Below are 57,671 nucleotides of genomic sequence, written 5' to 3' on the forward strand. Positions count from 1 at the left end.
CCGGACGGGCCACGGCCGCCCCTCGCCCCTCGCCGGCCGTCGACCGTCGACCGTCCGGCCGGTCGCGCCTTGCCAGGGATAGCGCTGTCCAACGGGGTGGGCAATACGTCACATGAACGGCGAATCACTGCGGGTTATCCCTGCAAGGATGGGCGCGAAATGGTCGCTATTCGCTCAGACGCGAATAAAGTTTGACCCCGGCGCAACGACAAAAGCATGAAAAAGCGCTGGAGACCCTCCGCCACTCCTGCTCCGCACCGCCGCGGAGCCGCTTGTCATGAACAACAACTCGAACGCCGTGCGTGCGACGGTGGCCCGTCGTGTTTCCCTGTGGTCCAGCGCCGCCATCGCCGCGATGCTGGTGCTGATCTGCGGGGCCCTGTCCTGGGTCCTGACCAACCAGGCGCGGCAGCGCACCGTGGACTACATGTCGGCGGAGGCCGCCTCGGTCGCCCGCGTCGCCGACGCGCTGGACCGCACGGCGCGTGACTCGGCCAACCAGCTGTACCAGGTGCTGGCCGGGGATTTCGACAAGGGCACGTTCACGCTGGACGCCGATGGCGAGCTGTCCTTCGACGGCCACAAGCTCAACGGCAACTTCGACGCGGTGGACCGCTTCACCCAGCGCACCGGCGGCGCGGCCACGATCTTCGCGCGCAAGGGCACGGACGACTTCGTCCGCATCACGACATCGGTGAAGAAGGAAGACGGCAACCGCGCCGTCGGCACGACCCTGGCGCGCGACGGCGCGGCCTATGCGCGGATCATGGCCGGCGAGACCTACGTCGGGCCGGCGACGCTGTTCAAGGTCCCGTACATGACGCGGTACTCGCCGATCAAGGACGCGGGCGGCAAGACCGTCGGCATCCTGTTCATCGGCTTCGACATGCGAGGGCTGCAGCAGGAGCTGGTCAAGATGTCCGACGCGGTGAAGCTCTACGAGACCGGCGGGCTCTACCTCCTCGATCCGGGCAAGACGCCGGCCGACGCGTTGCTGCGCGCGCATCCGCGGGCGCAAGGGAAGAAGCTGGCCGAAGTGATCAAGCCCGATCAGGCCGAGCTGCTGCTCAAGACCCTCGCCGAGGACAAGGACGGCGTGCTGGAAAACATCCAGACGGTCTACGGCGACAAGTACCAGGATGCGTTCGCGGTGGCGCGCAAGTCGGAGGCCACCGGCTGGTGGGTGGTGGCCGAGGCGTCGCGGGCTCATGCGTTGGCGGCGCACAACGCGACGCTGTGGACCCTGTGGGGTCTGATGCTGGCGGCGGTGGTGCTGCTGGGCGTGGGGGTGACGTGGCTGCTGGGACGGTGGGTGGGGCGGCCGTTGGCTGACCTCAATGAAGCGGTCGATGCGATCGGCGCGGGGGACCTGACCCGGCCGGTGCAGGTCAGGCAGCGGGATGACCTGGGGGTGTTGGCCGCGGGTGTCGAGCGGATGCGGGAGCAGCTGGCGCGGACGATCACCGAGGTGCGGCAGGCCAGCGACAGCATCGGCACCGCGTCCGCCGAGGTGGCGGCCGGTAGCCGCGATCTCTCGGCGCGGACCGAACAGTCGGCCAGCCATCTCCAGGAAACCGCCTCCGCGCTGGAGGAACTGGCCAGTTCGATGAGCCAGACCGCCGCGTCAGCCTCGCAGGCCCATCAACTCGTCGGGGAATCAGATCGCGCAGCCCAACGCGGCGGCGACGTGGTCCGGCAAGTCGTCAGCACCATGGACGACATCAGCGCCGCCAGCCGCCAGATCGGCGACATCATCGGCACCATCGATTCGATCGCGTTCCAGACCAATATCCTGGCGCTCAACGCGGCGGTGGAAGCCGCCCGGGCGGGTGAGCAGGGCCGCGGGTTCGCGGTCGTCGCTTCGGAAGTGCGGCATCTGGCGCAGCGCAGCGCGGAAGCGGCCAAGCAGATCAAGGCGTTGATCACGGCCAGCGGGGAGCGCGTCGAGTCAGGCGCACAACTGGTGGGCCAGACCGGCGTGGCGATGCAGGACATCGTCACCAGCGTGCGGAGGGTGACCGACATCATCGGCGAAATCTCGACGGCGGCTCGTGAGCAGTCTCAAGGCGTCACGCGTATCAACGGGGCGGTCGCGCAACTCGATCAAGGAACCCAGCAGAACGCCGCGCTCGTCGAGGAAAGCACCGCAGCAGCAGAAAGCCTGCGGGAACAGGCGCACCGGCTGGTGGTGCAGGTCGGACAGTTCAGGGTCTGATTCACAACGCCTCCTCACCCCGTGAGAGCCCGCCGGGTCTCGGCCCGGCCGCCGAGTCCCTTTGTCCGCCGACAAAGGAACCAAAACGGCTCTGACGACGCTCATATGCGCTCGCTGCCCAGCCCTCGTCGCTCGTCACTCCGCTCCGAGACTCCTCCAACGATGCCCTCAAACCACCACCACCAGCCTACTCGCATCGCCTCTCTCTAAAGGCTTGCCCGCATTCGCGGGACGCGCCCACCCCTCAACCAGCTCATCCACCCTCTCCGCACGCTCGCCCCTCCCGGGGACTCGCCAGCAAGACCCCATGTCCCCCCAGCCGGGGGGCTGGTGGTGCTGGTGGTGCCGTCGCCGTGCTGATGCCGATCAGACGAGCACGCGCTCGATCCCGCCGTTGTTGGCCTTGGCCACGTATTCCGGCATCCAGTTCTCGCCGAGGATCTTGCGCGCCATCTCCACGACGATGTAATCCGCCTCCAGCAACCCGTTCTGCAGGTCGTCGCCATACCGGCTGAGGCCCTGCAGGCAGGACGGGCAGCTCGTGAGGATCTTGAGGTTCTCCTGAGCCCCCACCTTTCCCGCCTCCCGCAGTTGGGTCTCCGCCTTGCGGAGCTCCTCTTCCTTGCGGAACCGGATCTGCGTCGATACATCCGGCCTCGTCACGCCGAGCGTGCCGCTCTCGCCGCAGCAGCGCTCGTTCTTGACAACCTCCGGGCCGACGAGCGCCTTCACCGTCTTCATCGGCTCCTGGAGCTTCATCGGCGAGTGGCAGGGGTCGTGATAGAGGTAGGCCTGCTTGCTGTCGAGCTTGATGCCCTTCTCCAGCAGGTACTCGTGGATGTCGATGATCCGGCAACCAGGGAAGATGTCTTCGAACTTGTAGCCCTGGAGCTGGTCGTAGCAGGTGCCGCAGGAGACGACGACCGTCTTGATGTCGAGGTAGTTGAGCGTGTTGGCCACGCGATGGAAGAGCACCCGGTTGTCGGTGATGATCTTCTCGGCCTTGTCGAACTGCCCCGACCCGCGCTGCGGGTAGCCGCAGCACAGGTAGCCGGGCGGCAGCACGGTCTGCACGCCGGCATGCCAGAGCATGGCCTGCGTCGCCAGGCCGACCTGGCTGAACAGTCGCTCCGAGCCGCAGCCGGGGAAGTAGAAGACGGCCTCGGCCTCCCCGGAGGTCTTCTGCGGATTGCGGATGATCGGGACGTAGTTCTTGTCCTCGATGTCGAGCAGCGCTCGCGCCGTTTTCTTGGGCAGGCCGCCGGGCAACTTCTTGTTGATGAAGTGGATCACCTGCTCCTTGATCGGCGCGGTGCCCACGGTCGCGGGCGGCGCGCCGGATTGCTTGCGCGCCACGCGCTTGAGCAGGCTGTTGGCGATGCGCTGCGCCTTGAAACCGACGCCGACCATCGCCGCGCGCGCGATCTTGATCGTCTCCGGGTTCGTGGCGTTGAGCATCAGCATCGCGGCCGCGTTGCCCGGCCGGAAGCTCTTCTTGCCCATCTTGCGCAGCAGGTTGCGCATGTTCATCGTGACGTCGCCGAAGTCGATCTTCACCGGGCACGGGTTGACGCACTTGTGGCACACCGTGCAGTGGTCGGCGACGTCCTCGAATTCCTCCCAGTGCTTGATCGACACGCCGCGGCGCGTCTGCTCCTCGTAGAGGAAGGCCTCGACCAGCAGCGAGGTCGCCAGGATCTTGTTGCGCGGGCTGTAGAGCAGATTGGCGCGCGGCACGTGCGTGGCGCAGACCGGCTTGCACTTGCCGCAGCGCAGGCAGTCCTTGATGGAATCGCTGATCGCGCCGATGTCGCTCTGCTGCATGATCAGCGACTCGTGCCCCATCAGCCCGAAGCTGGGCGTGTAGGCGTTGGTCAGGTCGGCGAAGGTCGTCTGCCCGCTCCTGGAGGGCCGCAGCAGCTTGCCCTTGTTGAAACGCCCCTCCGGATCGATGCGCGCCTTGTAGCCGGCGAAGCCGGCCAGCTCCTCGTCGTTGAGGAACTCCAGCTTGGTGATGCCGATGCCGTGCTCGCCCGAGATCACGCCGTCCAGCGACCGCGCCAGTTTCATGATCCGCGCCACCGCCTCGTGCGCGGTCTGCAGCATCTCGTAGTTGTCGGAGTTGACCGGGATGTTGGTGTGCACGTTGCCGTCGCCGGCATGCATGTGCAGCGCCACCCACACCCGGCCGCGCAGCACCTCCTTGTGGATGCGCTTGCACTCCTCCAGGATGGGCGCGAACGAGGCGCCCGCGAAGATGTCCTGCAGCGGCTTCAGGATCTGCTTGCGCCAGCTGGCGCGCAGCGTGTAGTCCTGCAACTGCTCGAAGAAGGACCGCTCGCCGTCGCGCGGCAGGTCCAGCTCCTGCATCCACGCGCGCCACTGCGCGCCGACCGTGTCCAGCAGCGCCAGGGCCTGCTGCACGCGGTCCTCCAGCAGCTCGGCGCTGGGGATCTCGCCAGCGTCGTCGCTCTTGCCCAGCGGCAGGTTGCCGTTGGCGAAGAACTCGCGCAGCGCCTCGGTCAGCGCCAGCTTGTTGCGCAGCGAGAGCTCGATGTTGATGCGCTCGATGCCCAGCGTGTACTCGCCCATGCGCGGCAGCGGGATCACCACGTCCTCGTTCACCTTGAACGCGTTGGTGTGCTTGGAGATCGCCGCCGTGCGCTTGCGGTCCAGCCAGAACTTCTTGCGCGCGTCGGCGCTCACGGCCACGAAGCCCTCGCCCGAGCGGCCGTTGGCCAGGCGCACGACCTCGCTGGTGGCGCGCGCGACCTCGTCCGCGTCGTCGCCGACGATGTCGCCGATCAGCACCATCTTCGGCAGGCCGCCGCGCTTGCTCTTGGTCGCGTAACCGACGGCCTTCAGGTAGCGGTCGTCCAGATGCTCCAGGCCGGCCAGGATCGCCCCGCCCGGCTTCTTCATCTCGCCGAACATGAAGTCCTTGATGTCGACGATGGACGGCACGCAGTCCTTCGGATTGCCGAAGAACTCCAGGCACACGGTGCGCACGTGCGCCGGCATGCGGTGCACGATCCAGCGCGCGCTGGTGATCAGCCCGTCGCAGCCTTCCTTCTGGATGCCGGGCAGCCCGGCCAGGAACTTGTCGGTGACGTCCTTGCCCAGCCCCTCCTTGCGGAAGGTGCGGCCGGGGATGTCCAGGCGCTCGGTGCGCTCCAGCGTCTTGCCGGTCGCGTCGTAGTAGTGCAGGTCGAAGCTGGCGACCTCGACGTCGTGGATCTTGCCCAGGTTGTGGCCGACGCGATGCACCTCCAGCCACTTCGCGTCCGGCGTGACCATGCGCCACGACGCCAGGTTGTCCAGCGCGGTGCCCCAGAGCACGGCCTTCTTGCCACCCGCGTTCATCGCGACGTTGCCGCCGACGCAGGAGGCCTCGGCCGAGGTCGGGTCGACCGCGAAGACGAAGCCGTGCAGCTCCGCCAGGTCCGACACGCGCTGCGTGACGACGCCGGCCTCGGTCCAGATCGTGGGCACCTCGCGGTCCAGGCCCGGCAGCAGCTTCATCTCGACGCCGCGCATGGCCTCCAGCTTCTCGGTGTTGATCACCGCGCTGTTCCACACCAGCGGCACCGCGCCGCCGGTGTAACCGGTGCCGCCGCCGCGCGGGATCACCGTCAGGCCGAGCTCGAAGCAGTCCGCCACCAGCGCCGCCATCTCGCCCTCGGTGTCGGGGGTGAGGACGACGAAGGGGTACTCGACGCGCCAGTCGGTCGCGTCGGTGACGTGCGCGACGCGCGACAGGCCGTCGTACTTGACGTTGTCCTTGGCGGTGTGGCGCGTGAAGACCTTGACGGCGCGCTTGCGCAGCTCCGCTACCTGCTCGAATTGATGCGCGAAGGCGGCGACGGCCGCCTCGGCCGCGGTCAGCAACTCGCCCACCCAGGCATCGCGCTGCGCGTCGTCCTCGGGATGACGGCGGCGCTGCACTTCGGTGAGCCGGTGCCGCAAGGCGCCGATCAACGCCTCGCGGCGCTTCGGGTTGTCCAGCAGGTCGTCCTGCAGGTAGGGATTGCGCTGCACCACCCAGATGTCGCCCAGCACCTCGTAGAGCATGCGCGCGGAGCGGCCGGTCTGGCGCTCGCCGCGCAGGCGGTCCAGCAGCTCCCAGGCCCGGGCCCCGAGCAGACGAAGGACGATTTCGCGATCGGAGAAGGAGGTGTAGTTGTACGGGATCTCGCGCAGCCGGGCGGCGGGCGCGTGGGTCTGGGCTGGGTCGCCGGCCATCGCGGGGTCGGCGGGCATCGGCAGATGCGGTGCATTCATGGCGGCCAGGTGCTCACGCACCCTGGGTTGCGGCGGCCGGCATCCCCGCGGGAAACGCGGAAGACACCGATGCCTGGCTTGGGGGAAAAGCATGCGGCCCGGGTCCGGACAGCGCCCCCGGACTTGTGGTCCCCGAGGCCGCTGGACACGACATCGGAACGGGCGTTCGCGAATGGCCGCGATCGCGGCCGGCCCGGACTGGGCAATGGACGGAATCCTACCCCAGCGCCAGAGGGCAACCACGGGCCAGGGCCTCTCGGGGCCCCGGTGTCACAATGGCCCGATAAGCTCATCGGGGCCATCGCCGCCCTCCCGCGAAGGGATCCGCCAGGGACCCGCGCGAGGCTCGCGACGCGTCCCGCAGAACCCTCTTCACGAGCATCGGAGACCCATGAAGCCCGCATCGACCTCCCTGCTGGCCGCGACGCTGTCGCTGGCCGCCCTCCTCGCCCCCGGCAGCGCGTCCGCGCAGACCGAGATCCAGTGGTGGCACTCGATGAGCGGGGCCCTCGGCGACTGGGTCAACGACCTGGCCAAGGACTTCAACGCCAGCCAGAAGGACTACAAGATCGTCCCCACCTACAAGGGCAGCTACGACGAGTCCATGGCCGGCGCGGTGGCCGCGTTCCGCGCCGGCAACGCGCCGCACATCCTGCAGGTCTTCGAGGTCGGCACCGCCACGATGATGGCCAGCAAGGGCGCCATCGTGCCCGTGGGCCAGGTGATGCAGCAGGCCGGCGTCAAGTTCGACAACGCCGCCTACGTGCCCGCCGTCGCCGGCTACTACACCGCGCCGAACGGCCAGATGCTGAGCTTCCCGTTCAACAGCTCCACCACCGTCTTCCATTACAACAAGGACGCGTTCAAGGCCGCCGGCCTGGACCCCGAGAAGCCGCCCAGTTCCTGGCCCGAGGTGGCCGCCGCCGCCGCCAAGCTCAAGGCCGCCGGCCACAAGTGCCCGTTCACCACCAGCTGGGTCAGCTGGACGCAGCTGGAGAGCTTCTCCGCCTGGCACAACGTCGAGTACGCGACCAGGAACAACGGCTTCGGCGGCCTCGACACGCGGCTCGCGTTCAACACGCCGCTGCACGTGCGCCACATCGAGAACCTGGCCAACATGGCCAAGGCCGGCCTCTTCGTCTACAAGGGCCGCGGCAACAGCGCCGACGCGACCTTCTACTCCGGCGAGTGCGCGATGATGACCGGCTCCTCCGGCCTCTACGCCAACATCAAGAAGAGCGCCAAGTTCGCCTCCGGCATCGCGCCGCTGCCCTATTACCCCGACGTGCCCGGCGCGCCGCAGAACACCATCATCGGCGGCGCCAGCCTGTGGGTGATGTCCGGCAAGAAGCCGGCCGAATACAAGGGCGTGGCCGCGTTCTTCCAGTACCTGTCGCGCCCCGAGGTCGCCTCCGAGAGCCACAAGCGCACCGGTTACCTGCCCGTCACCAAGGCCGCCTACGAGCTGACCGAGAAGAGCGGCTTCTACAAGCAGAACCCCGGCACCGACGTCGCGGTCCAGCAGATGATCCGCAAGACCACCGACAAGTCGCGCGGCGTGCGGCTGGGCAACTTCGCGCAGATCCGCACCGTCATCGACGAGGAGCTCGAACAGGTCTGGGCCGGCAAGAAGGCGCCCAAGGAAGGCCTGGACGCCGCGATCAAGCGCGGCAACGAGCTGCTGGAGCGCTTCCAGAAGGCCAACAAGTCCTGACCTGACCGGTCGGCCCGGCCGGCGACGCAAGGTCGCCCCCGGGCCGCCCCACCCCTCGACGCATCGTCCGACGCATGTCCCAACAGAAACGCGTGGTGTTCCGGTCGGGCTGGCTGCCATGGCTGCTGCTGGCGCCGCAGGCGCTGGTGATCGGCGTCTTCTTCTTCTGGCCCGCGGCGCAGGCGCTGCTGCAGAGCCTGCAGCAGCAGGACGCCTTCGGGCTGTCGACCGAATGGGTGGGGCTGGCCAACTTCCAGCAGCTGTTCAACGACCCGGGCTACCTCGCCTCGTTCAAGACCACGGCCGTGTTCTCGCTGCTGGTCGCGGTCATCGGCCTGGCCCTGTCGCTGCTGCTGGCGACGATGGCGCACCGCGTCGTGCGCGGCGCCGGCCTCTACAAGACGCTGCTGATCTGGCCCTACGCGGTGGCGCCGGCGATCGCGGGCGTGTTGTGGATGTTCATGTTCGCGCCGTCGATCGGCGTCGTCGCCTACGGCCTGGAGCGCGCGGGCATCGCGTGGAATCACCTGCTCGACGCCAACGACGCGATGACGCTGGTCGTCATGGCCGCCGTGTGGAAGCAGGTCTCGTACAACTTCCTGTTCTTCCTGGCCGGCCTGCAGTCGATCCCCAAATCGCTGATCGAAGCCGCCGCGATCGACGGCGCCGGCCCGTGGCGCCGCTTCTGGACCATCACCTTCCCGCTGCTGTCGCCCACCAGCTTCTTCCTGCTGGTGATCAACGTCGTCTACGCGTTCTTCGACACCTTCGGCATCATCGATGCGGCCACCCACGGCGGCCCGGGCAAGGACACCGCGATCCTGGTCTACAAGGTCTATTACGACGGCTTCAAGGCGCTGGACCTGGGCGGCTCGGCCGCGCAGAGCGTGGTGCTGATGGCGATCGTGATCGCGCTGACGGTGATCCAGTTCCGCTTCGTCGAGAAGAAAGTGAATTACTGAGATGGTCGAGCGCCGCCCCGCCCTGACGCTGCTGTCGCACCTGATCCTGATCCTGGGCGTGCTGGTGGTGGCGTTCCCGCTGTACATCGCCTTCGTCGCGTCGACGCAGACCGCCGACGCGATCCTGCAGTCGCCGATGCCGCTGCGGCCCGGCTCGCACCTGATCGACAACTACAGCGCCGCGCTGTTCGGCAGCAGCGGTGCGGGCTCCAAGGCGCCGGTGGGTCGCATGATGTGGATCAGCCTGGTCAGCGCGCTGGTGATCGCGGTGGGCAAGATCGCGATCTCGCTGCTGTCGGCCTTCGCGATCGTGTACTTCCGCTTCCGCTTCCGGACCTTCTTCTTCTGGGCCATCTTCGTCACGCTGATGCTGCCGGTGGAGGTGCGCATCGGCCCGACCTACCAGGTGGTGGCCGACCTGCAGATGCTCAACAGCTATGCCGGCCTGACGGTGCCGCTGATCGCGTCCGCGACGGCGACCTTCCTGTTCCGGCAGTTCTTCCTGACGGTGCCCGACGAGCTGGTCGAGGCCGCGCGCATCGACGGCGCGGGGCCGCTGCGCTTCTTCCGCGACGTGCTGATGCCGCTGTCGGTGACCAGCATCGCCGCGCTCTTCGTGATCCAGTTCATCTACGGCTGGAACCAGTACCTGTGGCCGCTGCTGGTCACCACCAACGAGGACATGTACCCCGTCGTCATCGGCATCAAGCGCATGATCGCCGGCGGCGACGCGGCCAACGACTGGAACATCGTCATGGCCACCGCGATGCTGGCGATGATCCCGCCGGCGCTGGTCGTGGTGCTGATGCAGCGCTGGTTCGTCAAGGGCCTGGTGGACACCGAGAAGTGACCCGGCCCACGCGCGGACCGGCCCGACACAACGCATAGAAGAAGACCCGATGGCAAGCATCTCCCTGCGCAACGTCGTCAAGCAATACGGCCATGGCGCCAAGGCGAATCCGGTGATCCACGGCGTCAGCGCAGAGATCGCGGACGGCGAGTTCGTCGTCATCGTCGGCCCGTCGGGCTGCGGCAAGTCCACGCTGCTGCGCATGGTCGCCGGCCTGGAGGAGATCAGCTGCGGCGAGATCGCGATCGCCGGCCGCGTCGTCAACCAGGTCGAGCCGGCCGACCGGGACATCGCGATGGTGTTCCAGAACTACGCGCTCTACCCGCACATGAGCGTCTTCGAGAACATGGCTTACGGGCTCAAGATCCGCAAGCTGCCCGCGGCGGAGATTCGTGCCCGCGTCGACAAGGCCGCGGGCATCCTGGAGCTCGGCCACCTGCTGGCGCGCAAGCCGCGCGAGCTCTCCGGCGGCCAACGCCAGCGCGTCGCGATGGGCCGCGCGATCGTGCGCGATCCGCAGGTCTTCCTCTTCGACGAGCCGCTGTCCAACCTCGACGCCAAGCTGCGCGTGCAGACTCGGCTGGAAATCCAGAAGCTGCATCGGGAGCTGGGCGTGACCTCGCTCTTCGTCACCCACGACCAGGTCGAGGCGATGACGCTGGCCCAGCGCATCGTGGTGATGAACGCCGGCCGCATGGAGCAGTTCGGCACGCCCGAGGAGGTCTACGGTCGACCGGCGACGACCTTCGTCGCGAGCTTCATCGGCTCGCCGGCGATGAACCTGCTCAATGGCATCGTCCGGGACAACCGCTTCGTGATCGGCGACGCCGCGTTCCACCTGCCGCTGCCGGCGCCGCGCCAGGGCGAGCTGATCCTGGGCCTGCGCCCGGAACACGCGCTGCCGCACGACGGCCAGCGCGCCGCCGCCGATGCCGCGGAATGGCCGCTGAAGGTGGAGATGGTGGAGATGCTCGGCGCCGAGCGGCTGGTGTACGGTCGCCTCGGCGGCGCGCCCTTCACGCTGCGCATCGATGCGACCGACACGCCGCCGCGCCCCGGCGACGAGATGCCGTTGAAGGCTCCGGGCGAGCGGCTGCATTGGTTCGACCCGGCGACGGGTCGACGCGTGGACTGAGCGCCCCGGGCGGGCGCGCACAAGGAGAACCGCGATGACGACGGACCGCGACACGACCGCGCCCCTGACGACCCGAGCGATGGACGAGGCCGACTGGCCGTGGTCCCTGCCCTTCTGGGTGGCGCACCGCGGCGCGGGCAAGCTCGCGCCGGAGAACACGCTCGCCGCCTTCCGCGAGGGCGCCCGGCACGGCTATCGGGCCTTCGAGTGCGACGTGAAGCTGAGCGCCGACGGCGTGCCCTTCCTGCTGCATGACGCGACGCTGGACCGCACCACGCCGGCCCGCGGTCGCGCGGCGGACCTGAGCTGGAGCGAGCTCTCGCGCCTGGATGCCGGCCGCTGGCACAGCCGCGCCTACGCGGGCGAGCCGCCACCCAGCCTGGAAGCGATCGCCGCGTTCGTGCGCCGCAACCAGCACGCGCTCAACATCGAGATCAAACCCACGCCGGGCGAGGCCTTCCTCACCGGCGAGGTCGTCGGGCGCGAGGTGCTGCGACTGTGGGGCGAGACGGCGCCGTCGTCGGTGCTGTTCAGCAGCTTCGAGCCCGAGGCGCTGCGCGGCGCGCGCGAGACCGCGCCGCAAGTGCCGCGCGGCCTGCTGCTGGACAGGCTGGAGCCGGCGGACGCCTGGCTGGGGCTGGCGCAATCGCTGGGCTGCCGCGCGGTGATCACGCATTACGCGCTGATGGACCAGGCGCTGGTGACGCGCCTGCACGAGGCGGAGATGAAGGCGCTGGTCTATACCGTCAACGACGCGGCATCGGCGCAGTGGCTGATCGCCAATGGGGTGGACGGCATCATCACCGACGCGGTGGACCGCTTCAGCCCGACGGCTTGAGGCGCCGGCGCGGCGGGCGGCCGCGGTGGGTCAACGCGGGGTCGGCGCGAGCAGTTGGTCGACGCCCGTCATGCCGTAGACGCAGGTGTCCGAGGGCAGGCCCTTGACGTCCAGCGCGTCCTGACGCAACACGCCTTCGAGCGTGAAGCCGCAGCGTTCCGCCACGCCGCGGCTGGCGACATTGCGGGCATCGGTTCGGATCTCCATGCGCCGGGCGTGCAGGTGCTCGAAGCCCAGCCGCGTCAGCGCGACGACGGCCTCGGCCGCGAGCCCGTGGCCGGTGAACTCCGGCGCGAGCCAGTAGCCGATCTCATAGCGCCGCACCTTCCATTCCAGCGTGTGCAGGCCGGCGCCGCCGATCATGCGTCCGGGCCGTCCATCCGGGCCGCGCAGCCTCACGAAATAGGCCAGATGTTCTCGCAGCAGGAATTGCGCCTGCATGCGACGCGCGACGGCCTCGGATTGCTCGGCACTGGGGATGTCGCGCGCCCAGGGCATCCACGGGCGCAGATGCTCAATGGCGCCGACGACCGCGAGGTTCAGGGCAATGCCGTCGCCGGCACGGGCACAGGTCAAAAAAAGACGCTCGGTCTCGAGCGTCTCCGGCACCTGGATCAGGATGGGATCGTCGGAAGGCATGACTCGCATGGGGGTGTGAAGCTCCGTCAGTTGCCACCGGCAGTTTGCAAGTTCATGCCACCAGGCTGCGCCTCGGCGCCCAGGGGCGGCTCTTCCTCGATGCGGGGCAGTTCCCGCACCGCGCGGATCGCCTGCACGCGCCAGGCCGCCGCGGCCAGCAGCAGCGCGCCGATGCCGGCGAATCCAAGCGCGGCACGCAGGCTGACGTGCTCGCCCAACCAGCCGCCGATCAGCGCGCCGGGGCCGGCGGGGATCAGGATCAGCCAGCGCATCGTGCTCGTCATCCGACCCAGCAGCGGGCCGGGCGTCACCGCCTGCCGCAGCGACAGGAAGTTGATGAAGATGAAAACCGCGCCGACCCCGAACATGAACAGCGCGAAGGCGAAGGCCGCCACGCCCAGCGCCGTCGCCGGCGCCACCGCCAGCGCGGTCCAGCCGACGCCGCAGATCGCGAAGCCGCTCACCAGGCAGGGCCCGGGGCCGAGCCGCGCGCTGACGCGGTGGCCGAAGAAGCTCGCCAGCACGGTGCCCGCGCCGAGCGCGATGTAGGCCAGGCCCACGCTCTGCGCCGACAGGCCCAGCACCCGCGTCGCGAAGAGGATCTGCACCACTTGCGCCGCCTGGTTGAACATCTGCCAGCCGCCGACCGCGCAGGCCAGGCTGACCAGCATGCGCTTGCCGCGCACGAACGCGACGCCCGCCTTCAGGTCGCGCCAGAAGTCGGCGCCGTCGCGGCGATGCAGCGTCTCGGTGACCTTCACGCCGCGCAGGATCATCGCGGACGCCAGCAGCAGCAACGCGTCGACCGCCAGCGCCAGCGGCGCGCCGACCAGCTTGATCAGCGCCCCCGCGACACCGGGCCCGGCGACTTCCGCGCCGGACGAGGCCAGCGCGTTCTTCGCGTGCGCCTCCACCAGGCGATCACGGCTCACCACCTGCGTCAGCACGATCTGCGCGGCGCTGCCGGCGATCGTGTAGACCGTGCCGAGCAGGAAGCCGACGAAGTACAGCCACGGCATGCCCAGCCAGCCCAGCCACGCGGCGATGGGCACGCTGCCGACGGCGATCGCGAGCGTGACCTCGCCCACGACGTAGACCGGCAGCTTGCGCACCCGGTCCAGCCAGACGCCAGCCGGCAGCGAGAACAGCACGAAGGGCAGCAGTTCCATCGCGGTGAGCAGGCCCATCTGCGTCGGCGTGGCATGCAGCAGCACCGCCGCGGTCAGCGGCAGCGCGAGCAGGGTGATCTGCCCGCCCAGCGAGCTGATCAGGATCGACGACCACAGGCGGCGATAGACGAGATCCCGCAGCAGGTCGCCAGCGGGAAGACGCAGCAAGTCGAGCAGGCGGTCGACCAACGCGGATGGCCTCTTGGGCAGCATGATGAAACTCCGGCAGCGGTCCGGATCCGGCGTCGTGCGCCGCGATGGGACCGGGCGGTCCCCGGGCGACGAGCGCCGGAGCCGCGGAAAAGCAAAGAGACCTGGGGAGCCGCTCCTTGGCATCGACGAATCGGAGCCGGGCGGCGGATGGCGGGCAGTCGCCTAGGGTCGTCGCATCGCCGGACCGTGGGCACGAGCGCGCGCCAACGCCAGGGCGTCGGGTTTGGTGCGGTCGAGCAGCTTGGTCATGGTCGGTCGGCGGGCCCGCGAGGGCCGGCGGTGCGGAGCTTCCGGGGAGGAAGAAGGCGCCGATGCTATCAGCGCCGGGTTGTCATCGGCAAGTGCGGAAAGGCAGGGGTGGGCGTGCTGCGAGGACGCGCGCGGCTCACCAGCCCGCCGCCAGGCCGTCGCGGCGCGGATCGCTGGCGGCGACGTAACCCTCGACCGCCGGGTCGCCCAGGCGCCAGATGAATTGGCCGGCGCCGAAGTCCTGGTAGCTGTCGTGGATGTCGCCGATCTGATGGCCGAGCGAGCGCAGGCCCTCGATGGTGTCCGGGCGCATCGTCGGCTCGATGTTGATCGACAGGCCCTCGTTGAAGCGCCAGCGCGGCGCGTCGCAAGCGGCCTGCGGGTGCTGGCGGTAGTCGAGCATCCGCACCAGCGTCTGCATGTGGCACTGCGGCTGGATGTTGGCGCCCATCACGCCGTAGCTCATGCGCGGCTGGCCGTCCTGCATCAGGAAGGCCGGGATGATGGTGTGGAACGGCCGCTTGCCCGGCGCGACGACGTTGGCGCTGCCGGCCTCGCGCGTGAAGCCGTGACCGCGGTTCTGCAGCGACAGGCCGTACCCCGGCACGACGATGCCGGAGCCGAAACCCAGGTAGTTGCTCTGGATGAAGCTGACCATCATGCCGCTCTCGTCCGCCGCGGTCAGGTAGATGGTGCCGCCCTTGACCGGGTTGCCGGCCTTGAAGTCCTGCGCGCGCTTCATGTCGATGAGCTTCGCGCGCTGGGCGAGGTAGGCGGGATCCAGCATCTGCTCGACCGTGACGGCCATCGCGGCGGGGTCGCTGACATAACGATAGACATCGGCGAAGGCGAGCTTCATCGCCTCGATCTGCAGGTGCTGCGAGGCGGTGCCATCCAGCGGCAGCGACGCGACGTCGAAGTTCTTGAGGATCCCCAGCGCGATCAGCGCCGCGATGCCCTGCCCGTTCGGCGGGATCTCGTGCAGCGTGTGGCCGGCGTAGTCCATCGCGATCGTGTCGACCCATTGCGGCGTGTAGGACGCGAAGTCGGCCGCGGTGATGGCGCCGCCGGTCTCGCGGGCGTAGGCGCCCACGACGTCGGCGATCTCGCCGCGATAGAAGGCCTCGCCCTTCGTCTGCCCGATGAGGCGCAGCGTGCGCGCCGCCTCGGGGAAGCGGAAGACCTCGCCCACTTCGGGTGCCCGCCCCTTCGGCAGGAAGGCCTGCGCGAAGCCGGGCTGCGAGACGAGGTCCTGTACCTCGGAGGCCATGCGCCACTTGTTCTGCACGACCAGCGGCACGGCGTAGCCGCGCTCGGCGATCTCGATCGCGGGCGCCATCAGGTCGGCGAAGGGCAGCTTGCCGTAGCGCTCGCTCAACGCGACCCAGCCGGCCACCGCGCCCGGCACCGTGACGGCGTCCCAGCCGCGACGGGGCATGGCCGTGCCAGGGCCGTACTTGCGGTCGAAGTACTCGGGCGTCCACGCCCGCGGCGCGATGCCGGAGGCATTCAGCCCCTGCAGCGACCGGCCGTCCCACACGATCGCGAAGGCGTCCGAGCCCAGGCCGTTGCTGCAGGGCTCGACGAGGGTCATGCAGGCGGCGGTGGCGATCGCGGCGTCGACCGCGTTGCCGCCTTGCGCCAGGATGCGCAGGCCGGCCTGCGCCGCCAGCGGGTGCGAGGTTGAGACGACATTGCGCGCGAAGACCGGGCTGCGCTGGCTGGGATAGGCGTGGCGCCAGTCGAAGGCGTGCGGGGAGGCGGGCATGGGGAGGTCTCCGATGTTCTTGGCGAGCGATCTTGCCCGATGCCTGGCGCCGCCGACAGCGCGCAAGACCTGACCCGGGCGCGTGGCGTGCGATGAACGTAACGCATTGCAAAGCAGTGGGGGCGTGTCAACACAATGCGAACCGGTGTCGTTGTTAGCTCACCTTGTTCAACCCGCTGGAGTAACCCAGATGCAAGCCTTCAAGACCGTCAAGACCCTGGCCCTGATCCCCGCCCTGCTGATTGCCGGCGTCGCGATGGCCCAGACCCCGGCAACGCCGACCACCGCGCCGACCACCGCCATCGCGCCGGCCGCCGCCGCGGCCCCGGCTTCGGACGCCAAGGCCGAGCACAAGGCCAAGCATCACAAGGCCGCCGGCGACAAGACCGCGCACAAGAGCCACAAGAAGGAAAAGGCCGCGAAGCCCGCCGACGCCGCCTCCGCCGCGGCCAAGTAAGCCTCCTGCCCCCGGGCGCCCCTCGGGACGCCCAGGACGCAAAAAACCGCAGCACCGGTCACCCGGTCTGCGGTTTTCTCTTTGGGCGCGCGGATCGTCGGATCCGGGCTTGTGCGGAGGCGGTCCGCTCAGGCGGTCAGTTGCGCGATAGGGATCACACGCGACTGACCGTGCCCATGACTGGCGCACGTGACGCCGTGCGCCGCGGCGCAGGCCCGCAGGGCCTCATCGAAGACTTCGCGGGCGCAGTCGTGGCAGCTGCCGCAGGCGGAGGCGACATGCGTCTCGTCCTGCAGGACATCGAAGTTGTGCACGCCGTCGGCGACGGTGCGGCGGATGTCGCGGTCGGAAACTCGGTGGCAGAGGCAAACGATCATGGCGGCGGCGGTCAGGATCAACCTGGAATGGCCGTGATACTAACGCAAACGCGAATTCCTCTCAATTAGCCCAACAAGCCCCTGCCATTCGTCGGTGAACAACCACACGAAAGTGCCACGCCGGTGCGCCATCGCCCGCGGCGGGCGCAAAAAAGCCCCGGCTGGCCGGGGCTTGGAGGATGAACGTGGCTGGCGATCAGTTGGCTTCGCCCATCTGGCTTTGCAGCCAGTTCTGCTCGCCGAGTTGCGCGACCAGCTCGATCTGGGTTTCCAGATGGTCGATGTGCTCCTCGGTGTCGGACAGGATCTCTTCGAGGACCTCGCGCGAGACGTAATCGCGGACGGTCTCGCAGTACGCGATGGCTTCCTTCAGCAGCGGATGGCTGCCGGTCTCGATCTTCAGGTCGCAGTGCAGCACCTCGACGGCGTTCTCGCCGATGTACAGCTTGCCCAGGTCCTGCAGGTTCGGCAGGCCTTCCAGCATCAGGATGCGGTCCATCAGCTTGTCGGCGTGCTTCATTTCCTCGATGGATTCCTGGTACTCGTGCTTGGCCAGGCGCTCCAGGCCCCAGCTCTTGAGCATGCGGTAATGCAGGAAGTACTGGTTGATCGCGGTCAGCTCGTTCTTCAGCTGAGCGTTCAGATATTCGATGACCTTGGCATCGCCCTTCATGTTCTTCTCCTGGAATTCCGGTGTGGGATGGGGCGCATTGTCTCCATCCACACGGCCAGTGGGGACAAGACCCGCCAAGCCCGTTCTGCATGCGAAGCGTTCGCAGCCCCATTCGGTTCCCCTTGCAACCCTGATTCCGTCAAAAGAAAACAATCGCGGCGATTCTCTGTTGCAATTGCGAATGGTTCTCATTAAGATGCCACGCATGACTGCCTACCACCACACCCACACCGAGGCCCTGCAAGCCGCCGCGCTGGACAGCGCGCGCGTCGTCGCAGGTTCGCCGCGCGTCGAAGCGGCTCCCGTCGTGATCCAGCGTCGCCGCGTCAGCAGCCAGGCCCTGCTGGGTAACGACCGCGAGGTCGAGATCGAGCACTGCGGCCAGCTCTATCGGCTGCGGGTGACGTCGCTGGGCAAGCTCATCCTCACGAAGTGATCGGCTGATCCGCCGGTCCGCCCCGCGCGGCGACCGGCACAGCCGTTCAAACCCGCTCTCCGAGCCTCCAGGAACGCCCGCGGGCCGCTCGCCGGCCGCTGCCGTACCACCGCGATTTCCGTTTTCGACTCCCTGATCCCGGGCCGCGCCTTCGCGCCGGCCACCGCACCAGCCCGCGTCCAGCCAGCCCGTGCGAGATCCAAGAACTCCAAGGACCTCGTCACCATGCTTCTGCGCCAGACGCCCGTCGCGCTCGCTCTCTCGCTCGCCTTCCCGCTCGCCCTGTCGGTGGCTCAGGCACAGACCCAGCCGGCGCCCGCCCAGCCCCCTTCCGCCGCCGAGGCGCCGCATCAGCTCGGCGAGCTGACCGTCTCCGCGACGCGCACCGAGCGCTCGACCGACGCGGTGCCGAGCACGGTCACCGTGAAGAACCGCAAGCAGCTCGAGCGCCGCGACGCGCGCGATCTGAAGGACCTGCTGTCCGACGAGGTCGACATCGACGTGCGCGCGATGACGCCGCGCTTCTCCGCCGCCGGCTCGTCGCTGGGCCGCGCGGGCAACGAGGGCCTCAACATCCGGGGCCTGGACGGCAACCGCGTCCTCATGATGATCGACGGCATCCGCGTGCCGCAGTCCTTCTCGTTCGGTCCCTTCGCCAGCGGCCGGGCCGACTTCGTCGATCTCTACAGCCTGACCAGCGCCGAGGTGCTGCGCGGCCCGACGTCCACCTCCTTCGGCAGTGACGGCCTGGCCGGCGCGCTGAGCCTGCGCACGCTGTCGCCGGAGGACTTCCTGCGCGGCGGCAAGACCTTCGGCGGTACCGCGCGCATCGGCGCCAACAGCGTCGACGACTCCAAGGTCGCCACGGCCGCCGTGGCCTTCGGCTGGGGTGACTGGAGCAGCCTGGTGCAAGCGTCGGTGCGCCGCGGCCACGAGACCAGGAACCAGGGCGACAACGACGCGCCCAACAGCAACCGCACCAAGCCCAACCCGACCGACATCGACACGGACAGCGTGATGGCCAAGCTCGGCTATCGCGTCAACGCCAACCACCGCCTGACGGGCACGGTGGAGTACCGCACCCGCAAGACCGACACCAACGGCCTGAGCGCCGTCGCGCCGGCCGCGACCCAACCGACCTCGGTGCTGGCCCTGGACGCGCACGACAAGATGGAGCGCCGCCGGGTCTCGCTGGAGCATCGCTACGAGGACCTGAACGCGCCGTGGATCCAGCAGTGGACGACGCAGCTCTACGCCCAGAACAGCGAGACGCGCCAGTACAGCTTCGAGGATCGCAACACCTCGGCCGACCGCATCCGTGACAGCAACTACAAGGAACGCCTGATCGGCCTGACGACGCAGGCGCAGACACAGTTGACCGGCCAGCGCCTGAGCTACGGGCTGGACGTCAGCCGCAATCGCATCTCCAGCGTGCGGGACGGCACCGTGCCGCCGGCCGGCGAAACCTTCCCCTCCAAGGCCTTCCCCGACACCGACTACACCACCGCCGGCGCCTTCCTGCAGGACGAGATCGACGCGGGCGACTTCACGGTCATCCCGGCGCTGCGCTACGAGACCTACAAGCTCAAGCCCAAGACCGCCGGCTACACCGGTGCCGTGGTGTCGCTGAGCGACAGCGCGGTGACGCCGCGCATCGGGGTGATCTGGCGCGCGTTGCCGGCGCTGCAGCCGTACGTGCAGTGGTCGCAGGGCTTCCGCGCGCCGACGCCGGACCAGGTCAACAACGGCTTCGCCAACCCGGTGCAGGGCTACCGCAGCATCGGCAACCCCGACCTGAAGCCGGAACACGCCACCAGCTGGGAACTGGGCGTGCGCGGCCAATGGGCCGAGGTGCTGCGCTGGCAGTTGAGCGCCTACGACAACCGCTACCGCGACTTCATCTCGCAGGAGCAGGTCGGCGGCGCCTTCACGCCGTCGAACCCCGCGATCTTCCAGTTCGTGAACCTCGCGCAAGCCCGCATCAAGGGCGTCGAGGCGCGCGCGGCCTGGGCGGTGACATCGGGCCTGAGCGTGAACGCGTCGGTCGCGAAGTCGCGCGGCCACAGCATCCTGGCCGGCGAGGAGCGCCCGCTGAACAGCGTGCAGCCGCTGCGCGGCAAGCTCGGCCTGCGCTACGACGCCGGCCCCTGGACGGCGGACGCCACCTGGGTGCACAGCTCGGGCAAGAAGCCCTCGGACATCTACATGACGCAGGGCGTCGTCCAGTACGCGCCCAAGAAGTACGACGTCGTCGACGCCGGCGCGAGCTACCGCCTCACGCCGACCTGGACCGTCGCCGCCGTCGTGACCAACGTCTTCGACAAGAAGTACTGGCGCTGGAGCGACGTCATCGGCGCCACCAGCACCACGTCGAGCTTCCCGACCATCGATGCCTTCACCGCCCCCGGCCGCGCCATCCAGGTGTCCCTGCGCGCCGATTTCTGATCAGGAGTCCCTTTCCATGCAAGCCAGCTTCACCGCCCTGCGACACGCCTTCGCCACCGCACGCCAGGAGCGCAAGGCCCGCCACCGCGACATCGCCAGCGCCCTGAGCATCTCCGAGGGCGAATTGCTCGCCGCCCACATCGGCCCCTTCGCGGACGACGAGTCCCCGCTGCGCGCACGCCGCCTGCGCGCCGAGTGGCAGGACCTGATCGCCGCGCTCGAGCCGCTCGGCCCGCTGATGGCGCTGACCCGCAACGAGTCCTGCGTGCACGAGAAAGTCGGCGTCTACCAGGACGTCAGCGCGCAAGGCCCTCAACGCCTGGTCGGCCTGGTGCTGGGCGGCGCGATCGACCTGCGCGTCTTCTACAGCCACTGGCGCCACGGCGTCGCCGTCGCCGAGCGCCTGTCCGACGGCGCGCTGCAGCGCAGCCTGCAGTTCTTCGACGCCGCCGGCCTGGCGATCCACAAGGTGTTCCTGCGGCCCGAGAGCGATGTCGCCGCCTACGAGGCGCTGGTCGCGCGCTTCCTGTCCGACGACCAGCAACCCGGCCTCGAGCCGGGCGAGGTCTTTCAAGACCCGGCCGAGACGCCGGACGAGCGCATCGACGTCGCGACCTTCCGCGGCGAGTGGGCGTCGCTGCGCGACACGCACGAGTTCTTCGGCCTGCTCAAGCGCCACGGCCTGAGCCGCACGCAGGCGCTGCGCCTGGCGGAGCCGCGCTTCGCGCAGCCGCTGCCACTGTCCAGCGCGCAGGAGCTGCTCAGCCGTGCCGCGCAGGAAGGCGTGTCCATCATGGTCTTCGTCGGCAATCCCGGGATGATCCAGATCCACAGCGGCCCGGTGCACAAGGTCGCGATGATGGGGCCGTGGATCAACGTGCTGGACGCGGGCTTCAACCTGCATCTGCGCGAGGACCACATCGCCAGCGCCTGGCTGGTCCGCAAGCCGACGGTGGACGGGCTGGTCTGCTCGCTGGAGCTGTTCGACGCGCAGGGCCGCACGATCGCGATGCTCTTCGGCGAGCGCAAGCCCGGCCAGGCCGAGCGTTGCGACTGGCGCAACCTGCTGGAAAGCCTGGTGGAAGGCGCGCCGGAGGCGGTGCCATGCTGAGCCGCCGCCATGTCCTGTCGCTGGCGCCGGCCGCGGCGCTGCTGTCCGTCACCGGTCGCGCCTGGGCCGCGCCGCAACGCATCATCAGCGTCGGCGGCGCGCTGACCGAGCTGATCTACGCGCTCGGCGCGCAAGGCGAGCTGGTCGGCGTGGACAGCACCTCGCTGTATCCCGCCGCGGCGCTGAAGCTGCCCAACGTCGGTTACGCGCGGACGTTGGCCGCCGAGGGCCTGCTGTCGCTGGCGCCGACGATGATCGTCGCCACCGAGGAGGCGGGCCCGCCCGCGGTGCTGCGTCAGCTCGAAGCGGCCAAGGTGCCGCTGCACGTGCTGCGCGCGGAGCACCGCTTCGAGGGCATCGTCGACCGCACCCGGCAGCTCGGCGAGCTGCTGGGCCGCCGGACGCAGGCCGCGGCCCTCGCGCAGGCGCTGCAGACCGACTGGGCCGCGAGCCGCCAGCAGGTGGCGCGCGTCGCCGCCGGCCATCGCGCGCCGCGCGTGCTGTTCATCCTTTCGAATGCCGCCAACCAGGCGCGCATCGCCGGCAGCCAGACGGCGGCGGACTCGATGATCGTCTACGCCGGCGGCGTCAATGCGCTCGGCGACGCGCAGGGCTACAAGATGCTCTCGCCGGAGGCGGCGATCGCCGCGGCGCCGGACGTGATCCTCGCGACCACGCAAGGCGTGGAGGCCAGCGGCGGCGTCGACGGCTTGCTGAAGCTGCCCGGCCTGGCGCAGACGCCGGCCGGCCAGCAGCGCCGGGTCGTCGTGATGGAGACGATGGCGTTGCTCGGCTTCGGGCCGCGCACGCCGCAGGCGCTCAGGGCACTCGCGCAGGACCTGCATGCACCGGCGGGCAAAACCGCGTGATCACGGTGGTCCGAGCCCCGCGCGCCCTGCCCCGACACCGGACGGCCCCACGATGAGCGCCCTCGGCTCCACCCTGCCCACGGCCGCCGCCGCTTCCGGCACGCGGCCCGCGTGGCCGCGCCCGGCGCTGCTCGCGCTGACGCTGGTGATCGTCGTCATCGTCGTCGTGCAGTTCGGCGCCGTACCGATCGCGATGGCGGACTGGTTCAACGGCCCCTGGAGCGATGCCGCCAAGACCGGCGGCGCGCATGTGCTGTGGCAACTGCGCCTGCCGCGCATCGGCCTGACGCTGGCCGTCGGCGCGGCGCTCGGCCTGGCCGGCGGGCTCAGCCAGGCGCTGTTCCGCAATCCGATGGCGGAGCCCAGCCTGCTCGGCGTCACCAGCGGCGCCGCGGCGGCCGTGGCGCTGACGCTGACGGTCTTCGCCGGCATGCACGCGGTCATTCCGCCGGACGCGCGGCTGTGGCTGCTGCCGGCGGTGGGATTCGTCGGCGCGCTGTCGGTGTGCTTCGCGCTGGACCGGCTGTCGCGCTGGCTGGCGCCGGGCTCGATCGCGGCGCTGCTGCTGTGCGGCCTGGCGCTGCAGGCGATGACCTTCGCGATCGTCGGCCTGTGCAGCTTCCTCGCCAACGACGAGCAACTGCGCGCGATCAACTTCTGGACGCTGGGCTCGCTGGCCGGCGCCAACTGGACGATGGCCGTGGTGATGGGCGGCGCGCTGCTGCTGCTGGGCGCCTTCGCGCTGCGCCTGGCACCCCGCCTGAACGCGATGGCGCTGGGCGAGGCCGCCGCGGCGCATGTCGGCATCGACGTCGAGCGCCTGCGCTGGCAGAGCATCGCGATCGTGGCGCTGCTGTCGGCGCTGGCGGTCGCGTGGTGCGGCAACATCGGCTTCATCGGTCTGATGGCGCCGCATCTGGCGCGCCAGCTGGTCGGCGCGGACCAGCGCCGCGTGCTGCCATGCGCGATGCTGGCCGGCGCACTGCTGCTGGTGATCGCGGACACGCTGGCACGCACGCTGGCGGTGCCGGCGGAGATCCCCGTCGGTGTCTTCAGCGCGCTGATCGGCGCGCCATGGTTCCTGTTCCTGCTGCGCGGCGCGGTGCGCCGCATGGGGAGCGCGTGATGGGGACGCTGCTCTGCCTGCAGGACGTGCGCGTGGCGCTGGGCGACACCACGATCGGACCGCTGACGCTGAGGATGACCGCCGGTGAGCGCGTCGCAATCCTCGGTCCCAGCGGCGCCGGCAAGTCCACCTTGCTGCGCCTGATCGCCCGCGAGCTGCGACCGTCCTCCGGTGCCCTCGTCTTCGAGGGCCGCGCGCTGGTGGACTGGTCCGCCGCCGAGTTGGCGCGGCGCCGCGCGGTGCTGCCGCAACAGCACGGCGTGGCCTTCGGGCTGCCGGTCGAGCTGGTCGTCGCGCTGGGCCGCGTCGCGCGTCAGGGCGACGGCCATCAGGCGACGATCGTGCGAGAGGCGCTGGTCCAGGCCCAGGCGGAGCACCTGCTCGGCCGGCGCTTCGACACGCTGTCCGGCGGCGAGCAGGCGCGCGTGCAACTGGCCCGCGTCTTCGCGCAGGCCTGGGATGCGCGCGATGGCCTGCTGCTGGTCGACGAGCCGGTGGCCGCGCTCGATCCGGGGCTGAGCCTGTCGCTGATGGCGTCGATGTCGGACTTCGCCGCGCAACGCGGTCACGCGCTGGTCGCGGTGCTGCACGACCTGAACCTGGCGCTCAACCACTTCGACCGCCTCTGGCTCATGAAGGGCGGCCGGCTGCTGGCCGATTGCGACGCGCTGCCGTCGACGCTGCCCCTGCTGGAGCAGCTCTACGACACGCGCCTGCGGCTGCTGAGCGACGAGCACGGCCTGGCGGTGCTGCCGCTGAGGAGCACCACCGCCAACGCGGCACGCCAGCGCGAAAGGACTCGCGCATGAAGTTGCAGGGCGTGCCGCGCTGGCGTGGGTGGGCGGTGACCGGCGTGGTGCACGTCGCGATGCTGTTCGCGCTGGCAAGCGCCTTCACGCCGGCACGCCCGCCGCTGCCCTCGCCGCCGACCATCAGCGCGCGGCTCCTGCCGTCCTCGCCACCCCGGCCGTCCACCCGCGTGGCGCCGCCACTGCCGATCACGCTGCCCCGCTCCGCGCTGGTCCTGCCGCCGATGCCGGAGATTCCTCCACCGTCCGTGCAGATCGTCGCCACGCCGACCGCCGCGGTGGCCGCGACCCCGCTGCGCTTCGATCCGCCCGCCGCCGCGCCCGAGTCGGCAACGACCTCGGCCCGCCCGTCCCCTGTCGCGACAGCGATGGCCACGCCGACCGCGGCGACCGTTCCGACGCCGTCGACGGTGCTGCCGGCCACCGAATCGCCGGCCTCGCTGCCCGCCGACCATCGCCTGTGCAGCGAGCGCCAGATCGCGCGCCACTACCCCGCCATGCTGCGCGAGCGCGGCATCCAGGGCCAGGTGGTGCTGCGCGTGAAGGTCGATGCCGACGGCCACGCGGCGGAGGTCGTCGTCTCCGGCGGCAGCGGCTGGCGCCTGCTCGACGAGGCCGCGCGCCGCGTCGCCGAGTCCTGCCCCTATCTCCCGGCCCGTCGCGGCGACCAGCGCCTGGTCAGTTGGGTCGAGTACCCGGTGCGCTTCGCGCTCCAGTCCCCCACCTTGCAGTAAGGAGTCCGCCGCCATGTGCGACAAGCCCTCCCAGACCTCGCTCCTGAGCCTGCTGGCACGCGACGCCGCGTCCGGCACCACGGGCATCGGCCCGGCCGCCAACGCGCCCTTCCCCGCCGCCGACGCGATGCCCGCCGCGGTGGCCGGCCTGCCGCTGGCGCAAGCGCTGGCGCGCGGCGACGCACCGTCCGCATCGGACGAGACGCCGGTGCCGCGCGGCTCGCGCCGTCGCCGGTTGTGGGAGCTGCCGTCGCAGGCGCTGTGCCCGGTCATCGGCGTGTGCCTGCCGATGCCGGTGCTGCGACGCAAGCTGGGCAAGGTGCTCGGCGGACAGGCGATCGCCAACGACTACGAGCTCCATTGCGGCGCCATCAACGAATGCGCGCGACGCGGCCCGGTGTCCGAGATGCTGCAGAAGGAACTGGACCATCGCTTCGCGATCGCGCTGCGCCAATCCTCCCAACACAAGACCGCCGAGGCGCTGACGCGCTGGTGGAACGCCGCGCAGATGGGCAACGACGTGGCCGGCGCGCTGTGGGGCGCGCTGACGCACGCGCGCTGTGACGCGGCCTTGCAGGAGCAGGTCCTGCGGGACATCCACATGCTGCAGCACCAGGTCGGCTCGGCCAACCGCGCGGACCTTCAGCGCATGGAATCGCTGGAAGACGAGAACGCCGTGCTGGCGCGCGAGCTGGGCCAGGCCCAGTCGCGCAGCACGCGGCTGCTGGCCGAGCGCGCCCGCGAGCTCGAAGCGTCGCAAGCCGAGTGCCTGCGGCTGCGCGGCGAGCTGATGGCCCGCGACACGCTGGCCGCCGGCCTGCGCGACGAGCTTCAACAACTGGAAGAGAGCGTGCCGGGCCTGCGTCATCGGCATGAGCAGGCCAGGCACCTGCAGTCGCAACAGGAGCGCATCCATCAGCTGGAACGCGCGCTGCTCACCGCGCGCCAGCAGGCCGAGCGCGAGCAACGCCGCGCCGAAGAAGCGCAACTCGCGCTGGAGCAGATGGAGCAGCAGCAGGCGCAATGGGCGACCCAGATGGCGTCCACCCAGCCCCCCGCGCCCGAGGCCGCGATGCCGTCGCTGGACGAGCGCTCGGTGCTGTGCGTCGGCGGCCGCCCGGCCGTCGTGCCGATCTACCGGCAACTGATCGAGCGCACCGGCGGCCGCTTCCTCCACCACGACGGCGGCGAGGAAGACGCGGTCGCGAAACTCGACGCCAGCCTGGCCGCGGCGGACCTGGTCATCTGCCAGACCGGCTGCATCAGCCACGACGCGTACTGGCGCGTGAAGGACCATTGCAAGCGGCACAACAAGAAGTGCGTGTACATCGAGTCGCCGAGCGCCAGCGGTCTTCGGCGTGCGCTGGGCTCATTGGGCAGCGACTACCCGACGGAAGCGACGGCCGTTCAGCCGGGCGATCGAGACTGAATCGGCGCGGACACCGTCATTCGACAGACGCGGACTCGTTCTCCGTTTGCCGGGCGGGCTCCGTGACGCGGAGGATCTCGTTCAGAACGGACGTGGCGTAGTTTCCGGCGGGCAAAGAGAACGTGAGCACCAGTTGATTGGCTTGCGGCCATTCCCATGACATCTCCGCCGGGCTCGCCACCAGGGCGCGGCGCTCCTGATCCAGACCGGCGTGTTCCATGCCGTCGCACAGGATGGCGTGACGCTCGGCCACGCCGTTCTCCAGGGCTTGCGCCTGATCCGTGGCGGTCACGCGGCCACGTCCCCAGAGCGGCCCGGTGGGGCGGCCCGCCTCGTCCATCACGTCACCGGGCAGGGTCTGGCCCCAGAGTCCCTGCTGAACTCGCAGCGCCAGCACTTCATTGAAGACGAAGGAGCGCACCGCAGACAGGTAGATGCCTTTCTTCTTCGGGTTGCGCACGCGGATTTCGCGCGCCAACATGGCCCGGCCCTGCTCGACGTTGCCGCCGTCGTGGCCGAAACGCTGGGCGCCGAAGTAGTTGGGCACGCCGCGTGACGCGACGGCCTTGAGGTTGGCCTCGATGGCGTCGCGGTCGCCGGTCACGTCACGCAGCACGATGCGGAACCGGTTGCCCTGCAGATCGCCGGGACGCAGCTTCTTCACGTGGCGGCTCTGGCTCAGGACCTTGAACTCCGGGTGCTGAAGCAGGGTCAGGTCAGGTGTCTCGCCCTTCGGCAGATAGATGCTGAACCACTGACGGGTGATGGCGTAGCGGTCCTTGAGGCCGGCATATCCCACGTCCCTGTCCTGCACGCCGGCGGCCTCGGCCAGTTGCTGGGCGACGAAGGCGGTGTTGGCGCCGTTCTTTTCGATGTCCAGCCAGATGTGTTCGCCCTCGCCGGAGGGCAGTTGCAGCGGCAGTTCGGTCACGATGAAATCCTCGTTGAGGAGTTTCAGGGTGGCGCTGGCGCCGCTGGCCGGATAAGCGTTGGGCCACTGCGGCAAGGTCGTGTATTGAGCGTCGGTCATGAGCGGTCTGACTGCACCAGCTGTGGATACGGACAGGCTGTCCAGCCGACCAGGGGCAGTCCGGACAGCGATTCTCTCCTGACCCGCATGCCTCGCGCGCCGCGATGGCTTGCCGTCCACGCGACTTGTGGACCTGCTCGCCAAAGGCGCTGGCGAGTCAGGCAGCCCCGCCCTGGCGCACGAGCGCCTTTGCAATCTGCCCCAAGGTCCTCAGCGCCCCTTCGACGCGCGGGTTGTCCGGATGCCCGAAGTTGAGCCTCAAGTGGTGCGTGAATCGGTGTTCGGTCGAGAACAGATGCCCCGGCGCGATGCTGATGTCATGAGAGAGGGCGACCCTGTGCAGTTCCAGCGCGTCGATCTGGGCGGGCAACTCGACCCAGACGCAATAGCCGCCCTCCGGTTGCGTGATACGGGTGCCCTGGGGAAAGCACTTGGCGATGGTCCTCAGCACGGCTTGGCGGTTCGTGACGAGCGCTTGCCGAAGCTGCCGCAGGTGCCGGTCGTAGCCGCCCCGCCGGAGGTATTCGCTCAAGCCTTCCTGTATCGGCACGGGGGTGGCCAATGAACTCATGAGCTTGCGGCGGCTGACGTCCCGCGCGAACCGGCCGGCGGCCGCCCAGCCGACGCGGAACCCGGGCGCCAGCGACTTCGAGAACGAGCTGCAGTGCAGCACCAGGCCGGACTTGTCCCAGCCCTTGGCGGGCCGTGGGCGAGCGCCGAAGTACAACTCGCCGTAGACGTCATCCTCGATGAGCGGAATCTCGCGCTCGGCGAGCAACGCCACCAGCGCCGCTTTGGCCGCGTCGGGCATCAGGCTGCCCAACGGGTTCTGGAAATTCGGCATCAGCCAGCACGCCTTGACGGGATGGCGTTCGACGACGGCCGCCAGCGCCGCGACGTCGATGCCGGTGCGTGCATGGGTGGCCACCTCGACGGCCTTGAGCCCGCGGCGCTCCAGCGCCTGCAAGGCGCCGTAGAAGGTCGGCGACTCGATGGCGACCAGGTCCCCCGGCTTCGTGACCACTTCCAGGCACAGGTTCAAGGCCTCCATCGCGCCGTTGGTCACGACGATTTCGTCCGCGTCGACCTTGCACCCGGCGCCCAGATAGCGCAGGCCGATCTGGCGTCGCAGTTCGGCGCTGCCCGGCGACAGGTCCTCGACCGTGCGCCAGGGGTCCAGCCCGCGCGCGGCCTTGCCAAGAGACAGTGCCAGCTTGTCCAGGGGAAACAAGGTCGGACTCGGAAACGCCGATCCCAGCGGCACGACGGCCCGGTTGCGCGCCAGCCCCAGCACCTGGAACACCAGCTCCGACACCTCGACGCTGCGCTCTTCGGCCAACGGGTCCGACGCGTGGGGTTCAGGGTGCGGAAACGCCGCCTGGTTGACGAAATAGCCCGACCGCGGCCGCGCCTCGATCAAGCCGCGGGCCTCGAGCAGGTAGTAGGCCTCGAAGACGGTGGAAGGGCTGACGCCGCGGTCCTTGCTCGCTTCGCGGACCGAAGGCAGACGGTCTCCGGGGCGAAGTTGCCCTGCGGCGATGGATGCCGCCAAGTCATCGGCCAGGACTTCGTAGCGCTTCATGAAGAGGGATGCTGATATGGCTCGTGGCGTGGAACGCCGCACTGTATTGGCAACGACCGTTCACAGCCAGCCTCCTCTCGGACACCCATCTGATCCGGTGTTTTTCCAAGAATCTGAATCTGTACTTTCCCTACCTTCGCGAGCACAGTGCCAATCGGCGCCCCGAGGTCGTGCTCCTCACGATGGCTGGCGTCGAGGAAAAGTCTGGAAGATCGAAATCATGGAATGGGTGCCCACCGTCTTCATTGCGTTCAAGGTCAGCGTGCTGGCCATTGGCATGTTCTACGCCATCAAGTGGCACTACGACAAAGCAAGGAAGGAGAACGGGGCGCAGAAGCAGCGCGCGCTGCTCCGCGCGGGCGGCGTCGTGGTCGTTGTCTTCGTGTTCTTGCTCGCCGCCCTCTTGCTCCTGACCTTCGGCCTTGGCTCCATGCTCGGCATCGACTTGACCTTCTCGTGACGCGTGGGAATCATCGGATCGATGCTGTTCGACTACTTCAAACCAAAGAGCTTCGAGACGGTCAATGGTAGGAGCGTCTATCGCTACCTGGGGATCGACTTCTTCAAGAAGCACTTGCTCTTGACGGACCTGATCTTGTTCCGTGCCCGCGGAAAGCCTCAATTCGATCTGAACGCAGGCGGAAGGCAAAAAGAACTCGAGCGGCTGGAGTGGCAGACACGGCGTGATGAATCAATACACCTCGCGTTCATGGGCGTGGTTGCCGCCATTGCGCTGGCAAAAGGCGATGACCTGTCCGCAGGTCAATGGATTGGAATATTCCTGATCAATCTCTACGCCAATGTCTATCCGATCTTCCTGCAGAGGCACAACAGGATTCGTCTCCTCAAGCTGCTCGCGCCTCTGACATGCGCCATGCGACGTGGCAGTTGAGGCAGGTGTCCGGTTGAATCCGCCCTGCATGGCGGCCCGCCACACCTGCCTTCCGATCCATCGGCCGCCCTTCGCGCGAAGCGCCCCACCCTGACCAAAGGCACCCCACCTGACCAGGGGCACAATCGTCGCCCACCGCCCCGCCGGTCATGAGCCGCGGGACGGGGTCCACGACTCCCAGGAGCTCACCGCATGAATTCCCGTCTTTCGCTGACCGCCGCGCTGGTGGTCGGACTCGGCACCGGCCTGACCGCCACCGCGCAGTCGTCCGCCCCCATCGCGCCCACCTCGATCGCCGCACAGGGCCTGACCTACCCGGTCACCCGCAAGGTCGATCAGACCGACAACTACCACGGCACCGTCGTGGCCGACCCGTACCGCTGGCTGGAGGACGACAACAGCGCCGACACCAAGGCCTGGGTGAAGGCGCAGAACGCCGTCACCGACAGCTACCTGGGCGCCATGCCGCAGCGCCTGCCCACGCGCAAGCTCTATACCGACCTGTACAACTTCGAGAAATTCGGCGTCCCGTACAAGGAAGGCGGCCGCTACTTCTGGAGCCGCAACGACGGCCTGCAGCAGCAATCGGTGCTCTACACCGCGCGCAGCCTGAAGGACACGCCCACCATCGCGCTGGACCCGAACACGCTGTCCAAGGACGGCACCGTCGCGCTGACCGGCACCGCCGTCTCGCGCGACGGCAAGCTGATGGCCTACGGCATCGCCGGCGCCGGCTCCGACTGGCAGACCTGGAAGGTGCGCGACCTCACCACCGGCAAGGACCTGCCCGACACCATCGAGTGGGTGAAGTTCTCCGTCGCGTCCTGGACGCCGGACGGCAAGGGCTTCTTCTACGCCCGCTACGACGCGCCCAAGGCCGGCGAGGCGCTGACCGCCGCCAACTACTTCCAGAAGGTCTACTACCACCGCCTGGGCACGCCGCAGAGCACCGACACGCTGGTGCTGGAGAACCCGGCCGAGAAGCAATGGGGCTTCGGCACCGACGTCACCGACGACGGCCGCGTCGCGCTGATCACCATCAGCCGCGGCACCGAGCGCACCAACGGCCTGATGGTCCTGCCGCTGGACGGCAAGGGCGGCTACGCCGGCGCCAAGCCGATCCCGGTCACGCTGAGCTTCGACGCGGAGTACAGCCCGGTCGTGCTCGACGGCCATCGCCTGGTCGTCAAGACCGACAAGGACGCGCCGCGCGGCCGCCTGATCACCATCGACCTGGGCAAGGACTGGCGCGCCAAGGATCCCAAGACCTGGGCCACGCTGGTGCCCGAGTCCAAGGACGCGCTGGTCAACGCCAACGGCGTCGGCGGCGAGCTGCTGCTGAGCTACCTGCAGGACGCGTCGACCCTGGTGCGCGTGCACGCGCCCAGCGGCAAGCATGTGCGCGACATCGCCCTGCCCGGCGTCGGCACCGCGGCCGGCTTCGGCGGCCGGTGGCACGACCCCGAGACCTTCTTCAGCTACACCAGCCTGACCACGCCGGGCGAGATCTATCGCCTCGATGCCAGGAGCGGCAAGACCGAGCTGTTCAAGCGCGCGCAGACCGCGTTCGACGCCGACCAGTACGAGAGCAAGCGCGTCTTCGTCACCAGCAAGGACGGCACGAAGTTCCCGATCTTCATCGCCCACCGCAAGGGCCTGAAGCTGGACGGCACCAACCCGACGCTGCTCTACGGCTACGGCGGCTTCAACGTGCCGATGACGCCGGGCTACGGCGTCACCGCCGCGACCTGGATGAAGATGGGCGGCGTCTACGTGCTGGCGGTCCTGCGCGGCGGCGGCGAGTACGGCTCCGCCTGGCACGAGGCCGGCACCAAGCTCAAGAAGCAGAACGTCTTCGACGACTTCATCGCCGCCGGCGAGTACCTCGTCGCCAGCAAGTACACCCAGCCCGCCAAGCTCGCCATCAACGGCGGCTCCAACGGCGGCCTGCTGATCGGCGCGGTGGTCAACCAGCGCCCCGAGCTGTTCGGCGCGGCCGTGCCGCAGGTCGGCGTGATGGACATGCTGCGCTTCCACAAGTTCACCATCGGCTGGGCCTGGACGTCGGACTACGGCAGCTCGGAGAACGCCGACGAGTTCAAGGCACTCTACGCCTACTCGCCGCTGCACACGATCAAGAACGGCCAGCGGTATCCGGCCATCCTGGTCACCACCGGCGACCACGACGACCGGGTCGTCCCGGCCCACAGCTTCAAGTACACCGCGACGCTGCAGGCCGCCGACACTGGCCCGGCGCCCAAGCTGATCCGCATCGAGACGCAGGCCGGCCACGGCGCCGGCAAGCCGACCTCGAAGATCATCGAGGAGCGGGCCGACATGCTGGCGTTCATCGCCAACACCTTCGGGCTGGACGTGAAGTGAGGTGATCCCCGGTGAGGCAAGCCGGCCTCGGCCCTGCTGACGCCGCTTCACCGAACGATCGGAAATAGGCGCAAATTCCAGCCACTTGTTTGGCTGGATTTGCGCCGTTTTCTTTCCGGCTCGGACTTTTTCCACGCGGCGATGATGCGAAGCATGAAGACACGCCGCACCCCCGCCGCCCCGCAGCCCACGCCCCCGCGTCCCTGCTCGCGAAGGCCGGTGCCGGCGCAGGACCCGCCGCCGCGGACCTGAGCTTCGCCCCTCGTCAAGCGCCCAGGCCGCGTCCCGCACGGGTCGCCCCATGGCCGGCGCTCACGCGCTCCCCATTCGCCACGCCGCAGCGCCACGCCCCAGCAGTCCGGGGCGTTCAGGCGGCGTCTTCAGCGCTCTTGCCCGACCCCCGCCATGGGTCGGGCTTTTTTTCGTCGCCGTCGCCTGCATCGAGGCCAGCGCACCTCGCCACATACGCTGTGGCGCCACGGGGGCTTCACTTCCAGCCCGGCATGCGGGGCGCTCGCAGGCGGCGCCAGTCAACAACGCCGGGGCCTCCGGCATCCGGGCGCGCCTGCTTCAAAGCCTGCGTCGTTGAGCAGGCCCCCGCGTCAGCGCTTCTCCAGCGCATACGCCCGCACCGAGTCGCCGGGCCGCGTCCCCGTCGACCCGTGCCCGCCCGCGATCACCAGCAGGTACTGCCGTCCGTCGGCGCCCAGGTAGCTCATCGGCGTCGCCTGGCCGCCGGCCGGCAGGCGGCTTTCCCACAGCTGGCGGCCGTTGTTGACGTCGTAGGCGCGCACGTAGTCGTCCATGCTGCCCGACAGGAAGGCCACGCCGCCGGCCGTCATCAGCGGGCCGCCCAGGCTGGGCACGCCCAGGCGGATCGGCAGCGGCACCGGCGACAGGTCGCGCACCGTGCCGTTGCGGTGGCGCCAGACGACCCGCCCATCGGTCAGATCGACACCCGCCACCGTGCCCCACGGCGGCGCCTGGCACGGGATGCCCAGCGGCGACGTGAAGGGCTTCATGCGGGCGGCGAACGGCGCGCCGAAGTTCTCGTTGAGCGCCGGCAGCGCGCCGGTGGGCTTGCCGTCGTCCTGCACCAGCTGCGTGGTGTCGTCGTGGCGCGGCACCAGCTGGGAGGTGAAGGCCAGCACGGCCGGCGTCGTGAACGCGATGCCGCGCACCGGATCCACCGCGATGCTGCCCCAGTTGAAGACACCGAAGTTGCCCGGATTGATGATCGACCCGCCGGTGGACGGCGGCGTGAAGCGGCCCTCGTAACGCAGCTTGTGGAAGGCGATGCGGCACCACAGCTGGTCGAACATCGTCACGCCCCACATGTCGCGCTCGGTCAGTTCCGGCGGATTGAACGAGATCGCCGACACCGGCTGTGTCGGCGCGGTGAAATCGCCCGCCGCGGCACCCTGCGGCGCCGGCGTCTCGGTGACCCGCAGCACCGGCCGGCCGTCGCGCCGGTCGAGCACGAACAGCTCGCCCTGCTTCGTCGGCTGTACCAGCGCCGGCACGGGCGGACCGTCCTGCCCCTTCAGGCGCAGCTCGATCAGCACCGGCTGCGCCGGGACGTCGTAGTCCCACAGGTCGTGGTGCACCGTCTGGAAGGCCCAGCGCACCTGGCCGGTGGCCAGGTCCAGCGCCACCACCGACGAGGAGTACTTCTCCACCGCCGGCGAGCGCTTGCCGCCCCACTGGTCCGGCGGCTGGTTGCCCATCGGCAGGTAGACCATGCCCAGCGCCTCGTCGACGCTCGCCACCGACCAGCTGTTGGGCGAGTTCGGCGTGTACTTCTGGCCGGCGGCGATCGGCGCGGTGGCCTCCGGATTGGCCGAGTCCCAGTTCCACACCAGCGCGCCGGTCTCGATGTCGTAGGCGCGGATCACGCCGGACTGCTCCTTCGTCGAGGCGTTGTCCAGCACGGTGCCGCCGACGATCACCAGCCGGCTCGACACCGCCACCGGCGAGGTCGAGTAGTACGCGCCCGCCTGCACATTGGGCATGCCGGCCCACAGGTCGACCGCGCCGTTGTGGCCGAAGCGGGGGCAGGTCTTGCCGGTGGCCGGGTCGAGCGCGATCAGGCGGCCGTCCGCCGTCGGCATGAACAGCTTGGCGGCGCACGCGCCGGCCTGCGCGCCGGCCGCGGCCATCGGGTCGGCGGGCGGCTGGTACGACAGGCCGCGGCAGGTCAGATGCTGCAAGGCCAGCTCGCCGCGCACCTGCGGATCGAAGCGCCACAACTCGCGGCCCGTCGTGGCGTCGAGCGCGAGCACCGTCTGATGCGGCGTGCACAGGAACAGCCGCTCGCCGACCTTCAGCGGCGTGACCTCGAAGGTGGTTTCCTTCGGGTCGCCGGGCCGGCCGCGCTTGTCGCCGGTGTGGAACTCCCAGGCCAGCTTCAGCTCGCCGACGTTGGCGGCGGTGATCTGCGCCAGCGGCGAGTACCGCTGACCCTGGCCGGTCCGGCCGTAGGCATGCCACTCCCCGTCGGGGATGCCGGACACCGCGGACGCCGACGAGGCCGACGCCTTCGGCGAATCCGGCATCGAGCCCTCGACCGCGTGCAGGTCCTGCGACATCGCGAACAGCGCGACGACGACGAAGGCCACCAGCACCAGCGTCAACGCGGTCCCCGGCGGGCTGCGCAGCGTGACGCGGCGCGGATCGTCGGCGGGCAGATGGCGGCGCATCGTCGGCACCAGCACCAGCAAGGCCAGGCCCGCAAGGAAAGGCACGCCCAGCCGCGCGCCCAGAGGCCACCAGTCCAGCCCGACCTCCCAGAGACTCCAGACCAGCGTCGCGGCGAAATACAGCGCGTAGCCGAAGACCGCCTCGCGCAAGCGCCCCCACATCAGCGCGCCGATCACCGCCCAGCACAGGCCCGTCAGCGCGTAGTACCAACTGCCGCCGACCGAGGCCAGCCAGCCCCCCGCGGCCAGCAACACGAAGCCGAACACCAGCAGCACCCCGCCGATGACACGGGCCAGCCAGGGAACGGGAGCCGGGGACGGCGCGAGGAGATGGGACATGGGCGGCGATCCTCCGGGAACGGCGATGAGCAATCCCGCCAGAGGGCAAGTTCCGTTCCCCTCACGTCGATCTCACGGCACGCTCACGCCCGCGTGACAGGTCGCCCGCGAAGGCCTGTGGATGACTGCCGCGCGCGAGGCAAGTGCCGTGCCGGTTGCCCACGCCGGCTGTGGACAAGTCGTGGGAAAAGCTGAGGTTCGAGCATGCAAGTCGTTGATCCACCGGCGACTTGCTTGTGTTGCTCAAAGATGAGGCAGCTTCCCCTCGACCCGCAGCAAGGTCTCCAGCGCCTGCCCGCGCAGTCCGTAGAAGCGCTTGATCTCGTCCAGTTGGCCGAGCAGCTCGGCGCGCCGGGCCGCGGTCGGCTCCTGCGCGCGCTTGATCGCCAGGACCATCTTGTTCTTGCTGGTGTGCTCCAGCGCGATGAACTCGATCACCTGCGTGTCGTAGCCCATCAGCTCCAGCAGCAGCGCGCGCAGCGAGTCCGTCACCATCTCCGCCTCCTGGCCAAGGTGGATACCGTGCTGCAGCAGCGGGCGCAGCGCCGCTGGCGTGGTCATCTGCGGGCGGATTTCCTTGTGGCAGCACGGGGCGCACATGATGATGCGCGCGCCGCTGCGCAGGCCGAAGTGCATGGCGTAGTCGGTCGCGATGTCGCAGGCATGCAGCGCGACCATCACGTCCAGCGGCTGGTCGCCGCGCTCGCGCACGTCGCCGTGCTCGAAGCTCAGGCCTTGCAGCCCGTGCCGCGCCACGGCGGCGTTGCCCAGCGCGACCATGTCCTGCTTCAGCTCCACGCCCTGCACCCGTGGGGCCAGGCCCTGCCGCTGCAGGTAGTCGTGCATCGCGAAGGTCAGGTAGCCCTTGCCGGAGCCGAAGTCGGCCAGCCGCACCGCCGTGCCGCGCTCGGCCAGCCCGGCGTTGCGCACGGCCGCGCCGAAGATCTCGATGAACTTGTTGATCTGCTTCCACTTGCGGGCCATCGCCGGCACCAGCACGGCCTGGCCCTTGACCTCGTGGGACACGCCCAGTTCGCGCCAGAACGGGCTCTCGATCGCCAGGTCCCGCGGCTTGCTGCGGTCATGGCCCGCGGGCGCGGCGCGGGCTTCGCCGGCCTCGCCCGCGTCGCCCGCTGGCGCGCCGCGCTTGCCGACCTGCAGCAGCGGCTTGCCCTTGCGGCTGAAGCGCAGTTGCACCTCCTCGCCGACGGTGTCCAGGTGCGCCTGCATGAAGTCGCGGCCCAGCAGGCCGTCGATCAACGCCAGCCCCTCGTCGAGCGAATGGTTCTTCGTGATGTCCTTGGTCTGGTGCCGCCACAGGAAACTCAGCGCGTGCTCGCCGCGGAGCTCGATGTCGCGCACGGTCAGGCGCTCGATGCTGGCGTCCGCGCCCTCGTGGCGCCCCAGCAGCAAGCGCTGGAAGCGACGTTCGACGAGGGCGGTGCGGAGCAACCGCATGAAGCGCTGGCGCTCGTCGGACGGCGCGGCGGAATCGGGGGAGACGAGGGAGCTGAACATGGGGCGGACGGAGCGAAGGCCGCGATTGTCCCGCCAAACGCCGGCCGAGACGCACTGACGCCGCCATGCACCTTCTAAGCTCGCTCGCCCGCTCGCACGGATTCGATCCTCACTTGTTCGACGCACCCACGCCGGAAGTTTCAGCCTCGACGGCATCCGCTCACGGCACGACCTTTTCGGCGGCGCCATCGGCGCGCTGCTACGCGCCGCCCGCCACGCTTGATCCCGACCTCGATCAGCGCCAAATGCTCGACTTCGTCCGCGGCGCCGACTTCGAGCAGGCACGCGCGCAGTGGAACGACGCCATGACATGGCTCCTGAGCTTCGCCCGCAGCCATCTGGCCGCCAGCGACGTCCAGCTTTTCGAGACCTTTGCGAGGGCGCCCTCGCTCAAGGCGGTGTCCTCCAAGAGCACGGACTTCCGGGGCTCGGAAGTGGAGTACTACCGCCCGGAATTCAAACAAACGCTGGAAACGTTCGCGCGTCAGCTATCCCTTCCCGGCACGCCGATCCAGGCACGTCGGGAGGCGATGCAGGTGGTCGCGGAAGGCTTGAATCTGTGCCGAGAACGCATCATCGCGGACATGAGGAACCAGACACTGCGACTGGCCAGCCTGGACCCGTCACTGCCCGCCGAAGTGCGGCGTGCCTTCAACGACATGACACAGGTCCATTTGCAGGAGTTGCTCAGGCTGGAGCCGGCATTGAAGTCAGAAGACCTGAGCACGCCGCACCTGCTCGGCAACTATGCGCGCGCCATGGGGTTGCCGTTCGGCGGCGATCCCACCAAGATCGACGAGTTCGGCCGCGACGTCCGAGCAAGCCAGGAACTGACGCAGCGCTGCAGGATGCAGCTGTCGCAACGCGTGACGCCGCTGACGGTGACCGAACTGCTCGCGGAGAACTTCGTGGAAACGCTCAAGCACACGATATCGCTCCGCTTGAAAGGCGCGGCACTGGACCTGCGGCATGACGTCAACCATTGGTGGCTGGTCGACAATGCCGTCCAGGAACTCGGCGCGCGTTTCGGCCCCGTGCCGACGGGCAACGCCGTTGAGTTCAGCGACACGCTGGAGCCGGACCGACTCTGTCGTCATCCCGGATTGGTGGCGATCGCGATCCGCCGCAACATGGCCGATCAACGCTTGGCCCCGCCGCCTGTGGAAACCCTGCTGGAAGAGGTCGTCGAAGGCGAATCGATTCGGCGCTTCATCGTGCTGGACGAGCGATTGCCCTGTGTCCAGGAAGGTCGACCGGGCGCCTGGCATGAGCGACTGCCCTCCCTCGACGAGGTGCGACGCATCCTTGCCGGATCGGACGGCCCGGACGGCCCGTCCAGCCCACAGCTGAGCGACGACCTGCGGGAGCGTCTCGCCGAAATCGCCTTGGCCGGCGTCTCGCTCGACGACGCCAAGCGGTGGGCTATCGACATCCCCAGCCGGACTGCCGTCCGTGTGGTGCTCACGAGATCGGAGCCGACGGGCATGCTGGACTGGTTGTCTCGTCTGGCTACGCCGCGGACGCCAGAGGGTGTGATGGAGGAAGCGTTCATGCAATTGCTCCAGAACAAGTCGGAGCCCGCCTTGCGGATGCTGCTGGACCGGTGGTCCGGACCAGGCTTGGGCGACGCCTGGATCCGGCAGCTCCGGGCCGAGGCATTGCGCGGCAGGATGCAAAACACCGACCTACGCAACGCGGATGAAGTCGGGACATGGTCCTCGTTGTCTGAGGTGAGTCGCAATCCAGAGGCGGAGCTGATGGATCGCGTCGTCTCGGTGCTGAAGAGCGGCCCTGCTGTTGCCGACTGCCGCGCTTCGCTGCGCGAGTTCAGTCAACGAGAGCCGCTAGGGAAGGCGCGTGGCGTGACGGAGGGTTCACTGAACCGGGCGCTCGCTCCGCTGGTTGCGTTGAGAAAAGAGCCAGAGGGCCGACTGACGGCCCCGATGCTGCGCGAGGACGGCAAGCTCTCCGAAGCCTTGCACGCGGCTTGTGGCTGGATCGATGCGCGCGCCCTGCTCGCGGAGTTGGCCTTGATCCGCCGTTTGGCCCAGAAACTCGCCCTCTCTGGAGACGAGATCGGTGCCTTGCTTCACGTGAGGGGCGGAGACTTTCCCGTGCCGTATCCGCTCATCGGCATCGTGGTCCAGAACGGTCGGCAGGCGCAGACGAGGGCCCTGATCGACTGGCTGCGAGACCTGCACGCGCAAGGCCTCGTGGACGCGAAGACGGCCGGACGGATTCTGCTGCCGGACACCGCGGCCGCGGAGCGGGAACATCCGAACGTCAGCAAGTGGCCCATCGCGCACGCCTTGAAGGCCTACCTCGACGGTCTGCTCGCGGCGCAGCGGGCCGGCTGGTTGACTTGTGACGATCTGCGGACCGCCGTGGGCCTGGCCCCGCCGTCGCCGCCCCATTGGATGATCGAGTTGGTCGTCGGCCGCGCGGGCGCGCCCGGTCAGCGGTGGCTGGACGAGTGGAAGAAGGACTTGGCATCCGGGCCTCCTCAACGCTCACCGCGGAGGGCGGCTCGCGCGGACGTCGCGGCCTCCTCCGGCCCGGCCGCCGACAGTCGCTCGCACAACGCCGTCAGCCGTTCGCGATAGCTCGCCTCGGCCAGTCCCAGCGCGCGCGCACGTTCGTCGAGTGGGGCCGGCCCGAGCAGGCCGAACAGCAGCTCGGCGTCGGCGGTCGGCAGTTGCAGCACGCTGGCGAGGCGGGCGATGCTGGCCGCCTCGTCGGCCTCGTGCAGCACCATCAGCCAGTGGCCCTCGCCGATGACCGCGTCGTCCGCGGCCATCAGGTTGAAGCTGAGCCGCTGCCGCCGCGCGCCCGCCGGCGGCGCGACCGTCAGCGAGGACGGCGCGGCGCCCGCCCGGCGCCGCAGCGCCTCGCGATGCAGCCAGGCCAGCACCTCCGGCGGCAGCCGTGCGTGCTCGGACCACGGCGGCGGGAAGTAGGCGGCCATCAGCGCCCGCGCCTGCGGCGTCTGCCAGGCGCAATGGCCGTCGCGCTCGCGCACCGTCATGCTGGCCATCGGCCGGCGCGGCTCGGCAGGGCCCGGCACGGCCCCGGGCCGCAGCAGCCGCTCGATGCGCGCCAGCAGGTCGCTCATCCGGACCGGCTTGACCAGGCACTCGGCCGCGCCCGCCTCGATCAGCGTGCTCAACCGGTGCGGCTGCTGGCGGCGGCTGAGCGTCAGCACCGGCACGCCGCTCGCGGTGAGCCGGCGCAGCAACGCCAGCGGACCGTCGCCGGGCAGGTCCGGCAGCTCCATGTCCATGATCACCAGCCGGGGTCGCGCGCCCAGGCCGTCCAACGCGGCGATGCCGTCGGCGGCGCGCAGCAGTTCGTAGCCGCTCTCCTCCAGCACGGCGGCCAGCGGCTGGACGCACAGCGCCTGCACGACCAGCAGCCGCTGCGGCGCGCCGGCAGACGCCGCGCGCCGATCAGGCTGGCCGTCGGAGGACCCGTCGGGCGGTGGGCTGGGCGGCATGTCGGCGTACGGCAGGGTCGGCATGCGCATCACCATACAAGTCCCATGCCCGGTTCTCGAAGACCGCGCATGGCTCGCCCCGCGGGGTGGACCGGGCCGCGCGGGACCAGGTCATGGGCGAATCACTGGCGGACCGGCCTGAAACCTCGAATTCCGGGGCGATCCGCCCCGTCGCCCGGCGATCGCGCGCCGGAGGCTGACGCACAATGGCCGCGCCATGGACGATACGCCCATCCCGCCCCCTGCCGATCCCCAAGGCATGCCCACTGCCGGGGACGCGCCGGTCGATGCGCCCGCGCCCGCCGCTGGTCCGGCGACGCCGTGGGAAGGTCCCTCGCCGGACGTGGTCGCCTGGCTGCTGGTCAACTGGCACAACAAGCACCCGCTGGCCCGACGCCTGAGCATCAAGGACGTCCACACCGTCGGCGCGGTCGCCCTGCCCTTCATGGCGCAGGCGCTGCCCAAGGAGCCCAGCCTGGAGGGCGGATCAACCGAGGCCACCGCGCCGCCGGCCGCCAAGCGCCGCCTGCCGTGGCAACGCAAGACGCCCGCCGCCGGTCCGCGGCCACTGTGGACCGAGGCCTTCATTCCCGGCTTGCCCGCCGCCGCCGTGGCCGCGATGGCGCTCGATCACGGCTTCACCACCGCGCCGGACGACCTGCCCCTGCGCCGCGTCGACATCGCCGACAGCGAACTGGCCGGCGACGCGAACCAGGCTGGTGCATGGCCGATGGAATTGGTGCTGCTGAGCGCCGCTTTCGATGCGGGCCCGGCCCGCCGCCGCGTGCTGGTCGGACGCCGCGACCGCGTGCTGGGTCGGCGCAGCCTCGATCCGGTGCGCCTGGGCATCGCGGGTGGCGTCGTGGCGCTGCTGCTGATCGTGGCCGTCTGGGCGATGTGGCCGTCGTCCAGGCCGTCCGCCGAGGATTCCGCGCGGGCCGCCGCCATGGCGGCATCCGCTGCCTCCGCGGCTGAAATGGCCGAGGCCGCATCGGCCGCCTCCGCGGCGGCCGCGGCCAGGGCGGCGGCCGCCGCGCCCGTGCCAGCCTCCGAGGCCAGCGACGCGGCCTCCCCGGCATCGGCGGCTTCCGAAGCCCAGCCCGCGGCCTCGGCCGCGACTGCCGCATCAGCGGTGGACGGCGCGGCCTCCACGCCCGTGCGACTGGGCGTGATCCCGAACCTGCGTCCATCCCTGCACAGCGGCATCGAACGCAAGCAGGAGCAGGACAAGAAGGCGTCGGACAAGCATGAGCCCGACAAGAAGGACGGCGCCAAGGACGACAAACCCGCGGACGCGGCGAAGTCCGCCGCCTCCGCGCCGGTCTCCGAGGCCGAACGCCGCCTGAGCGTCGACGACGCCGGCCTGAGCAACCTCATGAAACGCGGCGCCGCGCCGGGCGGCAAGCTGGTCGCGCTGGTCACGCTGCCGCAGAAGAACAAGGCCGATGCGCAGGCCCAACTGGTCCGCATGCGGGAGATGATCGCGCAGACGACAGGCGGCAGCGCCGCCGCCAACGGCGAGGTCTTCCAGACCAAGGAAGGCTGGCGCGCGGCGGTGTGGCCGTTCGGCAGCCGCGAGGAAGCGCAGTTGATCAACGCCACGCTGCTGGCCCGCGGGATGCGGGCACGCGCCGTGGACTTCTGAGCGACTCCCGACGGCACATCGCGCCGGGCGCGCGACGCCCCGGACCACCACGCGACGACGCCGCGCGGCGCCATCCGATGGCACCTCCCGGCGCCGTCGCCTCACTCGTCGATCAGGAGCGGTAGTCCGCGTTGATCGTCACGTACTCGTGGCTCAGGTCGCAGGTCCACACCGTGGTCTCGGCCCGGCCGCGGTTCAGGCCCACGCGCACGGTGATCTCGCTCTGCTTCATCACGCGCTGGCCGTCTTCTTCCTTGTAGGCGGGATGACGACCGCCCTGCGTGACGACATGGACGTCGTCCAGGTGCAGCTCGATCAGGCTTTGGTCCAGGTCGTCGATGCCGGCGTAGCCGACGGCGGCCAGGATGCGGCCCAGGTTGGGATCGCTGGCGAAGAACGCCGTCTTGACCAGCGGCGAGTGCGCGATCGCGTAGGCGGCCTTGCGGCACTCGTCCTCGTCCTTGCCGCCCTGCACCACCACGGAGATGAACTTGGTCGCGCCCTCGCCGTCGCGCACGATGGCCTGCGCCAGTTGCTGCGACACGGCCACCACCGCGTCGCGCAGCGCGCGGCCCTCGGCGCTGCTCAGCGACGTGATGCGCTCGTGGCCCGCCTGGTGCGTGGCGATCAGCACGAAGGAATCGTTGGTCGACGTGTCGCCGTCGATGGTGATGCGGTTGAAGGACAGGTCCGCGGCCTCCTTGACCAGCGGCTGCAGCAGCTCGGGCGCGATGACGGCGTCGGTGGCGACGTAGCCCAGCATCGTCGCCATGTTCGGGCGGATCATGCCGGCGCCCTTGGAGATGCCGGAGATCGTCACCGTCCTGCCGCCGACGGTCACCTGGCGCGAGGCGGCCTTGGGCAGCGTGTCCGTGGTCATGATGCCGGCGGCGGCCTCGGCCCAGTTGTCCGCCTTCAGCGCGGCGATCGCGGCGGGCAGGCCGGCGACGATGCGGTCCACCGGCAGCGTCTCCATGATCACGCCGGTGGAGAACGGCAGCACCTGCCGCGCCTCGATGCCGAGCTCCGCGGCCAGCGCGTCGCAGGTCTGGCGCGCGCGGGCCAGGCCGTCGGCGCCGGTGCCGGCGTTGGCGTTGCCGGTGTTGATCACGATCGCGCGGATCGCGGTGCCCGCGGCCAGGTGCTCGCGGCAGACCTGCACCGGCGCCGCGCAGAAGCGGTTGGCGGTGAACACGCCGGCAACGCTGCTGCCCTCGTCCAGCGCGATCACGGTCAGGTCACGGCGATTGGCCTTGCGCACCCCCGCCATCGTGATGCCCAGGCGCACGCCGGGCACGGGCAGGAGGGACTGGGGATCGGGAGCGGTCAGATTGACGGGCATGGCGGGAAATGCGGTGGGGTGGACGGCCGCCGGACGTGTCGGTCCGGGTCGAATGGGCGCGATTGTAGGAGCGGCCCATGACCCCGCGCCGCGCGTGCCCCGCCCCGTCCGCGCCATGCGAGGCCCCATGAGAAACGCCCCGACGTGCGGGGCGTTGCGGGGACGGGCGCGAGGGCCCGGGTTCGGACGGCGCGGGCCCTCGCCGCTCAGGCCTGGGGGCGGCGGCGCTTGCCCAGCGTGATCGCCATCAGGCCCAGGCCGGCGATGAACATCGCATAGCTCTGCGGCTCCGGCACGGCGCTGGCCGGCAGCACGTTGAAGGTGCCCGAGTAGCTGGCCGAGATGCCGGTCGTGCCCGCGGCCAGCTGGCCGCCGGCATAACCCTTCACCACCAGCGTGTAGTCGCCGGGCACCAGCGTGCGCGGCAGGCTGGCGCTGGTCCAGGTCGTGCCGTCCTTGGTCTTGGGCTCGCCGATGTCCAGCGCCTGACCGTTCAGCCACGCGTCGGTGAAGGTGATCTGCTGGTTCTGGCCGAAGCCCACCGTGATCAGCGACGCATCCACCCAGCCGGTGCCGGTGAAGCTGAAGCGGAAGGTATCCAGGAAGCTGCCCGCCTCGGTGTGAACGGCGTAGGGCGCGGCGGTGAAGCCGCCGCCGGCGCCGGACAGCGTGATGTCCTGGGTCTGGTTCAGGTCGGACGCCTGCGCGCCGGTGGCGGCCACGGCCAGCAGTGCCGCGGCGGCGATGCCGCGACGACGACGACGCGCCGTGAAGGCGACGCCCGTCAGGGCGAGCGCGGCCAGCGCCAGGCTGCCGGGTTCCGGCACCTGCGTGACGTTGAGCGTGCCGGAGTAGCTCGCGCTGATCGGCGTGCCCACCGCCAGGCCCTGGCCGGCGTAGCCGCGCACCGTCAGCACCAGCGGGCCGCTCAGGCGGATGTCCTGCAACGCGGCGATCTCCAGCGCGTTCTGGAAGCCGCCCATCGTCGTGCGGGTGAAGTTGTAGACCGCGCCGTTGATGACCGCGCTGATGAAGTCGATGTTGAAGTTGGCCGACATGCCGATCGTGGTCAGGCTGCCGTTCACCATGCCCCAGCGGTCGATGCTGTTGAAGGTGAAGGTGTCCACGAACTCGCCCGCGACCGAGTGGACCATGCTGAACCCGGCCGTCTTGGTGTCGGCGGTCACGCCCTGCTGGAGCGCGACGGATTGGGCCGCGGTCACCGGCGCGGCCAACGCGACGGTCATGGAGGCGGCAACCAGGGCGGCGGCGGCGAACAGGCGGGTCGTGAGCTTCATGGCTTGGCGGGTCCGGAGACCGTGTGCACCTGCGGTCGCAGGTCGATGGAATGGACTCTATCGAGGGGGACCGCCGACGCGTCCCCCGCGCCACAGGGGGAAAAACCATCGCTTTCGCGCCTCGCGTGAGAAACCTCACGCACCAGGCGCTCGACAACGCCCCTGGAAACAGCCTCGGAAACGCCGACGGCGCCCGCAGGGGGCGCCGTCGCAGGTCCCGGGGGACCGTTGGGGGTCAGGTCAGGCCAGCTTGCCGTGGCAGGCCTTGAACTTCTTGCCGCTGCCGCACGGGCAGGGATCGTTGCGGCCGACATGGCCCCACTCGGCCGGCACGCCTTGCGGACCCGCCGCCGACGGTGCCGCCTCGCGGGAGACCGAGCCGTCCTCGTTCGGGTGGGTGTAGGTCACGTTGCTGACGTTCTCGGCACGTTCCTCGATCGCCTCGGCGGCGGCGGTGGCCTCCTCCTGCGACTGGATGCGCACGTTCAGCAGCACGCGGGTGACTTCCAGCTTGACCGCGTCCAGCAGTTGCGAGAACAGCTCGAAGGCCTCGCGCTTGTACTCCTGCTTCGGGTTCTTCTGGGCATAACCGCGCAGATGGATGCCCTGGCGCAGGTAGTCCAGCGAGGCCAGATGCTCGCGCCAGTGCTGGTCGATGCTCTGCAGCAGCACCATGCGCATGAACGGCATGAACTGCTCCAGGCCGACGCGGTCCAGCTTGTCCTGGAACGCGACGTCGCCGGCCTTCAGCACGGCGTCCAGCACGTCCTCGTCGGTCAGCGTCTCGCTCTTCTTGAGCATCTCGCCCAGCGGCACCTCGAGCTTCCACTCGTCGCGCAGCACGCGCTCCAGCGCCGCCAGGTCCCACTGCTCCTCCAGCGACTCTTCCGGCACGAAGCCGCGGACCACGTCCGTCAGCGTGCCCTTGCGCAGGTGCGAGATCTGGTCCAGCACTTCCTGCGCCTCGAGGATCTCGTTGCGCTGCTGGTAGATGACCTTGCGCTGATCGTTCGAGACGTCGTCGTATTCGAGCAGCTGCTTGCGGATGTCGAAGTTGCGGGCCTCGACCTTGCGCTGCGCGCTCTCGATCGAGCGGGTCACGATGCCGGCCTCGATCGCCTCGCCCTCGGGCATCTTCAGGCGGTCCATGATCGCGCGCACGCGGTCGCCGGCGAAGATGCGCATCAGCTGATCGTCCAGCGACAGGTAGAAGCGCGACGAGCCCGGATCGCCCTGGCGACCCGAGCGGCCGCGCAGCTGGTTGTCGATACGGCGGCTCTCGTGACGCTCGGTGGAGATCACGCGCAGGCCGCCCGCGGCCTTGACCTGCTCGTGCACCGCCTGCCAGTCGGCCTTGAGCTTGGCGATGCGGGCGTGCTTGTCGGCGTCGGAGAGCGACTCGTCGTTCTCGATGGCGACGACGTCCTTCTCGATGCTGCCGCCCAGCACGATGTCGGTGCCGCGGCCGGCCATGTTGGTCGCGATCGTGATCACGCCCGGACGGCCGGCCTGGGTGATGATGTCCGCCTCACGGGCATGCTGCTTGGCGTTCAGCACCTGGTGCGGCAGCTTCGCCTTGGTCAGCAGCTCCGAGACCATCTCGGAGTTCTCGATCGACGTCGTCCCCACCAGCACCGGCTGGCCGCGCTCGTGGCAGTCGCGGATGTCCTGGGTGACGGCGTCGTACTTTTCCTTGTTGGTCTTGTAGACCAGGTCCAGCTCGTCCTTGCGCACCGTCGGGCGGTTGGGCGGGATCACCACGGTCTCCAGGCCGTAGATCTCCTGGAACTCGTAGGCCTCGGTGTCGGCCGTGCCGGTCATGCCCGACAGCTTGCCGTACATGCGGAAGTAGTTCTGGAAGGTGACCGAGGCCAGCGTCTGGTTCTCGGCCTGGATCTGCGCGCCTTCCTTGGCCTCGACGGCCTGGTGCAGGCCGTCGCTCCAGCGGCGGCCGGTCATCAGGCGGCCGGTGAACTCGTCCACGATGATGACTTCGCCGTTCTGCACGACGTAATGCGTGTCGCGGTGATACACGTGGTGCGCCCGCAGCGAGGCGTACAGGTGGTGCATCAGCGTGATGTTGGCGGCGTCGTACAGCGACGCGCCCTCGGCCAGCAGGCCGGCCTGGCCCAGCAGGCGCTCGGCGTTCTCGTGGCCGTCCTCGGTCAGGTAGATCTGGTGCGACTTCTCGTCGACGGTGAAGTCGCCCGGCTCGATGACGCCCTCGCCGGTGCGCGGATCCAGCTCGCCGATCTGGCGCTTGAGCCGCGGCGCGACCGCGTTGATCGCCACGTACAGCTGGGTGTGGTCCTCGGCCTGGCCGGAGATGATCAGCGGCGTGCGGGCCTCGTCGATCAGGATCGAGTCCACCTCGTCGACGATCGCGTAGGCCAGCCCGCGCTGCACGCGGTCGCGGACCTCGTAGACCATGTTGTCGCGCAGGTGGTCGAAGCCGTATTCGTTGTTGGTGCCGTAGGTGACGTCGGCGTTGTAGGCGGCCTGCTTCTCGTCGCGCGGCAGGCCCGAGTAGTTGATGCCGACCGTCAGGCCCAGGAAGGTGTACAGGCGGCCCATCCACTCGGCGTCGCGGCGCGCGAGATAGTCGTTGACCGTCACGACATGGACGCCCTTGCCCGTCAGCGCGTTCAGGTAGACCGGCAGCGTCGCCATCAGCGTCTTGCCTTCGCCGGTGCGCATTTCAGCGATCTTGCCGGCGTTCAGGACCATGCCGCCAATCAGTTGCACGTCGAAGTGACGCATCTTGAGGACGCGCTTGCTGCCCTCGCGGCAGACGGCGAACGCTTCCGGCAGGATGTCGTCGACGCTTTCGCCGTTGGCGATGCGCTGCTTGAACTCTTCCGTCTTGGCGCGCAACTGCTCGTCGCTCAGGCCCTCGAACTGCGGTTCCAGCGCGTTGATCTGCTGGACGTCCTTGCGATAGGTCTTGAGCAGGCGCTCATTGCGACTGCCGAAAATCTGGGTCAAAAGCTTGGGCAACATGCAGCTTTGGGAGTTCTTTTATTGGGCCCGGTCAACCAGGCTGGGACGCCTGGCAAGACCACCTTGTGGGCGGCTGCCGTCGAGGCGACGACCGACGAATCCGCGCGACCGATGCAGGTGAGGGACGAGGCCCAGGTTTGCAAGCTTCGGCGCGGAAAAAAACCGGCAGAGTCTAGCACCCGGCCCCAACGGGTTTTCCCGCCCCAGGACTACACTGCCGCCCATGGTCACCCGCTATCTGCCGCCCCGCGCGAAGCCCCAGGCGCCCGATCCGCTGGATTTCGGTCGGGCGATGTCGCAGCACGGCGTGCTGGCCCGCCTGGGCCAGCAACTGGCGCTGTCGCAGCGGCACCTGGCCACGGTGAGCGTGGCCCTGCCCGGGGCGATGAAGCGCTTCGTCCAGGCCGGGACGCTGGACGAGCAAGGCTGGACCATCGTGGCCGACAACGCCGCCATCGCCGCCAAGCTCCGCCACCTGCAGCCGACGCTGCTGCGCCTGCTGCGCGAGGAAGGCCTGCTGCAGGAGGGCGAACTGCGCATCCGCGTGCGGCAGTCCTGACGCGCCGCGGCCAGGCAAGACCCGACCCCGCCCGCCGGCGTCAGGATGCGGCCAGTTCCATGCTCCGGAGCACGTTCTCCGCGGCCTTGCGCACGTGCTCGCGGCTCAATCGGGCCGCCGTCTCGCCGTCGCGCCGCTCGATCGCGGTGACGATCGCGTCGAGCTCCTTCAGCGTGTTGGCCAGCCGTCCCGGCTGCGCCATCGAGATGCGCCGCAGCACCGTCACGCGATTGTTCAGTTGCCGCAGCATCTGTCCGGCGACCTTGTTGCCGCAGCCCTCGATCAGGATGTCGTAGAACTGGTTCTTCACGACCAGCATCGCCGCGCGGTCGGCCGCGACCTGGCCCAGCTCGGCCAGCTTCGCCCGCAGCGCGCGGCGCTGCTCGTCCGTCGCATCGAGCGCGAAGCCCTGCGCCGCCAGGCTCTCCAGGCTGGCGCGCACCTCGTAGATGTCGCGCACCTCCTGCGGCGAGATGCTGGTCACCTCCGGCCCGCGGTGCGGAATGATGGTGATCAGCCCTTCGGCCTGCAGGTGCTGCAGCGACTCCCGCACGCAGGAGCGACTGACCTCCAGGCTCTCGCACAGCTCCCGCTCGGAGAGCTTCTGCCCCGGCGCCAGCACGCCGTCCAGGATGGCGGTGCGCAGCGCCTGCGTCGCCCGCTGGCGCAACGAGGTCTCTTCCCTGGCGACTTTCAGAATCTGGTTCATCTCCCGGCCCATCTCCCTGTTTGCTTTCCTTCCCGTCCCCGCGCGCCGTGCCGAGCGCGTGACAGACAGGCGGATTGTCATACAACAGCCTGCCGCCCTTGGCAATCCAGACATTCATCACGTCCGATTGTCTGACAATCCGACTAAATTTAAACCATCGATGCGGCGACCCGGCGTCGCCCGCATCGTCCGCTTTCCTCACCCGACACGCATCCCCAGGAGACCCCCGATGACCCGACCGTACGCTCCCAAGAACCAGGCCTTGTTCGACCAGGGGCTCGCCACGCGCCGCGAGGTGCTGGGCGCCGAGTACGTCGACGCGTCGATCAAGAACGCCACCGACTTCAACATCGACATGCAGGAGCTGGTGACCCAGTACTGCTGGGGCGATGTCTGGAACCGCCCCGGACTGGACCGCCGCACCCGGTCCTTCCTGAACCTGGCCATGATCACCGCGCTGAACCGCCCGCACGAGCTGAAGCTGCATGTGCGCGGCGCCATCAACAACGGCCTGAGCAAGGACGAGATCAAGGAGGTCTTCCTGCAGGCCGCCATCTACTGCGGCGTGCCGGCGGCGATCGATTCGTTCCGGGTCGCCTCGGAAGTGTTCAAGGACATGGACCTCTGAGGACCCGCGCCATGACTCGCATCGGATTCATCGGCCTGGGCATGATGGGCACGCCCATGGCCCACCTGCTGCATGGCGCCGGCCACGCGCTGGTGGTGCAGGACGCCAACCCCGCCACCCAGGCCGCCTTCGTCGCCGCCCATCCCGGCGCCGCCGCCGCCATGGGGCCCCAGTCGTTCGCCGACTGCGGCGTCGTGTTCACGATGCTGCCCAACTCGGACATCGTCGACAGCGTCGTGGACGCGCTGCTGCCGCGCCTGCCGGCCGGCGCCTGCGTGATCGAGATGAGCTCGGCGGACCCCAACCGCACCCGCGCGCTGGCCGGCCGGCTCGCCGGGCGCCAGGTCGCGCTGATCGACGCGCCCGTCTCCGGCGGCGTGAAGAAGGCCGTGGCCGGCACGCTGGCGATCATGGTCGGCGGCGACACGGCGGTCTTCGAGCGCCACCGTCCGCTGCTGGAGGTCATGGGCCAGGCCATCACGCATGTCGGCCCGGTCGGCGCCGGCCATGCGTTGAAGGCCTTGAACAACTACGTGTCGGCCGCCGCGCTGATCGCGACCGCCGAGGCCATTCACGTCGGCGCCGCGTTCGGCATCGACGCGAAGACCATCGTGGACGTGATCAACGCCTCCACCGGCAAGAACAACACGACCGAGAACAAGGCCCATCAGTTCATGCTGAACGGCGCCTTCAACTCCGGCTTCTCGCTGGCGCTGCAGGCCAAGGACGTGGGCATCGCGGCGGCGCTCGGCCGCTCGCTGGACCAGCCGATGGCGCTGGCCCAGCAGGTCTACGCGATGACGGCCGAGGCGTCGACGACGCTGGGCCCGGCCGCCGACCACACCGAGCTGTATCGCTTCGTCGGCAAGGACTGACCCCGCGTGAGCCCCGTCCTCGTCTCCCTTGCCGACGGCCTCGGCCATGGCCTGATCGGCGACCGCGTGCTGTCCGAGGCCGGCCGCGCGACGATCGCCATCGAGAACCCGGCCACCGGCCGGGTCTTCGCCCGGGTCGGCGCCGCGACCGCCACGGATGCCCGGGCCGCCATCGAGACCGCCCGTGTCGCCCAGCTCGACTGGAAGCGCCGCGGCGGCCATGAGCGCGGCCGGTTGCTCGAACGCTGGTTCGACCGCATCACCGCGCAGGCGCGCGACCTCGCGCACGTGATGGTGCTGGAGCAGGGCAAGCCGATGGCGGAGGCGCTGGCGGAAGTCGCCTACGCCGCCAGCTACGTGAAGTTCTATGCCGAGGAGGCCAAACGCCTGCACGGCGAGGCGATCCCGTCGAGCTCGGGCCAGCGCCGCCAGTTCGTCGTGCGCGAGCCGGTGGGCGTCTGCGCCGCGATCACGCCCTGGAATTTCCCCGCCGCCATGGTGACCCGCAAGGCCGCGCCCGCGTTGGCGGCCGGCTGCGCGATGGTGCTCAAGCCGTCGGAGCTGACGCCGCTGACCGCGCTGTTGCTGGTGGAGCTGGCGCTGGCGGCCGGGCTGCCGCCGGGGCTGCTCAACGTCGTCGTCGGCGACGCGGCGGAGATCGGCGGCGTGCTGACGGCCTCCCCCGTCGTGCGGATGCTGAGCTTCACCGGCTCCACCCGCGTCGGCCAACTGCTGATGGCGCAATGCGCGCCGACGGTCAAGAAGCTGGGACTGGAGCTCGGCGGCAACGCGCCCTTCATCGTCTTCGACGATGCGGACCTCGACGACGCGGTCGAGGGCGCGCTCGCGTCCAAGTTCCGCAATGCCGGCCAGACCTGCGTCTGCGCCAACCGGCTGTACGTGCAGGACGGCATCCATGACGCCTTCGCCGCGAAGCTCACCGCCCGGGTGCGCGAGCTGCGGCCGGGGTCCGGCTTCGACGAGCGCTCGACGCAAGGGCCGCTGATCAACCGCGCGGCGCGGGACAAGGCGATGGCGCACATCCACGACGCGCGGGCCCATGGCGCGCGTGTCGTCTGCGGCGGCGAGATCGTCGACGGGCCGGGCCACTTCATGCAGCCGACGGTGCTGACCGACGTCACGCCGCAGATGCTGTGCCACCGCGAGGAAACCTTCGGCCCGGTCGCGCCGCTGATCCGTTTCCAGTCCGAGGACCAGGTCGTCGCCTGGGCCAACGCCAGCGAATTCGGGCTGGCGAGTTATTTCTTCTCGCGCGACATCGCCCGCTGCTTCCGCGTCGCGGAAGCGATCGAGGCGGGCATGGTGGGCATCAACACCGGCCTGATCTCCAGCGAGGACGTGCCCTTCGGGGGCGTCAAGCAATCCGGCCTGGGGCGCGAAGGGTCCCGCCACGGCCTGGACGAATACACCGAACTGAAGCTCATGAGCTTCGGATCGCTGCGATAGGACCTGCACCGCGCGATCGACGACCCCGGCGCAGACCGTTGCGCGATCCCGCCCTTCCCTTGACCTGAACTCGATCCATGAGGAGACATCCATGCGAACCGCCCTGCCTTCCCTTTTGTCCACGCCGGCCACGGCCGCCACGGCCTCGACGGCTTCCTCCAGCGGGCTCGGGCGCTTCGCCCGCCGACTGGTCGCGGCGGCGCTGGCGACCTGCTCGGCCGCCGCCCTGGCCGCCTATCCCGAGAAGCCGATCACGCTGGTGGTGCCCTACGCGGCCGGCGGCTCGACCGACGTGCTGGCGCGGGTGATCGCCGAGCTGATGACGCGCGACCTGGGCCAGCAGGTCATCGTGGACAACGCCGGCGGCGCCGGCGGCACGATCGGCACGTCCAAGGTCGTGCGCGCGTCCAACGACGGCTACACGCTGCTGCTGCACAACATGGGCATCGCCACCGCGCCGGCGCTGTACCCCAAGCTGACCTTCGACGTGAACACCGACCTGGCACCGATCGCGCTGGCCGGCGACGTGCCGATGATCCTGGTCCGCAACAAGAATTTCGAGCCGGCCACCGTCGCCGACCTCGTCAAGTACATGAAGGCCAAGCCGGGCGAGGTCCGCTTCTCGCATGCCGGCGTGGGCGCGACATCGCACCTGTGCGCGATGCTGTTCAACCAGACCGCCGACACGACGGTGACGATGGTGCCGTACCGCGGCACCGGTCCGGCGTTGCAGGACCTGATCGCCGGCAACGTGGACCTGATCTGCGACCAGCCGGTGGCGACCGGCCCGCACGTCCAGGCCGGGCTACTCAAGGCCGTGGCCATGGCGACGAAGACCCGCGTGCCGACGATGCCCGAGGTGCCCACCTTCGCCGAGTCCGGCATGCCCGGCTTCGAGCTCGCGGTGTGGCACGGCGTCTACGCGCCCAAGGGCACGTCGCCCGCGATCATCGCGCGGCTGAACAAGGCGGTGCGGGCGGCGCTGGCGGATCCGGGCCTGGTCAAGCGCTTCGGCGAGATGGGGGTGTCGATCCCCAAGGGCGACCGGCTGAAGCCGGAGGCGCTTCGCGCGCACACCGCCGCGGAGATCAAGCGCTGGGCGCCGGTGATCAAGGCCGCGGGGGCAAAGGCGGAGTAAGGGCCGAGACGGGCCGACGAGGTTCCACGACGCTCCAGGCGGCCCCGTGCCGGGGCTCGGGTCCGACAAGACCCGAGCGGTCTGGTCGGACCGATGACGGAAAAAACAAAGCCCTGATTCAGGAGCGCGAACGACGCTCGTGAATCAGGGCTTTTGACGTGGGGGTGGTGCCGGCTATCGGATTCGAACTGATGACCTACCGCTTACAAGGCGGAAACACAGTTAGAGCGTCGATGCACTAAGCCCGAATTTACTGGGCGCAAGTGTTAGCACACACCAACATCAAGTCCGCGTTTGGTCCACGTTTGGTCTGATGGCTAAACCTGAGTTGAGTCACTGCACTTTAAGGAGTGCAGGATGTCCACCGACACCTACGTGAAGAAGAAGGTCCTTGCCAAGGGCAAGGTGAAGTACCAAGCCCAGGTCTGGTTCCAAGGGGTGTTCTACGGCGCGAAGACGTTCGACACCGAGAAGTTGGCCAGAGAGTTCAAGGAAGCAAGTCTGCTGGCCGTCCTCCGCGGTGAGCTTCAGCCAGCTGCGGCACGGAAAGCCCAACGGCGGGTGGAAGAAGCACTGGACCTGCCGATGTCCCACTGGGCCTCTCTCTACTCTCTATATAGAGGAGGTGAGCCATGGCAAGTCTCGCCTTGCCGAATACCTGCTCGTTGGCCGTCTTTTGGCGGGTAAGACACTTCGCCACTTCAGCGGCCGGGACGGCGCCCGCCTTATCAAGCAGTTGGTCATCGACTGGCGGCAGGACCGTCAGCCGCGCAGCAAGAAGCCGGCCAAGGACGGTTCGCCCCCGCCTAAGCCGTTGAGAGACCAGACTCTGCGTCTGCGGTTTTACGCGCTGACGCGCATCATCGGCTTCGCAAAAGACAAGCTGCCAGCTCAAACGCCGTTCGAGACGCCGGACATGGGGGACCTGTTCGAGTTCGCACCCCCTCCAGCACACGCAGCACCGCGCACGCGTCAGCCGTCGGACGCTGAGTTCGCACTGGTGCTGACGCAACTTGGCGTGGAATCTGAACTCGGCCAGTTCCTGAGGAGCATCTACGAGACCGGCTGCCGGCTCAGCGAGGTCCGGACTGCGACCGGCGCGAACACGCTGTTCAACACCGTCGGAGACGAGGTCGTCGGCGGCCACATCACCCTTCACAAGCACAAGACGCGGAAGAAGGTCGGCGTCCGCGAGGTCCCGCTGTCGCTGTTTGCGGCGCAGATGCTCCATGACCGCAAGCTCAAGCATGGTGATGGCCTGCTGTTCCCAGAGCTCGGCGACACCGACTGGGTCTGCAAGAAGTTCGATGATGCCTGCAGGGCCGCCGGCATTGCCGACCTCCTCATCAAGGACTTCCGCCGCGCCTTTATCAACCGCAACAAGTACTGCGTTGCCCACGTTGACCTGCTCAAGGTAGTCGGACCGTCGTCTCTGCTGGACGCAAAGAGCGTTTCCCCGTCTGAGCGTGCGGTGCAAAGTGCCATCGGGCATACCAGCATCCAGATGATGGGCGACTACTCCCACCCGGAACTCGCTCACATGTCGATGGTTTTCACGGGCACCAGCCGATGGACGCAAATCGCCAAGCTCGTCGAGAACACGCAGTCGGTTCCGACGGAAACCGGCCAAGGCACAGAGGTCGACGTTCCCGCGCTGCAGCAGCTCTTGGCCGAAACGCTCGCCAAGCTGCGCAGCGCTGGCGTCATGGGTTCACCCGTGAGCCGCTTGAGCGGCGCGGCTGGCGCCTGCCCGTCCGAGAATGCGGTGTCGCAACTCTGGCGACGTTCCGAACGCAGCGATATGCAGCGGGACTAGAGGCGTCCCGTTCGCTGCCGACCAAGGTTTGCGGCAGGCGATGCCTGCAGAAAATGGACCGCACCTTGTCAGGCGCGGTCCGTGAATGTGGTCGCTATGGCCTATCGCTCAGTTGATTGCGCAGCTTCGGGCGATTCGAGCGCCCGAGCGTCGCCACGACCGTCTGTCCGCAATAGCGCCAGCCGCCGCAAGTGGCGGCCAATGGTTCGGTAGCTGCCACGCCCAAGTTCGAGCCGCAAGTTGAACGGGCCAGCTACACGTCCCTGCTTTCTCAGCGCAACGGTCGCACGAATGACGTCGACCAAGCTGATGCCTCTCCTTCCCATAGGGGTTCCTCATTGCTGGGCGAATGCCCTGCCCGTGAGGTCTAGCCAATGCGGCCCTACGCCCTGAAATCCGAATGCACTAGATATAGAGGCTGCGCGCGACCAGCGGATTTGGTAATCGTCTTTGCTTGCCGCGCCAGGCGCCCGCTGCAAACAATGCGCGCACCACAGAACTGGAGCAAACATGTCGCAGACCACATCGCCGCATCGACCTGGCATCCGCGTCGTCATGCACGTCAGTCCCGCCGGTTACGTCGCCGGCATCCTGGCAGCACAGCGTCGCAAGCAGTCCTTCGGCGAGTTCCTCGACGGCGCCATCTCGTCCGCCTGCGCCACCGACCAAGATAGCGCCGACGAGCTCCTACCTTGGTCGCCTCACGCGATGGACCTCTTTCTGCAACTGGCAGACACGCTGCCTGAAGCCCTACGCGGCCACTGGAAAGTCCTGTACGCCAAGGTGCTCGAGGAGCCGGACCTGTGGGTGACGCCCCAGGCAACAGTCGGTGACCATGAGGCCGGAGACTTCTCGCCTGACTGGCATATCAATGAAGCTGCCCTGCGCAAGGCTTGGCCGCGGTTGGTGAGCAGCGTTTTCCTGTGCTGAGCCCAATCCAATTTCAACAGTGAAACTCGGGCGGCGCCCCGTCAGCGCGCCTTCGTCTTGCGGCTCGTCGGACCGCCTCGGCGGCCGGTCATCAGCCCAGCTGACTTGCAGGCGGCTTCGAAAGCATTGAAAGCCTTAACCCGCAACGCCAGCGTCATTTCCAACAACTCGGCGACAGCGGGGTCCTGATAGCCGCGGCTTCCAGCTCGCCGGGCCGTCAGACGATGGCCAGCGGACGCCAACCGCTCTGCGTCGTCACGCACGGCAACGCAGGCTGATTCCAATGCAGCGATGGCTTCGACGAGCGGGTGCCCCCGACGGGTCTCGATGTCCTTCGCCACCTCTGCCTGTATTTGCGAGCGAAGCTGCGTAGCCAGCTCAGCACGCAGTTGAAGCTCGAGCTGAGCGCGCTCTTCGGAAACGCGGCGGTCGCGGTCAGCACGGTACTGCTCCACAGTCTTCTGCGTCCGAGCCCAGCTGCCGTGTTCCATCAGCCACGCACGGATGTCCTGGATATCAGCGGCACAAAGCTCGAAAGGGCGGTCGCCCAGCATCACCGGCTTGACTGTCACCCCATGGCCATCGTCGCCAGGGCCGATTCGCTCAACACCTTCAAGACGGCGCGGGTCAAGGTGCGAGGAAAAGCTCCCTAGATAAATGGACATCGTGCCCCTCTCACATCCGGCTGCCGCCGCCTCGGCCTTGTTGAGGTACTTCTGCCCCCGCAGCGTGACGGTGCTCCTGCCGGGTGCAGCCTTGATAACAAATCGCTTCATCGTCTTGTTCCTTGTTCGATACAGCTTCGTGTCTGCGCGCGAGCGCATCGACAAGGTGTAGCCAAGCAGCGTTTAGTCCGAACAGCAGCCGGCGACCTGCCGGAAATCCACTCGCAGCTACAAGTGATGTCCATTCGCAGCGACGCCATACTCACCGCGCAGATACAAGGAGCGACGCCGCGCGAACACACATGCTGTAGCCGCGCGGAGAGCTTGTCGTCGCCTCGCGGCGACGACCATGTAGCAGCGCGGAGTTCGCAGTGCATTCACGCGAGTTCTTGCCCCCGACGTCCAGGAGGGGACTGATGTGCGCCCCCGAACGGGGGGCGGCCCGCCTCCAGGCGGGCCGCCATCGCGAGGTCCACGCCGCGTCGAGCTTCGCCTCGACCAAGTGGACCGGTGGGCCCCTAGGCCCACGCGATGCGCGGGGGAGCCGCGAAGGACAGGAGGCCGCGGGCTCGGACGAGGCACAGCCTCGCCTAGACCGAGGGTGAGTGCCGAGTGGGGGTCGAAGACCCGGCGGTCCGCAGTTTTCCTGGAGAGAAGACGGCTGCGGGAACCCCCGCAATCCGTCTCGCCCGAAGGGCCCGCTACGGGGTCCCCGCTTTTTGAGAAGTCCGCGCAGCGGGCTGAACAAAAAGATGGGGGCGGGACCGATGGCGAGACCAAGCGACTTCGGCGGCCTTAAGGCCGGCGATGGCGCGCAGCCCCTCTCATTCCTGCGAGCGGCAGCAAGCAGGAATGAAGGGGGGTTTGGGGGGGTTCCCGCAGGCGGCACCGCCGCCGAAGGACCGCCCGACGTGAAGCACTCGCACCCTAGTGCGAGAGACAAAACCAAGCGACAGCGCAGTGTTTTGACGGTGCTGGTTCTGCTCGAGAACCGGAAGGCACGCAAGTTCGGGCACATGTGGGGGGTGTCGCGGGGCGGTGTTTATACGCAGGACAACCTCATGGAGAACCTGATGCACACCGCCCCACCGCCCGTCACGCAGCACATACCAAACAGGGAGCGCTTTCTCATCGTCGACGCACTACTGGCCAGACGGCACTACCT

The 57,671-nt window shown here is 69.0% G+C and carries 45 protein-coding genes (1 of these 45 only partly in view); 29 read left to right on the top strand and 16 right to left on the bottom strand.

Annotated features, from left to right (window positions below; all coding sequences use genetic code 11):
• Positions 1-277: 277 nt before the first annotated feature.
• A complete protein-coding gene (locus CDN99_RS29600) occupies positions 278-2,215 on the top strand; it encodes a methyl-accepting chemotaxis protein (protein WP_088382755.1) in 1,938 nt (645 codons plus the stop codon).
• A gap of 366 nt (positions 2,216-2,581) precedes the next feature.
• Here CDN99_RS29600 and CDN99_RS03895 read toward each other — a convergent pair whose 3' ends face one another.
• A complete protein-coding gene (locus CDN99_RS03895; protein WP_238139385.1) occupies positions 2,582-6,475 on the bottom strand; it encodes a DUF3683 domain-containing protein in 3,894 nt (1,297 codons plus the stop codon).
• 412 nt (positions 6,476-6,887) lie between these two features.
• Between CDN99_RS03895 and ugpB the strand changes: the two genes are divergently transcribed.
• From ugpB to ugpQ, 5 genes are all read left to right on the top strand, one after another.
• Complete coding sequence (ugpB, locus tag CDN99_RS03900; RefSeq protein ID WP_088382756.1) at positions 6,888-8,210, top strand: sn-glycerol-3-phosphate ABC transporter substrate-binding protein UgpB; 1,323 nt, start codon at positions 6,888-6,890, stop codon at positions 8,208-8,210.
• Between the two features lie 74 nt (positions 8,211-8,284).
• Complete coding sequence (ugpA, locus tag CDN99_RS03905) at positions 8,285-9,172, top strand: sn-glycerol-3-phosphate ABC transporter permease UgpA (protein ID WP_088382757.1); 888 nt, start codon at positions 8,285-8,287, stop codon at positions 9,170-9,172.
• A 1-nt stretch (position 9,173) separates the two neighbouring features.
• The gene (gene ugpE, locus CDN99_RS03910) at positions 9,174-10,022 is read left to right on the top strand and encodes a sn-glycerol-3-phosphate ABC transporter permease UgpE (RefSeq protein ID WP_088382758.1); all 849 of its coding nucleotides are present in this window, start codon (positions 9,174-9,176) and stop codon (positions 10,020-10,022) included.
• A gap of 49 nt (positions 10,023-10,071) precedes the next feature.
• Entirely contained in the window at positions 10,072-11,157 is a 1,086-nt protein-coding gene (locus tag CDN99_RS03915) for a sn-glycerol-3-phosphate import ATP-binding protein UgpC (RefSeq protein WP_088382759.1), read from the top strand.
• 79 nt (positions 11,158-11,236) lie between these two features.
• Positions 11,237-11,995 (top strand): glycerophosphodiester phosphodiesterase, encoded by a 759-nt coding sequence (ugpQ, locus tag CDN99_RS03920; RefSeq protein ID WP_088383392.1) that lies wholly within the window; start codon positions 11,237-11,239, stop codon positions 11,993-11,995.
• Between the two features lie 30 nt (positions 11,996-12,025).
• Here ugpQ and CDN99_RS03925 read toward each other — a convergent pair whose 3' ends face one another.
• The 3 genes from CDN99_RS03925 to CDN99_RS03935 all read right to left on the bottom strand — a co-directional run bounded on the left by CDN99_RS03925 (position 12,026) and on the right by CDN99_RS03935 (position 16,033).
• Complete coding sequence (locus CDN99_RS03925; RefSeq protein ID WP_202820218.1) at positions 12,026-12,643, bottom strand: GNAT family N-acetyltransferase; 618 nt, start codon at positions 12,641-12,643, stop codon at positions 12,026-12,028.
• A 17-nt stretch (positions 12,644-12,660) separates the two neighbouring features.
• On the bottom strand, positions 12,661-14,016 hold the full coding sequence (locus CDN99_RS03930) for an MFS transporter (protein ID WP_088382761.1): 1,356 nt from the start codon (positions 14,014-14,016) through the stop codon (positions 12,661-12,663).
• A 385-nt stretch (positions 14,017-14,401) separates the two neighbouring features.
• On the bottom strand, positions 14,402-16,033 hold the full coding sequence (locus CDN99_RS03935) for a gamma-glutamyltransferase family protein (protein WP_088382762.1): 1,632 nt from the start codon (positions 16,031-16,033) through the stop codon (positions 14,402-14,404).
• Between the two features lie 190 nt (positions 16,034-16,223).
• Between CDN99_RS03935 and CDN99_RS28585 the strand changes: the two genes are divergently transcribed.
• Positions 16,224-16,490: a hypothetical protein gene (locus tag CDN99_RS28585; RefSeq protein ID WP_088382763.1), complete on the top strand. Its 267-nt coding sequence runs from the start codon at positions 16,224-16,226 to the stop codon at positions 16,488-16,490.
• Positions 16,491-16,618: 128 nt separating this feature from the next.
• Here the strand turns inward: CDN99_RS28585 and CDN99_RS03945 are convergent, their stop codons facing one another.
• Entirely contained in the window at positions 16,619-16,888 is a 270-nt protein-coding gene (locus tag CDN99_RS03945) for a (2Fe-2S)-binding protein (protein WP_238139346.1), read from the bottom strand.
• 175 nt (positions 16,889-17,063) lie between these two features.
• Entirely contained in the window at positions 17,064-17,540 is a 477-nt protein-coding gene (gene bfr / locus CDN99_RS03950; RefSeq protein ID WP_088382764.1) for a bacterioferritin, read from the bottom strand.
• Between the two features lie 205 nt (positions 17,541-17,745).
• On the opposite strand from bfr, the gene hemP reads away from it, so the two are divergent.
• From hemP to CDN99_RS03990, 8 genes are all read left to right on the top strand, one after another.
• Positions 17,746-17,976, top strand: a complete 231-nt coding sequence (gene hemP, locus CDN99_RS03955) for a hemin uptake protein HemP (RefSeq protein WP_088382765.1) — start codon at positions 17,746-17,748, stop codon at positions 17,974-17,976.
• Between the two features lie 225 nt (positions 17,977-18,201).
• Positions 18,202-20,421 carry a TonB-dependent hemoglobin/transferrin/lactoferrin family receptor gene (locus tag CDN99_RS03960; RefSeq protein WP_088382766.1) on the top strand — a complete coding sequence of 740 codons (2,220 nt, stop codon included), beginning with the start codon at positions 18,202-18,204 and terminating at the stop codon, positions 20,419-20,421.
• Between the two features lie 16 nt (positions 20,422-20,437).
• Positions 20,438-21,532, top strand: a complete 1,095-nt coding sequence (locus CDN99_RS03965) for a hemin-degrading factor (RefSeq protein ID WP_088382767.1) — start codon at positions 20,438-20,440, stop codon at positions 21,530-21,532.
• Positions 21,526-22,401 carry a heme/hemin ABC transporter substrate-binding protein gene (locus tag CDN99_RS03970; protein ID WP_088382768.1) on the top strand — a complete coding sequence of 292 codons (876 nt, stop codon included), beginning with the start codon at positions 21,526-21,528 and terminating at the stop codon, positions 22,399-22,401. Before CDN99_RS03965 ends, CDN99_RS03970 begins: the two co-directional genes overlap by 7 nt.
• A 52-nt stretch (positions 22,402-22,453) precedes the next feature.
• Positions 22,454-23,527, top strand: a complete 1,074-nt coding sequence (locus CDN99_RS03975) for a FecCD family ABC transporter permease (RefSeq protein ID WP_088382769.1) — start codon at positions 22,454-22,456, stop codon at positions 23,525-23,527.
• A complete protein-coding gene (locus CDN99_RS03980; protein WP_088382770.1) occupies positions 23,527-24,336 on the top strand; it encodes an ATP-binding cassette domain-containing protein in 810 nt (269 codons plus the stop codon). Before CDN99_RS03975 ends, CDN99_RS03980 begins: the two co-directional genes overlap by 1 nt.
• The gene (locus tag CDN99_RS03985) at positions 24,333-25,070 is read left to right on the top strand and encodes an energy transducer TonB (RefSeq protein ID WP_088382771.1); all 738 of its coding nucleotides are present in this window, start codon (positions 24,333-24,335) and stop codon (positions 25,068-25,070) included. Before CDN99_RS03980 ends, CDN99_RS03985 begins: the two co-directional genes overlap by 4 nt.
• A 13-nt stretch (positions 25,071-25,083) precedes the next feature.
• Entirely contained in the window at positions 25,084-26,499 is a 1,416-nt protein-coding gene (locus CDN99_RS03990) for a DUF2325 domain-containing protein (protein ID WP_238139347.1), read from the top strand.
• A gap of 16 nt (positions 26,500-26,515) precedes the next feature.
• Here the strand turns inward: CDN99_RS03990 and truD are convergent, their stop codons facing one another.
• Both truD and CDN99_RS04000 read right to left on the bottom strand, forming a co-directional pair.
• Positions 26,516-27,529, bottom strand: a complete 1,014-nt coding sequence (gene truD / locus CDN99_RS03995) for a tRNA pseudouridine(13) synthase TruD (protein WP_088382772.1) — start codon at positions 27,527-27,529, stop codon at positions 26,516-26,518.
• A gap of 157 nt (positions 27,530-27,686) precedes the next feature.
• A complete protein-coding gene (locus CDN99_RS04000; protein ID WP_088382773.1) occupies positions 27,687-29,111 on the bottom strand; it encodes an aminotransferase-like domain-containing protein in 1,425 nt (474 codons plus the stop codon).
• Positions 29,112-29,331: 220 nt separating this feature from the next.
• On the opposite strand from CDN99_RS04000, the gene CDN99_RS04005 reads away from it, so the two are divergent.
• The 3 genes from CDN99_RS04005 to CDN99_RS04015 all read left to right on the top strand — a co-directional run bounded on the left by CDN99_RS04005 (position 29,332) and on the right by CDN99_RS04015 (position 32,385).
• On the top strand, positions 29,332-29,571 hold the full coding sequence (locus tag CDN99_RS04005) for a hypothetical protein (protein ID WP_310732463.1): 240 nt from the start codon (positions 29,332-29,334) through the stop codon (positions 29,569-29,571).
• Between the two features lie 21 nt (positions 29,572-29,592).
• Positions 29,593-30,003, top strand: coding sequence for a glycosyl-4,4'-diaponeurosporenoate acyltransferase CrtO family protein (locus tag CDN99_RS04010; RefSeq protein WP_141100617.1), 411 nt, complete (start codon positions 29,593-29,595; stop codon positions 30,001-30,003).
• 192 nt (positions 30,004-30,195) lie between these two features.
• Complete coding sequence (locus CDN99_RS04015; RefSeq protein WP_088382775.1) at positions 30,196-32,385, top strand: prolyl oligopeptidase family serine peptidase; 2,190 nt, start codon at positions 30,196-30,198, stop codon at positions 32,383-32,385.
• Between the two features lie 602 nt (positions 32,386-32,987).
• Here the strand turns inward: CDN99_RS04015 and CDN99_RS04020 are convergent.
• Together CDN99_RS04020 and CDN99_RS04025 are read right to left on the bottom strand one after the other, a co-directional pair.
• Entirely contained in the window at positions 32,988-35,423 is a 2,436-nt protein-coding gene (locus CDN99_RS04020; RefSeq protein WP_088382776.1) for a membrane-bound PQQ-dependent dehydrogenase, glucose/quinate/shikimate family, read from the bottom strand.
• Positions 35,424-35,666: 243 nt separating this feature from the next.
• Positions 35,667-36,941, bottom strand: a complete 1,275-nt coding sequence (locus tag CDN99_RS04025; protein ID WP_088382777.1) for a class I SAM-dependent methyltransferase — start codon at positions 36,939-36,941, stop codon at positions 35,667-35,669.
• Between the two features lie 113 nt (positions 36,942-37,054).
• Here CDN99_RS04025 and CDN99_RS04030 point away from each other — a divergent pair, with 113 nt between their 5' ends.
• A complete protein-coding gene (locus CDN99_RS04030) occupies positions 37,055-39,544 on the top strand; it encodes a hypothetical protein (protein WP_141100618.1) in 2,490 nt (829 codons plus the stop codon).
• On the opposite strand, the gene CDN99_RS04035 is transcribed toward CDN99_RS04030, so the two are convergent.
• Positions 39,445-40,458 (bottom strand): response regulator transcription factor, encoded by a 1,014-nt coding sequence (locus CDN99_RS04035; RefSeq protein ID WP_158218746.1) that lies wholly within the window; start codon positions 40,456-40,458, stop codon positions 39,445-39,447. The two genes, CDN99_RS04030 and CDN99_RS04035, sit on opposite strands and share 100 nt — an antisense overlap.
• Before the next feature lie 193 nt (positions 40,459-40,651).
• Between CDN99_RS04035 and CDN99_RS04040 the strand changes: the two genes are divergently transcribed.
• A complete protein-coding gene (locus CDN99_RS04040; protein ID WP_141100619.1) occupies positions 40,652-42,079 on the top strand; it encodes a hypothetical protein in 1,428 nt (475 codons plus the stop codon).
• A gap of 112 nt (positions 42,080-42,191) precedes the next feature.
• Here the strand turns inward: CDN99_RS04040 and argJ are convergent, their stop codons facing one another.
• From argJ to secA, 3 genes are all read right to left on the bottom strand, one after another.
• Positions 42,192-43,421 (bottom strand): bifunctional glutamate N-acetyltransferase/amino-acid acetyltransferase ArgJ, encoded by a 1,230-nt coding sequence (argJ, locus tag CDN99_RS04045; protein ID WP_088382781.1) that lies wholly within the window; start codon positions 43,419-43,421, stop codon positions 42,192-42,194.
• A 206-nt stretch (positions 43,422-43,627) separates the two neighbouring features.
• The gene (locus CDN99_RS04050) at positions 43,628-44,719 is read right to left on the bottom strand and encodes an FxDxF family double-cut PEP-CTERM protein (RefSeq protein ID WP_088382782.1); all 1,092 of its coding nucleotides are present in this window, start codon (positions 44,717-44,719) and stop codon (positions 43,628-43,630) included.
• A gap of 240 nt (positions 44,720-44,959) precedes the next feature.
• Positions 44,960-47,719 (bottom strand): preprotein translocase subunit SecA, encoded by a 2,760-nt coding sequence (gene secA, locus CDN99_RS04055; protein ID WP_088382783.1) that lies wholly within the window; start codon positions 47,717-47,719, stop codon positions 44,960-44,962.
• Positions 47,720-47,942: 223 nt separating this feature from the next.
• Between secA and CDN99_RS04060 the strand changes: the two genes are divergently transcribed.
• Complete coding sequence (locus CDN99_RS04060; protein ID WP_088382784.1) at positions 47,943-48,278, top strand: hypothetical protein; 336 nt, start codon at positions 47,943-47,945, stop codon at positions 48,276-48,278.
• 40 nt (positions 48,279-48,318) lie between these two features.
• Here CDN99_RS04060 and CDN99_RS04065 read toward each other — a convergent pair whose 3' ends face one another.
• Positions 48,319-48,987, bottom strand: a complete 669-nt coding sequence (locus CDN99_RS04065; protein ID WP_088383400.1) for a GntR family transcriptional regulator — start codon at positions 48,985-48,987, stop codon at positions 48,319-48,321.
• A 229-nt stretch (positions 48,988-49,216) separates the two neighbouring features.
• Here CDN99_RS04065 and pcaC point away from each other — a divergent pair, with 229 nt between their 5' ends.
• From pcaC to CDN99_RS04100, 7 genes are all read left to right on the top strand, one after another.
• Positions 49,217-49,615, top strand: coding sequence for a 4-carboxymuconolactone decarboxylase (gene pcaC / locus CDN99_RS04070; protein WP_088382785.1), 399 nt, complete (start codon positions 49,217-49,219; stop codon positions 49,613-49,615).
• 11 nt (positions 49,616-49,626) lie between these two features.
• The gene (locus CDN99_RS04075) at positions 49,627-50,490 is read left to right on the top strand and encodes an NAD(P)-dependent oxidoreductase (RefSeq protein WP_088382786.1); all 864 of its coding nucleotides are present in this window, start codon (positions 49,627-49,629) and stop codon (positions 50,488-50,490) included.
• A 51-nt stretch (positions 50,491-50,541) separates the two neighbouring features.
• Complete coding sequence (locus tag CDN99_RS04080) at positions 50,542-51,957, top strand: NAD-dependent succinate-semialdehyde dehydrogenase (protein WP_202820227.1); 1,416 nt, start codon at positions 50,542-50,544, stop codon at positions 51,955-51,957.
• A gap of 91 nt (positions 51,958-52,048) precedes the next feature.
• Complete coding sequence (locus CDN99_RS04085; RefSeq protein WP_088382788.1) at positions 52,049-53,095, top strand: tripartite tricarboxylate transporter substrate-binding protein; 1,047 nt, start codon at positions 52,049-52,051, stop codon at positions 53,093-53,095.
• A 357-nt stretch (positions 53,096-53,452) separates the two neighbouring features.
• Positions 53,453-53,782, top strand: a complete 330-nt coding sequence (locus CDN99_RS04090) for a hypothetical protein (protein ID WP_088382789.1) — start codon at positions 53,453-53,455, stop codon at positions 53,780-53,782.
• The gene (locus CDN99_RS04095; protein WP_141100620.1) at positions 53,721-54,911 is read left to right on the top strand and encodes a site-specific integrase; all 1,191 of its coding nucleotides are present in this window, start codon (positions 53,721-53,723) and stop codon (positions 54,909-54,911) included. The genes CDN99_RS04090 and CDN99_RS04095 overlap by 62 nt, the downstream gene beginning before the upstream one ends.
• Before the next feature lie 510 nt (positions 54,912-55,421).
• On the top strand, positions 55,422-55,841 hold the full coding sequence (locus CDN99_RS04100; protein ID WP_141100622.1) for a hypothetical protein: 420 nt from the start codon (positions 55,422-55,424) through the stop codon (positions 55,839-55,841).
• Between the two features lie 41 nt (positions 55,842-55,882).
• Here CDN99_RS04100 and CDN99_RS04105 read toward each other — a convergent pair whose 3' ends face one another.
• The gene (locus CDN99_RS04105; protein ID WP_141100623.1) at positions 55,883-56,617 is read right to left on the bottom strand and encodes a hypothetical protein; all 735 of its coding nucleotides are present in this window, start codon (positions 56,615-56,617) and stop codon (positions 55,883-55,885) included.
• An 800-nt stretch (positions 56,618-57,417) separates the two neighbouring features.
• Here CDN99_RS04105 and CDN99_RS04115 point away from each other — a divergent pair.
• On the top strand, positions 57,418-57,671 hold the 5' portion of the coding sequence (locus CDN99_RS04115) for a hypothetical protein (RefSeq protein WP_141100624.1). The gene runs 952 nt beyond the window's last position; only the first 254 of its 1,206 coding nucleotides appear in the window; it begins with the start codon at positions 57,418-57,420; its stop codon lies beyond the right edge, outside the window.

It is taken from the genome of Roseateles aquatilis (assembly GCF_002205645.1).
Taxonomy (GTDB): domain Bacteria; phylum Pseudomonadota; class Gammaproteobacteria; order Burkholderiales; family Burkholderiaceae_C; genus Roseateles; species Roseateles aquatilis.

Coding starts and splice junctions, on each gene's coding strand:
- CDN99_RS29600 (WP_088382755.1), top strand. CDS start 278: ATGAACAACAACTCGAACGCCGTGCGTGCGACGGTGGCCCGTCGTGTT.
- CDN99_RS03895 (WP_238139385.1), bottom strand. CDS start 6,475: ATGCCCGCCGACCCCGCGATGGCCGGCGACCCAGCCCAGACCCACGCG.
- ugpB (WP_088382756.1), top strand. CDS start 6,888: ATGAAGCCCGCATCGACCTCCCTGCTGGCCGCGACGCTGTCGCTGGCC.
- ugpA (WP_088382757.1), top strand. CDS start 8,285: ATGTCCCAACAGAAACGCGTGGTGTTCCGGTCGGGCTGGCTGCCATGG.
- ugpE (WP_088382758.1), top strand. CDS start 9,174: ATGGTCGAGCGCCGCCCCGCCCTGACGCTGCTGTCGCACCTGATCCTG.
- CDN99_RS03915 (WP_088382759.1), top strand. CDS start 10,072: ATGGCAAGCATCTCCCTGCGCAACGTCGTCAAGCAATACGGCCATGGC.
- ugpQ (WP_088383392.1), top strand. CDS start 11,237: ATGGACGAGGCCGACTGGCCGTGGTCCCTGCCCTTCTGGGTGGCGCAC.
- CDN99_RS03925 (WP_202820218.1), bottom strand. CDS start 12,643: ATGCGAGTCATGCCTTCCGACGATCCCATCCTGATCCAGGTGCCGGAG.
- CDN99_RS03930 (WP_088382761.1), bottom strand. CDS start 14,016: ATGCTGCCCAAGAGGCCATCCGCGTTGGTCGACCGCCTGCTCGACTTG.
- CDN99_RS03935 (WP_088382762.1), bottom strand. CDS start 16,033: ATGCCCGCCTCCCCGCACGCCTTCGACTGGCGCCACGCCTATCCCAGC.
- CDN99_RS28585 (WP_088382763.1), top strand. CDS start 16,224: ATGCAAGCCTTCAAGACCGTCAAGACCCTGGCCCTGATCCCCGCCCTG.
- bfr (WP_088382764.1), bottom strand. CDS start 17,540: ATGAAGGGCGATGCCAAGGTCATCGAATATCTGAACGCTCAGCTGAAG.
- hemP (WP_088382765.1), top strand. CDS start 17,746: ATGACTGCCTACCACCACACCCACACCGAGGCCCTGCAAGCCGCCGCG.
- CDN99_RS03960 (WP_088382766.1), top strand. CDS start 18,202: ATGCTTCTGCGCCAGACGCCCGTCGCGCTCGCTCTCTCGCTCGCCTTC.
- CDN99_RS03965 (WP_088382767.1), top strand. CDS start 20,438: ATGCAAGCCAGCTTCACCGCCCTGCGACACGCCTTCGCCACCGCACGC.
- CDN99_RS03970 (WP_088382768.1), top strand. CDS start 21,526: ATGCTGAGCCGCCGCCATGTCCTGTCGCTGGCGCCGGCCGCGGCGCTG.
- CDN99_RS03975 (WP_088382769.1), top strand. CDS start 22,454: ATGAGCGCCCTCGGCTCCACCCTGCCCACGGCCGCCGCCGCTTCCGGC.
- CDN99_RS03980 (WP_088382770.1), top strand. CDS start 23,527: ATGGGGACGCTGCTCTGCCTGCAGGACGTGCGCGTGGCGCTGGGCGAC.
- CDN99_RS03985 (WP_088382771.1), top strand. CDS start 24,333: ATGAAGTTGCAGGGCGTGCCGCGCTGGCGTGGGTGGGCGGTGACCGGC.
- CDN99_RS03990 (WP_238139347.1), top strand. CDS start 25,084: ATGTGCGACAAGCCCTCCCAGACCTCGCTCCTGAGCCTGCTGGCACGC.
- truD (WP_088382772.1), bottom strand. CDS start 27,529: ATGACCGACGCTCAATACACGACCTTGCCGCAGTGGCCCAACGCTTAT.
- CDN99_RS04000 (WP_088382773.1), bottom strand. CDS start 29,111: ATGAAGCGCTACGAAGTCCTGGCCGATGACTTGGCGGCATCCATCGCC.
- CDN99_RS04005 (WP_310732463.1), top strand. CDS start 29,332: ATGGAATGGGTGCCCACCGTCTTCATTGCGTTCAAGGTCAGCGTGCTG.
- CDN99_RS04010 (WP_141100617.1), top strand. CDS start 29,593: ATGCTGTTCGACTACTTCAAACCAAAGAGCTTCGAGACGGTCAATGGT.
- CDN99_RS04015 (WP_088382775.1), top strand. CDS start 30,196: ATGAATTCCCGTCTTTCGCTGACCGCCGCGCTGGTGGTCGGACTCGGC.
- CDN99_RS04020 (WP_088382776.1), bottom strand. CDS start 35,423: ATGTCCCATCTCCTCGCGCCGTCCCCGGCTCCCGTTCCCTGGCTGGCC.
- CDN99_RS04025 (WP_088382777.1), bottom strand. CDS start 36,941: ATGTTCAGCTCCCTCGTCTCCCCCGATTCCGCCGCGCCGTCCGACGAG.
- CDN99_RS04035 (WP_158218746.1), bottom strand. CDS start 40,458: ATGCCGACCCTGCCGTACGCCGACATGCCGCCCAGCCCACCGCCCGAC.
- CDN99_RS04040 (WP_141100619.1), top strand. CDS start 40,652: ATGGACGATACGCCCATCCCGCCCCCTGCCGATCCCCAAGGCATGCCC.
- argJ (WP_088382781.1), bottom strand. CDS start 43,421: ATGCCCGTCAATCTGACCGCTCCCGATCCCCAGTCCCTCCTGCCCGTG.
- CDN99_RS04050 (WP_088382782.1), bottom strand. CDS start 44,719: ATGAAGCTCACGACCCGCCTGTTCGCCGCCGCCGCCCTGGTTGCCGCC.
- secA (WP_088382783.1), bottom strand. CDS start 47,719: ATGTTGCCCAAGCTTTTGACCCAGATTTTCGGCAGTCGCAATGAGCGC.
- CDN99_RS04060 (WP_088382784.1), top strand. CDS start 47,943: ATGGTCACCCGCTATCTGCCGCCCCGCGCGAAGCCCCAGGCGCCCGAT.
- CDN99_RS04065 (WP_088383400.1), bottom strand. CDS start 48,987: ATGAACCAGATTCTGAAAGTCGCCAGGGAAGAGACCTCGTTGCGCCAG.
- pcaC (WP_088382785.1), top strand. CDS start 49,217: ATGACCCGACCGTACGCTCCCAAGAACCAGGCCTTGTTCGACCAGGGG.
- CDN99_RS04075 (WP_088382786.1), top strand. CDS start 49,627: ATGACTCGCATCGGATTCATCGGCCTGGGCATGATGGGCACGCCCATG.
- CDN99_RS04085 (WP_088382788.1), top strand. CDS start 52,049: ATGCGAACCGCCCTGCCTTCCCTTTTGTCCACGCCGGCCACGGCCGCC.
- CDN99_RS04090 (WP_088382789.1), top strand. CDS start 53,453: ATGTCCACCGACACCTACGTGAAGAAGAAGGTCCTTGCCAAGGGCAAG.
- CDN99_RS04100 (WP_141100622.1), top strand. CDS start 55,422: ATGTCGCAGACCACATCGCCGCATCGACCTGGCATCCGCGTCGTCATG.
- CDN99_RS04105 (WP_141100623.1), bottom strand. CDS start 56,617: ATGAAGCGATTTGTTATCAAGGCTGCACCCGGCAGGAGCACCGTCACG.